This is a genomic window from Pseudobutyrivibrio sp. OR37 (assembly GCF_900113655.1).
Classification (GTDB): Bacteria; Bacillota; Clostridia; order Lachnospirales; family Lachnospiraceae; genus Pseudobutyrivibrio.
Genome location: NZ_FOQF01000008.1, coordinates 57,672 through 115,342, shown reverse-complemented (window position 1 = coordinate 115,342; position 57,671 = coordinate 57,672). Strand labels below are relative to the sequence as shown.

Annotated in this window: 49 protein-coding genes and 2 riboswitches (2 of these 51 cut by a window edge); of the genes, 44 read left to right on the top strand and 5 right to left on the bottom strand. The window is 39.8% G+C overall.

Translation table 11 applies throughout. The annotated features are described in order from the left end of the window. The 11 genes from BM097_RS05915 to BM097_RS05870 form a co-directional block, all read left to right on the top strand. Positions 1-1,321: the 3' portion of an ABC transporter ATP-binding protein gene (locus BM097_RS05915; RefSeq protein ID WP_090546900.1), read on the top strand. The gene continues 218 nt to the left of window position 1, outside the view; 1,321 of the gene's 1,539 nt are visible here — the last part of the coding sequence; the start codon falls outside the window, past its left edge; it ends in the stop codon at positions 1,319-1,321. Beyond that, positions 1,321-1,509: a hypothetical protein gene (locus BM097_RS16650; RefSeq protein ID WP_242944666.1), complete on the top strand. Its 189-nt coding sequence runs from the start codon at positions 1,321-1,323 to the stop codon at positions 1,507-1,509. The genes BM097_RS05915 and BM097_RS16650 overlap by 1 nt, the downstream gene beginning before the upstream one ends. Beyond that, positions 1,509-2,453, top strand: a complete 945-nt coding sequence (locus BM097_RS05910; protein WP_242944665.1) for an ABC transporter permease — start codon at positions 1,509-1,511, stop codon at positions 2,451-2,453. Before BM097_RS16650 ends, BM097_RS05910 begins: the two co-directional genes overlap by 1 nt. Positions 2,454-2,456: 3 nt before the next feature. Further along, positions 2,457-3,410: an ABC transporter permease gene (locus BM097_RS05905; protein WP_090546898.1), complete on the top strand. Its 954-nt coding sequence runs from the start codon at positions 2,457-2,459 to the stop codon at positions 3,408-3,410. 137 nt (positions 3,411-3,547) lie between these two features. Next, entirely contained in the window at positions 3,548-4,645 is a 1,098-nt protein-coding gene (locus BM097_RS05900) for an HD-GYP domain-containing protein (RefSeq protein ID WP_090546896.1), read from the top strand. 210 nt (positions 4,646-4,855) lie between these two features. After that, positions 4,856-6,805 carry an NADH-quinone oxidoreductase subunit 5 family protein gene (locus BM097_RS05895; protein ID WP_090546894.1) on the top strand — a complete coding sequence of 650 codons (1,950 nt, stop codon included), beginning with the start codon at positions 4,856-4,858 and terminating at the stop codon, positions 6,803-6,805. After that, positions 6,805-7,677: a complex I subunit 1 family protein gene (locus tag BM097_RS05890; protein ID WP_090546892.1), complete on the top strand. Its 873-nt coding sequence runs from the start codon at positions 6,805-6,807 to the stop codon at positions 7,675-7,677. Before BM097_RS05895 ends, BM097_RS05890 begins: the two co-directional genes overlap by 1 nt. 30 nt (positions 7,678-7,707) lie before the next feature. Further along, positions 7,708-8,151, top strand: a complete 444-nt coding sequence (locus BM097_RS05885) for an NADH-quinone oxidoreductase subunit B family protein (protein ID WP_090546890.1) — start codon at positions 7,708-7,710, stop codon at positions 8,149-8,151. A gap of 12 nt (positions 8,152-8,163) precedes the next feature. Beyond that, positions 8,164-8,526 (top strand): NADH-quinone oxidoreductase subunit C, encoded by a 363-nt coding sequence (locus BM097_RS05880; RefSeq protein WP_036947649.1) that lies wholly within the window; start codon positions 8,164-8,166, stop codon positions 8,524-8,526. A gap of 1 nt (position 8,527) precedes the next feature. Continuing rightward, positions 8,528-9,607: a hydrogenase large subunit gene (locus BM097_RS05875; protein WP_090546887.1), complete on the top strand. Its 1,080-nt coding sequence runs from the start codon at positions 8,528-8,530 to the stop codon at positions 9,605-9,607. Between the two features lie 9 nt (positions 9,608-9,616). Further along, positions 9,617-10,036: a 4Fe-4S dicluster domain-containing protein gene (locus tag BM097_RS05870; RefSeq protein WP_090546885.1), complete on the top strand. Its 420-nt coding sequence runs from the start codon at positions 9,617-9,619 to the stop codon at positions 10,034-10,036. Between the two features lie 124 nt (positions 10,037-10,160). On the opposite strand, the gene BM097_RS05865 is transcribed toward BM097_RS05870, so the two are convergent. Next, positions 10,161-10,685 carry a flavin reductase gene (locus tag BM097_RS05865; RefSeq protein WP_090546883.1) on the bottom strand — a complete coding sequence of 175 codons (525 nt, stop codon included), beginning with the start codon at positions 10,683-10,685 and terminating at the stop codon, positions 10,161-10,163. A gap of 19 nt (positions 10,686-10,704) precedes the next feature. Then, positions 10,705-12,612, bottom strand: coding sequence for an EAL domain-containing protein (locus tag BM097_RS05860; protein ID WP_090546880.1), 1,908 nt, complete (start codon positions 12,610-12,612; stop codon positions 10,705-10,707). A gap of 209 nt (positions 12,613-12,821) precedes the next feature. On the opposite strand from BM097_RS05860, the gene BM097_RS05855 reads away from it, so the two are divergent. The 5 genes from BM097_RS05855 to BM097_RS05835 all read left to right on the top strand — a co-directional run bounded on the left by BM097_RS05855 (position 12,822) and on the right by BM097_RS05835 (position 21,418). After that, on the top strand, positions 12,822-13,886 hold the full coding sequence (locus BM097_RS05855) for a branched-chain amino acid aminotransferase (protein ID WP_090546877.1): 1,065 nt from the start codon (positions 12,822-12,824) through the stop codon (positions 13,884-13,886). Further along, positions 13,865-16,501, top strand: coding sequence for a bifunctional diguanylate cyclase/phosphodiesterase (locus tag BM097_RS05850; protein WP_090546875.1), 2,637 nt, complete (start codon positions 13,865-13,867; stop codon positions 16,499-16,501). The genes BM097_RS05855 and BM097_RS05850 overlap by 22 nt, the downstream gene beginning before the upstream one ends. Before the next feature lie 19 nt (positions 16,502-16,520). Then, positions 16,521-17,774 (top strand): serine hydroxymethyltransferase, encoded by a 1,254-nt coding sequence (glyA, locus tag BM097_RS05845; protein WP_090546873.1) that lies wholly within the window; start codon positions 16,521-16,523, stop codon positions 17,772-17,774. Between the two features lie 154 nt (positions 17,775-17,928). Beyond that, positions 17,929-20,871, top strand: a complete 2,943-nt coding sequence (locus BM097_RS05840; RefSeq protein WP_090546870.1) for a collagen binding domain-containing protein — start codon at positions 17,929-17,931, stop codon at positions 20,869-20,871. Beyond that, positions 20,861-21,418 (top strand): class D sortase, encoded by a 558-nt coding sequence (locus BM097_RS05835; protein WP_090546867.1) that lies wholly within the window; start codon positions 20,861-20,863, stop codon positions 21,416-21,418. The genes BM097_RS05840 and BM097_RS05835 overlap by 11 nt, the downstream gene beginning before the upstream one ends. A 16-nt stretch (positions 21,419-21,434) precedes the next feature. Here BM097_RS05835 and BM097_RS05830 read toward each other — a convergent pair whose 3' ends face one another. Then, a complete protein-coding gene (locus BM097_RS05830) occupies positions 21,435-22,262 on the bottom strand; it encodes a transglutaminase domain-containing protein (RefSeq protein ID WP_090546864.1) in 828 nt (275 codons plus the stop codon). Between the two features lie 283 nt (positions 22,263-22,545). On the opposite strand from BM097_RS05830, the gene hypB reads away from it, so the two are divergent. The 4 genes from hypB (at position 22,546) to BM097_RS05810 (ending at position 27,792) form a co-directional block, all read left to right on the top strand. Further along, entirely contained in the window at positions 22,546-23,217 is a 672-nt protein-coding gene (hypB, locus tag BM097_RS05825; protein WP_090546861.1) for a hydrogenase nickel incorporation protein HypB, read from the top strand. 54 nt (positions 23,218-23,271) lie between these two features. Then, the gene (locus BM097_RS05820; RefSeq protein ID WP_177197385.1) at positions 23,272-26,055 is read left to right on the top strand and encodes an FAD-dependent oxidoreductase; all 2,784 of its coding nucleotides are present in this window, start codon (positions 23,272-23,274) and stop codon (positions 26,053-26,055) included. A 140-nt stretch (positions 26,056-26,195) separates the two neighbouring features. Then, positions 26,196-27,194 carry an alpha/beta hydrolase gene (locus BM097_RS05815; RefSeq protein ID WP_090546858.1) on the top strand — a complete coding sequence of 333 codons (999 nt, stop codon included), beginning with the start codon at positions 26,196-26,198 and terminating at the stop codon, positions 27,192-27,194. A 241-nt stretch (positions 27,195-27,435) separates the two neighbouring features. After that, positions 27,436-27,792 (top strand): helix-turn-helix domain-containing protein, encoded by a 357-nt coding sequence (locus BM097_RS05810; protein ID WP_090546856.1) that lies wholly within the window; start codon positions 27,436-27,438, stop codon positions 27,790-27,792. 212 nt (positions 27,793-28,004) lie between these two features. Here the strand turns inward: BM097_RS05810 and BM097_RS05805 are convergent, their stop codons facing one another. Then, a complete protein-coding gene (locus BM097_RS05805; protein WP_177197384.1) occupies positions 28,005-28,751 on the bottom strand; it encodes a hypothetical protein in 747 nt (248 codons plus the stop codon). Between the two features lie 209 nt (positions 28,752-28,960). On the opposite strand from BM097_RS05805, the gene ispE reads away from it, so the two are divergent. From ispE to BM097_RS05790, 3 genes are read left to right on the top strand one after another with little or no spacing between them, the layout of a single operon-like run. After that, positions 28,961-29,836, top strand: a complete 876-nt coding sequence (gene ispE / locus BM097_RS05800; protein WP_090546853.1) for a 4-(cytidine 5'-diphospho)-2-C-methyl-D-erythritol kinase — start codon at positions 28,961-28,963, stop codon at positions 29,834-29,836. A gap of 24 nt (positions 29,837-29,860) precedes the next feature. Continuing rightward, positions 29,861-30,535 (top strand): GntR family transcriptional regulator, encoded by a 675-nt coding sequence (locus tag BM097_RS05795; RefSeq protein WP_090546850.1) that lies wholly within the window; start codon positions 29,861-29,863, stop codon positions 30,533-30,535. A 4-nt stretch (positions 30,536-30,539) separates the two neighbouring features. Then, positions 30,540-30,947, top strand: a complete 408-nt coding sequence (locus BM097_RS05790; RefSeq protein WP_177197383.1) for a YwiB family protein — start codon at positions 30,540-30,542, stop codon at positions 30,945-30,947. Between the two features lie 69 nt (positions 30,948-31,016). On the opposite strand, the gene thiT is transcribed toward BM097_RS05790, so the two are convergent. After that, positions 31,017-31,583 carry an energy-coupled thiamine transporter ThiT gene (thiT, locus tag BM097_RS05785; protein ID WP_090546844.1) on the bottom strand — a complete coding sequence of 189 codons (567 nt, stop codon included), beginning with the start codon at positions 31,581-31,583 and terminating at the stop codon, positions 31,017-31,019. 32 nt (positions 31,584-31,615) lie between these two features. Continuing rightward, positions 31,616-31,712: riboswitch (TPP riboswitch) on the bottom strand. Positions 31,713-31,817: 105 nt separating this feature from the next. On the opposite strand from thiT, the gene hflX reads away from it, so the two are divergent. The 21 genes from hflX to BM097_RS05680 form a co-directional block, all read left to right on the top strand. Next, complete coding sequence (gene hflX / locus BM097_RS05780) at positions 31,818-33,050, top strand: GTPase HflX (protein WP_090546841.1); 1,233 nt, start codon at positions 31,818-31,820, stop codon at positions 33,048-33,050. 140 nt (positions 33,051-33,190) lie between these two features. Further along, complete coding sequence (locus BM097_RS05775; protein WP_090546839.1) at positions 33,191-34,810, top strand: Na/Pi cotransporter family protein; 1,620 nt, start codon at positions 33,191-33,193, stop codon at positions 34,808-34,810. A 420-nt stretch (positions 34,811-35,230) separates the two neighbouring features. Next, a riboswitch (FMN riboswitch) is annotated at positions 35,231-35,360 on the top strand. A gap of 113 nt (positions 35,361-35,473) precedes the next feature. Next, positions 35,474-36,103 carry an ECF transporter S component gene (locus BM097_RS05770; RefSeq protein WP_242944664.1) on the top strand — a complete coding sequence of 210 codons (630 nt, stop codon included), beginning with the start codon at positions 35,474-35,476 and terminating at the stop codon, positions 36,101-36,103. A 146-nt stretch (positions 36,104-36,249) separates the two neighbouring features. Continuing rightward, positions 36,250-36,930 carry a GntR family transcriptional regulator gene (locus tag BM097_RS05765; protein ID WP_090546836.1) on the top strand — a complete coding sequence of 227 codons (681 nt, stop codon included), beginning with the start codon at positions 36,250-36,252 and terminating at the stop codon, positions 36,928-36,930. Positions 36,931-37,068: 138 nt separating this feature from the next. After that, positions 37,069-38,025 (top strand): ABC transporter permease, encoded by a 957-nt coding sequence (locus BM097_RS05760; protein WP_090546833.1) that lies wholly within the window; start codon positions 37,069-37,071, stop codon positions 38,023-38,025. 11 nt (positions 38,026-38,036) lie between these two features. Further along, positions 38,037-39,005 carry a carbohydrate ABC transporter permease gene (locus tag BM097_RS05755; protein WP_090546830.1) on the top strand — a complete coding sequence of 323 codons (969 nt, stop codon included), beginning with the start codon at positions 38,037-38,039 and terminating at the stop codon, positions 39,003-39,005. An 84-nt stretch (positions 39,006-39,089) separates the two neighbouring features. Beyond that, on the top strand, positions 39,090-40,760 hold the full coding sequence (locus tag BM097_RS05750; protein ID WP_090546827.1) for a type 2 periplasmic-binding domain-containing protein: 1,671 nt from the start codon (positions 39,090-39,092) through the stop codon (positions 40,758-40,760). Positions 40,761-40,969: 209 nt separating this feature from the next. Continuing rightward, complete coding sequence (locus BM097_RS05745) at positions 40,970-41,386, top strand: hypothetical protein (protein WP_090546825.1); 417 nt, start codon at positions 40,970-40,972, stop codon at positions 41,384-41,386. After that, positions 41,367-41,651, top strand: a complete 285-nt coding sequence (locus BM097_RS05740) for a hypothetical protein (protein ID WP_090546823.1) — start codon at positions 41,367-41,369, stop codon at positions 41,649-41,651. Before BM097_RS05745 ends, BM097_RS05740 begins: the two co-directional genes overlap by 20 nt. Positions 41,652-41,662: 11 nt before the next feature. Next, positions 41,663-41,950 carry a hypothetical protein gene (locus tag BM097_RS05735; protein ID WP_090546821.1) on the top strand — a complete coding sequence of 96 codons (288 nt, stop codon included), beginning with the start codon at positions 41,663-41,665 and terminating at the stop codon, positions 41,948-41,950. Between the two features lie 11 nt (positions 41,951-41,961). Continuing rightward, positions 41,962-42,702 (top strand): hypothetical protein, encoded by a 741-nt coding sequence (locus tag BM097_RS05730; protein ID WP_090546819.1) that lies wholly within the window; start codon positions 41,962-41,964, stop codon positions 42,700-42,702. 3 nt (positions 42,703-42,705) lie between these two features. Then, positions 42,706-44,481: a Tle-like phospholipase domain-containing protein gene (locus tag BM097_RS05725; protein ID WP_090546815.1), complete on the top strand. Its 1,776-nt coding sequence runs from the start codon at positions 42,706-42,708 to the stop codon at positions 44,479-44,481. Positions 44,482-44,600: 119 nt separating this feature from the next. Then, complete coding sequence (locus tag BM097_RS05720) at positions 44,601-45,251, top strand: YesL family protein (protein WP_177197382.1); 651 nt, start codon at positions 44,601-44,603, stop codon at positions 45,249-45,251. Next, the gene (locus tag BM097_RS05715; RefSeq protein WP_090546810.1) at positions 45,223-47,364 is read left to right on the top strand and encodes a glycoside hydrolase family 3 C-terminal domain-containing protein; all 2,142 of its coding nucleotides are present in this window, start codon (positions 45,223-45,225) and stop codon (positions 47,362-47,364) included. The genes BM097_RS05720 and BM097_RS05715 overlap by 29 nt, the downstream gene beginning before the upstream one ends. A 130-nt stretch (positions 47,365-47,494) precedes the next feature. Continuing rightward, on the top strand, positions 47,495-49,192 hold the full coding sequence (locus BM097_RS05710) for an SGNH/GDSL hydrolase family protein (protein WP_090546808.1): 1,698 nt from the start codon (positions 47,495-47,497) through the stop codon (positions 49,190-49,192). A gap of 14 nt (positions 49,193-49,206) precedes the next feature. Then, positions 49,207-50,760 (top strand): glycoside hydrolase family 43 protein, encoded by a 1,554-nt coding sequence (locus BM097_RS05705; RefSeq protein ID WP_090546806.1) that lies wholly within the window; start codon positions 49,207-49,209, stop codon positions 50,758-50,760. A 13-nt stretch (positions 50,761-50,773) separates the two neighbouring features. Next, the gene (locus BM097_RS05700; RefSeq protein ID WP_090546804.1) at positions 50,774-52,381 is read left to right on the top strand and encodes a sensor histidine kinase; all 1,608 of its coding nucleotides are present in this window, start codon (positions 50,774-50,776) and stop codon (positions 52,379-52,381) included. Continuing rightward, entirely contained in the window at positions 52,378-53,967 is a 1,590-nt protein-coding gene (locus tag BM097_RS05695) for a response regulator transcription factor (protein WP_242944663.1), read from the top strand. The genes BM097_RS05700 and BM097_RS05695 overlap by 4 nt, the downstream gene beginning before the upstream one ends. A 158-nt stretch (positions 53,968-54,125) precedes the next feature. Further along, positions 54,126-55,799 carry an extracellular solute-binding protein gene (locus BM097_RS05690; protein WP_090546801.1) on the top strand — a complete coding sequence of 558 codons (1,674 nt, stop codon included), beginning with the start codon at positions 54,126-54,128 and terminating at the stop codon, positions 55,797-55,799. A 108-nt stretch (positions 55,800-55,907) separates the two neighbouring features. Next, complete coding sequence (locus BM097_RS05685) at positions 55,908-56,825, top strand: ABC transporter permease (RefSeq protein ID WP_090546799.1); 918 nt, start codon at positions 55,908-55,910, stop codon at positions 56,823-56,825. 66 nt (positions 56,826-56,891) lie between these two features. Beyond that, positions 56,892-57,671, top strand: partial view of a carbohydrate ABC transporter permease gene (locus tag BM097_RS05680; RefSeq protein ID WP_090546915.1) — the 5' portion only. 123 nt of this gene lie beyond the right edge of the window; only the first 780 of its 903 coding nucleotides appear in the window; its start codon is at positions 56,892-56,894; its stop codon lies off the right edge, out of view.

Below are 57,671 nucleotides of genomic sequence, written 5' to 3'. Positions count from 1 at the left end.
TCCAAATGATGCTACCGATTTAGGTATTGGAATGGTTCACCAGCATTTCATGTTGGTTGATATTTTCTCAGTACTTGATAACATCATCCTTGGTTCAGAGCCTAGCAAGTTTGGCTTTTTAACAAAAGCAGAGGCTAGAAAAAAGGTTATGGATTTATCAAATAAGTACAATCTTAAGGTTGATCCTGATGCGCTCATCGAGGATATTACTGTTGGTATGCAGCAGCGTGTAGAAATTCTTAAGATGCTTTACAGAGATAATGATATTCTTATCTTTGATGAGCCTACTGCGGTTCTTACACCACAGGAAATTGATGAGCTCATGAAAATCATGAAGGATTTAGCAGCAGAGGGTAAGTCAATCTTGTTTATCACTCATAAGCTAAACGAAATCATGGAAGTAGCAGATAGATGTTCAATCCTTAGAAAAGGTAAGTACATCGGCACAGTTGATGTAGCAAACACTACAAAGGAAGAGCTTTCTTCAATGATGGTTGGACGTAATGTTAAGTTCGCTGTTGATAAGGAAGAAGCTAAGCCTACAAAAGAAGTTCTCAAGGTTGAGAATGTTTGCGTAAAGAGCAAGATTCACTCTAACGATTCAGTTCACAACGTTTCATTTAACGTTCGTGCAGGTGAAATCGTATGTATCGCAGGTATTGATGGAAATGGTCAAACAGAGTTTGTTGGGGCGCTTACAGGACTTGATGATATTTCTAGCGGAAAGATTACATTGTGCGGCGAGGATATTACTAAAAAATCTATCCGTTATAAGAATACTCACGGAATGAGCCATATTCCAGAAGACAGACATAAGCACGGTCTTGTATTAGACTACTCTCTTGAGGAAAACATGATTCTTCAAAGATACTTTGAGCCAGCCTTCCAGAAGGGTGGAATCATTAAGAAAAAGGATATGCGTACATATTCAGAGCGTTTAACAAAAGCATTTGATGTTCGTTCCGGTCAGGGTGCAATCACAAAGGTTCGTTCAATGTCTGGTGGTAACCAGCAGAAGGCAATCGTTGCACGTGAGATGGACAGAGACCATGAGCTTCTTATTGCTGTTCAGCCTACAAGAGGTTTGGACGTTGGTGCTATCGAGTATATCCACAAAGAAATTGTTAAAGAAAGAGATGCTGGTAAGGCAATTCTCTTAGTTTCCCTTGAACTTGATGAGGTAATGAATCTTTCAGATAGAATTTTAGTTATGTACGAGGGTGAAATCGTTGGTGAGGTTGACCCTAAGAAGACTACTCTTCAAGAATTAGGATTATACATGTCAGGCGCTAAGCGTGACGATAGAAGGGAGGCTAAGTAATGGGACAGAAAGAAAGCTTTTTTAAGAGACCAGCAGTACAGACATTACTTGCTTCAGTTTTATGTGCCGTACTTGGTATTTTAATTGGATTTATTATTCTTTGGTTTATGAATGCAGAACATGCCTCAGAAGGTATGGGAGCAATTCTTACAAACTTCTTCAAATATAGAATAGCACAAAGACATTGATGAAATACATGGGTTCATTCCTTGTAAACTCAGTGCCAGTTATTCTTTGTGCAGAGGCAATTCTATTTGCTTACAAGGCTGGACTATTTAACATTGGTGCAGCTGGACAGTACACAGTTGGTATTATTGCCAGCCTTTATACATCACTTGCACTTGGCTGGAATTGGTTCTTCTGCTTACTTGCAGCTATCGTTGCTGGTGGTATCTGGGGACTTATCGCAGGTATCTTCAAGGCTTACTTCAATGTAAACGAAGTTATTGCAGGTATCATGCTTAACTGGATTGGTCTTTATATTTGTAACATCATCCTTGGTGGTGAGGCATGTATGAACCAGTCTAAGTCAGAGACATACGAAATCGCAGAGGTTAATCCTTCAGGTATTTTACCTGGATTTATGCAGGAATTCTTTGGTGGCAACCAGTATGTGACAATCGCTATTCCACTTACAATTGTTGTTGCTATCGTTATTCTTATTGTTCTTAACAAGACAACATTTGGTTATGAGCTTAAGGCTACAGGTCATAACAAGGAAGCTGCAAAATATGCAGGTATGAATGCTAAGAGAAACATCATGTTTACACTCCTTATTTCAGGAGCTATCGCAGGTATGGCTGCAGGTCTTCTCTACTTAACAGGCATTCAGCACTTCAAGATTGCATCTTCAGTTCCAGGCATGGGATTCACAGGTATCGCTGTTGCATTCCTTGGTGGACTTAATCCTATCGGAACTATTTTTGCTGGTTTATTTGTTGAGTACATCACACTTGGTGGTCAGTACCTTAACACAAACTACTATAATCCACAGGTTGCTGATCTTATGATTGCAATCATCATTTACTTATGCGGATTCGTATTGTTCTTCAAGACAATACTTAACAGACCAGGTAAGGTAAAGGTTAATGCTAATGCTGAGCCTGCTAAAACTGAAGAGAAGGAGGTGTAAGAGATGTCTGGATTATTATTACTTATTCAATATACACTTATTTTCTCGGCAGTACTTATTCTTGTAGCTTTGGGAGGTATGTTCTCAGAGCGAAGCGGTATCATCAACCTTGGTCTTGAAGGTATCATGGTATTTGGTGCTATGGCTGGTGCCATGGTAATGGTTCTTCTTCCAAGTGATGCATCACGTTTTACAATTATCTTACTTACATTGTTAGCATCTGCATTAGCAGGTATGCTTTCATCACTTTTGATTGCGGTTGCATGTATCAACTTCAAGGCTGATCAGACTTTGATTGGTACGGCGGTAAATATGCTTGCTACAGCAGCTGCAACAGTTATTATCAAGGCTTTCAACACAGTTCGTTCAAACGGCGCAGATTTCTCAGCAAAGCTTGATTACGTAAGGGGCCATGATGCTTTCGTATTCTACATCGGTAAGCTTCAGCTTAGCTGGTTCATCGTTGTTGCAGCACTTCTTCTTGTAGTTGCAATCGTATTCTTCTACAAGACAAAGCTTGCACTTCGTATTCGTGCTTGCGGTGAGCATCCACAGGCTGCAGATTCTGTAGGTATCAATGTTTACGCTATGCGTTACATTGGTGTACTTATGTCAGGTTTCCTTGGTGGACTTGGTGGTATCATCTACATCTGCGCTGCCAACTCAACATGGCACTTTGATTATGGTGTAGCTGGTGCAGGTTTCCTTGCTCTTGCTGTTATGATTTTTGGACAGTGGAAGCCAGAGCGTATCGCTTGGTCAGCAGTGCTTTTCGCATTGTTCCGCTCGCTTTCAAACGTATATATGGGTATTGGATTCCTTCATGCACTTCCAATCTCAGGAACTGTTTACAACATGTTCCCATACATTGTTTCACTTATCGTACTTGCATTCACATCACAGAATTCTCGTGCACCAAAGGCCGAGGGTATTCCTTACGATAAGGGACAGAGATAATTTAATACAAAGATACACAAATGGCTGGCATTATTTGCCAGTCATTTTTATTTGCATATTTCACAAAATCTTAACTGTTACGCTGTACAATAAAGGAGTCGCATAATACGCTTGTGTAGAAAGGTAAGTGGATTACAATGAGACAGATAGAAGTTGCAGAAATTAAACCTGGTATGATACTTGCAGAAAAGATAGTGAGTCCCAGGGGGCAGCTGTTGGCTGATGCAGGAACACCACTGACTGCACAGCAGCTTTTGCATGTAAGCTATTATGGGGTTAAGTCGCTCTGGGTGCAGGATGAGGAGGATGCTGTAGAAAAGTATCAACTGGAAGCACCTGACGAGTTTATTGGGGAAACACAATCTTGGCGTATTCAAAACAGTGAGGAATTCGCCGAGTTTAAGCGCGCATACGTAAAATGCGCCGATCAATTGGAAAATATCATTAATGATTTTGTGACAAAGCAAGGAAATCTTGATGATGATGCTTTGATGGAGGATATCAAAACTGTTTTTGAGGAACATTCCACTGGTCTTGGAATAATGGCCATGATGCTGAATGTTCAGGAAATTGATGCTAGCACCTACAAGCACTCTGTAAATGTTGCCATAATATCTCGAGTATGTGGCGGTTGGCTTGGAATCACTGATAAAAAAGAATTAGATGTGCTTACGATGTGCGGTCTATATCATGATATAGGAAAGTCATTGATACCAAATGAAATCCTTACTAAAGAAGGTCCACTTACACCAGAAGAATTTGGAAGAATGGCTGAACACCCACTGCTTGGCTATCATCTTTTGACAGGTGAACCGATTGATAGAAGAATAAAGCTAGCCGCTCTTCAACATCACGAAAGAAATGATGGTAGCGGTTATCCATACGGCCTTACAAAGGATTTCATAAATCCATTTTCAAAGATTATATCTATTACTGATGTATATGATGCAATGACAGCTGATAGATGTTATCGAGCAGGAGTATGTCCTTTCGAGGTAATTGCCCAATTCCAACGAGCCGAACCCTCAAAATATGATCAAAAGGTTCTACAGATATTCTTAGAAAATATCGCAGATTCATATATCGGCACTGGGGTGTTGCTTTCTGATAATAGTAGAGGAATAATCACCATGATTAACAGCAAGGCTTTATCAAGTCCTCTTGTTAAATTAGATGATGGAACCTTCGTAGATTTGCGTGAAAGAACGGACCTATTTATTAAGGCATGTATATAAGAATTTATAGCCAGCATGTTAGAAATAACGTGCTGGTTTTTTTATGTAAAAAACGAAAATAAAAAACTGAGAAAAATCGTACAAAAGCTAATCATAGAGGATAAATTTGTGGTATAGTATAGTTTGTGAAATAATGAACAATTGGCTCTAATTTCCCAGCGGGAATTTAATATATATTTAAAAGAGCTAAAGTAAAAGGAGGAAATGACAATGGAAATGTTAGTAACAGCTTTAATCTGTTTACCATTTCTCTGGGCGATTTTGCCTGCAGTTATTCACAATTCTAAGTGCAGAGCATTTTTCGTCTATCTAGGTTGTGGAATCGTTATTGCACTTTCGGTTTTTACAGCTGTTAAGTGGTACTTGGCAGGAGGCCAGGCCATGGATTTCGATTTGCCATACAAAGAGGCATTTGATCATGTTATCTTAGTTGGCGATATCTTCTTAATGTGTTTAATCACATATCTTTCATTCAAGTACAAGAAGGGGGTTATTTCACTGCTCGCTATCGTACAGACAGTACTTGTAGCAGCACTCGAGCTTTTTGGACCAAAGGTAAAAGAGCTTCCAGCCCTTCACTTTGACTGGCTCACATTCGTAATGATTCTTATCATCGGTGTGGTTGGTTCTTTGATTGGTATTTATGCAGTAGGTTACATGCATGGTTATCACATTCATCACCACAAGGAGCTTACAGACAGACGTAGCTTCTTCCTTGCAATGATTTTCGTATTCTTCGGAGCAATGTTCGGCCTTGTATTTTCACAGAGCCTTATCTGGTTGTATTTCTTCTGGGAAATCACATCAGTTACATCATTCTTGCTTATTGGATACACTCGCACAGACGAAGCAATCAACAATTCGTTCAAAGCTTTATGGATGAACCTTCTTGGTGGTTGCGGAATCGCAGCAGCAATTGCAATTGGTGTGTTATTATACCAGAACGTAAATCTTTACGACATGATTAAGATTGCAATCCTTAGCAAGTACATGGGCATTTCAACTACATTATGCTTAGTTCCAATCGCTTGCCTTGCTTTTGCAGCACTTACAAAGTCAGCTCAGTTCCCATTCTCAGGATGGTTACTTGGAGCCATGGTTGCACCTACACCTTCATCTGCACTTCTTCACAGTGCAACAATGGTTAAGGCTGGTGTATATCTTCTTATTCGTATTTCAGTAGCAATGGCTGACAATTACGTAGGAAACATGGTTGCCCTTGTTGGTGGCTTCACATTCCTTGCAGCATCTTGCCTTGCTATTTCAGTATCAGATGGAAAGAAGGTACTTGCTTACTCTACAATCTCTAACCTTGGTCTTATCGTTGCATGTACAGGCTGTGGTTACGAAGAGACAATCTGGGCAGCAGTATTCCTTGTAATTTTCCATGCTGTTTCAAAGTCAATGCTCTTCCAGTGCGTTGGTGCTATCGAAAACACAACAGGTAGCCGTGACGTAGAAGACATGCAGGGATTGATTTCACTCTTCCCTAAGCTTGCAGTTGTACTTATGATTGGTATCGCAGGAATGTTCCTTGCACCATTTGGTATGCTTATTTCTAAGTGGGCAGCTCTTAAGGCATTCATCGATACAACATCAGTATATGTATCAACACTTATGGTACTTTTCATCTGCTTCGGTTCAGCTACAACAATGTTCTACTGGACAAAGTGGTTATCAAAGATTCTTGGCGCTTCTGGAAAGGAAAAGTCAAGAGACCTTACAAAGAAGAACGAGTACATCTCAATGTTCTTCCACGCAATTATGATGGTTGCCCTTATCCTTGGATTCCCATGGCTTTCATCACATGTGCTTAAGCCAATGTCTAACGAGATGTTCGGTACAGATGTACAGGTTATTTCATACCAGAATATTATTATCATGATTGTATTACTTGTTGGTGTTTTTGTTATTCCAGCAATCAACTATGTATTAACAAAGAACACAAAGGCAAAGCAGGTTATCACATACATGGGTGGTGCTAACTGCGGAGACAACTTCAACTTTGTTTCTTCAACAGGTGACCCTAAGGAGATGCACATCTCTAACTTCTACATGGAAGACATCATGGGTGAGAAGAAGTTATTCACACCAGCAATCATGGTATCAACAGTTATTATTATTGTTTACATGATTATCGTAATAGGAGGTGCATTCTAATGGTTACAGAACGTATTATAAGCGCAGTACTTTATGTGCTCCTCGCACCTTTCGTTATCGGATTATTAGATGGCTTTGATAGAAAGATTTCTGCACGTATGCAGGGCAGACGTGGACCATCAGTACTTCAGCCATTCTTCGATTTAAAGAAGTTATTCGAAAAGGAATTTTTAACAGCTAACAAGGCTCAGCTATTTATGATTCGTTCATACTTAGTATTCATCGTTTTGTCAGGTGTCCTTTTCTTCGGCGGATTTGACATTTTGCTTGTAGTATTTTCACTTTCTACAGCAGCTATGTTCTTAATCCTTGCTTCAACATCAACTCACTCACCATACTCTGCACAGGGTACTCACAGAGAGCTTGTTCAGATTATGTCATGTGAGCCAATGGAGCTTTTAGTTGCAGTTGGTTTTTATCTTGCTATTGGTACATTTAATGTAAATGAAATCGTTAAGACTTCTATTTCGCCAATCGCATTTCTTCCTGGATTCTTTGTAGGCTTTGTATTTATCCTTACAATCAAATTCAGAAAGTCACCATTCGATATTGCTACATCACATCATGCACACCAGGAAGTTATCAAGGGTGTTACATCTGAGATGGTAGGTAAGGAATACGGAATGGTTACACTTGCTGAGTGGTACGAGAATGCAATACTTCTTGGTATAGTTGGATTGTTCTTCCTTAACAGCAACCCAGTATCTATTGTTGGCGCAATTATCGCTATCCTTGTTGTATGGTTCCTTGAAATCCTCATCGACAACACATCAGCAAGAGTTAAATGGCAGCTTATGCTTAAGCTTGCTTGGGGCGTTACAATTGTTGCAGCCGGAATGAACCTCTTATTATTAGAGATTATTCGTGGTTAATGGGTGAGTATATAATTAGGAGGAATTAAAATGAGTACAATACATAAATCACCTTGGCTACTCCACTATGATGGAAGTAGCTGTAATGGATGTGATATTGAAGTTTTAGCATGTACAACACCTGTTTATGATGTAGAGCGTTTCGGCGTTATCAACACAGGTAACCCAATGCATGCTGATATTTTCCTTATTACTGGTGGTATCAACTCTCAGAACGAAGCTGTTGTTAAGCAGATTTACGAGCAGATGCCACAGCCAAAGGTAGTTATCGCCGTAGGTACATGTGCATGTACAGGTGGTATTTTCAAGGAATGCTACAACATCAAGGGCGGAGCAGACACAGTAATCCCTGTTGATATTTATGTTCCAGGATGTGCAGCTCGTCCAGAGTCAATCATCGATGGTGTTGTTAAGGGTGTAGCACTTTTCCAGGAAAAGGCAGCAGCACTTAAGGCTTCTGAGAAAGCTAATTAGTAGGAGGATATTATGCAGGAAATTAAAAAGGATATGTATTTAATTGATAAGGCAGAGCTCCTCCAGGTCATCATGGAGAAGAAGAATGCTCTTTGGAGACTTTGCCAGATTTGCTGCTCTTTCCCAAAGGCAGAAAATCACTATGAAGTAACATATTCATTTGCTAATGGATATGATTTTGCTAACTATCGTCTTATCGTTGAGAAGGACGAGGATGTTCCATCAATCTCTCGTGTATACAAGTCAGCTATCTACTATGAGAACGAGATGCACGAGCTTTGGGGACTTAATGTAGAAAATATTAAGGTTGATCTTCACGATAAGCTTTATCGTATCGATGTAGAGACACCATTCATTGAAAAGGAGGACAAGTAGCATGGGAAAGAGAAGTATCGTACCTTACGGCCCACAGCATCCTGTTCTTCCAGAGCCTATTCATCTTGATTTAGTTTTGGAGGACGAGAAGGTTTTAGCTGCTATTCCTTCTATTGGATTTATTCATAGAGGTCTTGAGAGCCTTACAAGCAAAAAGGATTTCAACGAGATGGTATACGTTGCAGAGCGTATCTGCGGTATCTGCTCATACATGCATGGTATGGGATACTGTATGGCACTTGAGGATATCATGAACGTAGAGGTTCCTCGTCGTGCAGATTATCTTCGTACAATCTGGTGCGAGATGAGCCGTCTCCATAGCCACTTATTATGGCTTGGTCTTCTTGCTGATGGATTTGGATTCGAGTCACTCTTCATGCATTCGTGGAGACTTCGTGAGAACATCCTTGATATGTTCGAAGCATCAACAGGTGGACGTGTTATTTTCTCTGTAAACACAATCGGTGGTGTTCTTAAGGATATGCCTAACGATATGCTTAAGGAATTCGTTAAGAAGCTTGATGATATGGAAAAGGAAATCCGTGAGACAACAAGCATCTTCCTTAACGATTACACAGTTAAGAGCCGTCTTGTAGGCGTTGGTATCCTTACAGGTGAGGATGCAATCCGTCGTGGAGCAGTAGGTCCAATGATGAGAGCATCTGGTATCAGCGTAGATATGAGAAAGAATGGATATGCAGCATACAACGATATCGACTTTGATGTAATTACATCTAACAACTGCGATTCATACGCTCGTTGTGAGGTTCGTATTGGAGAAATCTTCCAGTCAATCGATATCATCAGACAGGCTGTAGCAAAGATTCCTGATACAGAAATCAATACAAAGGTTACTGGTATGCCAAACGGTGAGTCAATCATCCGCGTTGAGCAGCCAAGAGGTGAGGCTTTCTATCACGTACGTGCTAACGGCACTAAGTTCTTAGACCGCTTCAGAGTCCGCACACCTACATTCGCAAACATCCCTGCACTTACACAGACACTTCAGGGATGCCAGTACGGTGACGTGCCACTTCTCGTACTTACTATTGACCCTTGTATTAGTTGTACAGAAAGATAGGAGGATAATATGGGACAATTTTTACCATTTACTAAACAAGTTTTAAAGAACCTCTTTTCTGAGCCAGCTACAACTCAGTATCCTTTCGTACCAAAGGAGTACCCAGAGCGTACAAGAGGTCATGTAGATATTAATAAAGACCAGTGCATCCTTTGCGGAATGTGCATGCGTAGCTGCCCTCCAGGGGCAATCAAAGTTGATAGAGCAGGTAAGACATGGACTATCAACCGCTTCGACTGCATTCAGTGTGGTTACTGTGTAGAGAAGTGCCCAAAGAAGTGCTTATCTATCACACCAGGTTATCAGGAGCCAGGCCCTGAGAAGTTTACTTACTCAGTAGAAGTTCCTTACGAACCACCAAAGCCAGCTGCTAAGCCAGCTGCAGCACCTGCAGCAAATGCTGCTGCACCTGCACAGCCACAGGCATAAAAAAATAGCCTTCCCCCTTTGGGGGAAGGTGTCTGCGCAGCAGACGGATGAGGGTCGCATTTAATATATAGCCCTCATCAGTCACCTGCGGTGACAGCTTCCCCCAGAGGGGGAAGCCTTTTTATTATCTTGCCCTAATATCTAAAATCTCTCCAATATACATCGTATGGAAATCATCCAAATGCTTTGCTGTATAATTTTCAGTTAGAATCTTTTCATCCAGTATAGTATTTTCAGTCATAGGAACAGCAGCAATCTTTCTGCAAAGGATAATGAAATTAGCCTCATCGATATAAGGTGCATTAAGTGCATGCTCAATGTTAACATGACATAGCTTTAGCTTATCTTCGTTACGACCGCTTAGCTGATCAAGTACCTTCATAAGCTGAACATTGTTTTTGTCATTCATATCAAAAAAGCAAGCGGAAAAATATTCGCTTCTATCAAGTAGTTCTTTGGTGTAGCGGGTGTTTCGCAAAAATCCATACACCACATTCTTTCCCCACATATGACCAACGCCACCATTGTGTGAAGACATTGCATTTACTACGCCATCTGCTTCAGCAACAATGGCAATGCCTTCATCTGCCACTTTTTGGATAGGATTCCACTCTAGCATATCAATTGGATAAGGTTGAAAGGTATGCATATTATTCCTCACTTTCTAATTATAAGTTGTTCATTTGTAAGAATTTTAAAAATTCGTGCTCAGGCAATGGGTAAGAAAAATAGTAGCCCTGAAGGTAATCAACACCGAGAGATTTCATTTCCTTCATCTGTTCTTCAGTTTCTATACCCTCTGATATAATTCTAAGTCCCATTGAATGTGACATTTCAACAACAGTTTTAACAATGGCGCGAGCCTTTGGATTGGTGAAATATTCTTCAGTCAAATGCATGTCTAGCTTTACGATTTCAACTGGCATATCAATGATGTAGTTCAGGTTTGAAGATCCAGCACCAAAATCATCTAATGAGAAGGAAATGCCATGAGCCTTTAATTTCTCCATATTAACCAGGAGGTTCTCCTTACTTTGAAGGGAACTGGTTTCAGTTATTTCGAAATTTAAGAGCGATGGATTTAGCTCGTTTTTCTCAAGTAGCTCTAACATTCTAGATACAAATACAGGGCTTTCACCTTGTTTGACAGATAGATTAAGCTCTACCTTTTCTATTCCAAGCTTTTCAACTCTGTAAGACTTCATAAAGGTTAGAACATTTCTATAAATGTTGTCAGATAGAGGCACGATACGGCCAGTCTCTTCAACGATTGGAATGAAATCATTTGGATATACAAGTGTTCCATCCTGAAGTCTGATACGAACAAGAGCTTCCGCACCGGTGTAGGTACAAGTTGAAACATTATATATAGGCTGATAATGGACTTCTATACGATTATCCTCCATAGCCTCGATAACCATTTTCTCCACAAGCTTCTTGTTGCGAAGCTCAGCCATTGTATTCTTATCAATAATAATTTCGTCCTTAACCAGATTTTCGTAATTATTTGGAACGAAATTTGATAATAGCATCATCAGTTCATCTGCATTATAGGCAATACTGCTGTCTGGAACTACTGTGTAAACCGGATGCAATAGGGTGTACGCGTAGGCAATATCCGGATTGTCCTCAACTGATTGGAAATAAGTGGCAATCTTAAATTTAGTGCTCTCCATGAAATCGTTGTTTTCAAATACCAGTAAAAAATAGCCTTCAGCAGTATCAAATACCTTTGCGACTTCAATATTGAATAAGAATTCAGAAAGTGTAGTTATTGTTTTTCTGAGTATTTTATTTTCAGTAGATGCATCTCCCATAGTTCTAAAGGAAATCATCATTACAGAAAAATTCTTTTTAGATTGATATAAAAAATCCAGGTAATCATGAATAACGGCTGAACTAAAATGTCCGGTTTTTCTTGAAATGGCACTTTGAGGATTTTCCATTTCAAGATACATGATTAAGGCGCCAATACATGCTGCAAAGCTGACAATTAAAAGCTGTGGCTTGAAAAATTGAATCACTGCAGAACAAACCCAAATGGTCATCCATATAAGCAGTGCGTTTATTTTTTGCTGCTTTATATGCTTCTTTAAGACGATTGTAGAAGCCACCACAGAAACAATATAGATTGCAACAAGTATATATGTAGCAAATGCCGCAGGGCCATAAGAATAGAGGTATATGCCGTCATAGTGATACTCTACTGGTAAATATAGGGTTACGAATAATCCTAATATAAAGCCATATCTATAAAGCCTGCCCAGGAATCTTTCAAAGTTACTACCCAAATACTTGAATATATCAGCGATAGTATATGCAAGGGCCGAATAAGATACTGCCTGCAAGCTTAGAAGATAAAGCTTACAGCTAAGCAGAACGATAGAACGGCTGTATTTTGTAGCGTTGATTATTAAATAGCACGAAATGATATCTAAAATAACGCATGCAAATATTACATGTAGAGTTGTTATAAAGCGGCGTTCCGACCCGAGACCCATGGTAGGTTGTTTTTTATAGAAGGTTATGAGCAATGCTATGATGACGAGACCGCATATTTGAGTGTAAATATTCATGATAATTATCCCATTTTTTATTATTTGTATAGATTATAGCATTGATTTAAGAAGGATGGCGCCAAAACTCAGAAAGTTCAAAGAATGTTCAAAAACAGTTGGAAGAACTAAGAAAAATTTAGTAATTTAATGCGTTAAAGTGTTGACTCATATCATTAAAAGTTAGATAATAAATGAAAACTAATCATGATTTAATGCGGAGGCAAATAATGGATATCAGATTTGAAAAAAGGGAGCAATTAAAGGAAAAACCAGATTGGAAAAATCTTGGCTTTGGAAAGTATATGACAGACTATATGTTTGTTTGCGACTGGGATAGAGAAGTGGGTTGGCATGATGCCAGAATCGTACCAGAGGGACCAATCGAGCTTGATCCAGCATGTATGACACTTCATTATGCTCAGGAGACATTTGAAGGTATGAAGGCTTATCGCAGAGAGGACGGAAAGATTCAGCTATTCAGACCTGAAATGAACGCAAAGCGTATGATTAATTCCAACGAAAGACTTTGCATGCCAGCGTTTCCAGTGGAAGATTTCGTTCAGGCAGTAAAGGCTCTTGTTAAAACAGAAGAAGCATGGGTTCCTTCAGAAAAGGACACATCGCTTTATATCAGACCATTTATGTTTGCTACTGAGGCAGCTCTTGGGGTGCACATGGCAAAATCTTATAAATTTATGATTTTATGTTGCCCAGTTGGTGCTTATTACGCAACAGGTCTTGACCCAGTTAAGATTTTAGTAGAAAATGAATTAGTACGAGCAGTTGCAGGTGGTACAGGCTTTACAAAATGCGGTGGTAACTATGCAGGTTCTATCGCAGGTCAGGTAAAGGCTGAAAAGCTTGGATACTCACAGGTTCTTTGGTTAGATGGTAATGAAAGAAAGTACGTGGAAGAAGTAGGTACAATGAACATCATGTTCAAGATTGATGGAGAAATCTGGACAGCACCTACAGTAGGTACAGTTCTTCCAGGCGTAACTAGAGATTCTATGATCCATCTTCTCAGAGATTGGGGATATAATGTTAGGGAAGAACGCCTCGCAATTGATGACCTTATGAAGGCAGGCCACGATGGCAAGCTTGAAGAGGTCTTCGGTACAGGAACAGCAGCAGTTATTTCACCAGTTGGTGAGCTCCGTTTCAAGGATGATGTTGTTGTAATAAATGGAGGTAAAACTGGCGAGCTTACTCAGAAGCTTTACGATACTTTAACAGGTATCCAGTGGGGTAGACTCGAGGATAAATATGGATGGACACAGGTTATAGACTAAATTTTGATTTAGAAATAAATAGTGAGGATATGCAGTCATTACAGGATGCATTTTGCAAGTCAAACGACATGTATATTATGTGCATCAGTAAGGCTCATGGACAAATAACATCCTTCTCAGGCTCTAAGTCTGAGGAGGATTTTGTTGACCGCGTTTTTCCTTCAGCTCTCAGAAGCGAGATAATGGATTCCTTTGTGGATGGCACAGCGGAAAATATTGTGGAGAGATTTGGGACTGAAGAATATCTTATATATCGCGGTGTTGCAATTAGGAGCACATCAGGGGATGTTTTAGGCGTATGGCTTTGCCTTGGAATCAATAAGGATTTACTACCAGAAGGAAAAACCTTTGATGCTGAAATAAAGCTTACAAGCCTGGAAGCCTTCGATAAATCAATTCAGCTTATCGAAACTCTTACCAAATATTATTACGCAGAGAAAATTAAAACTCAGGCTCTTAGAAATCAGCTTATGCAGGAGCGTACTGCAGAGGATGATATCAAGTACAAGCTTAGAAAAAACCAGATAATGACAGACATTATGCGTTTTATGGAGTCGGAGAATTCCTTCTCCAAAATATCAGAGGATATTTTGCAGGATGCTGGAAAGTATTTGGAGTGTACTAATGCTGCCCTTTTGCAGATTTCTGAAAATGACACAACAGTAGATATGATTCTGGAGTGGTGTGAAAAGGAAGAGGATGCCATTATCGGCAAGTTCAAGCAGATTCCACGTATGGAGCTTCCGTTTATGAATGGCAAGCCATATACTATATCTTCTGATGCCACTCTGCCAGAAGCCTTTGAAGTATTTTTTATTAAATATGGTATAAAGGCAGCCATCTTTTTACCTATTAATGTTAATGATTCTACAGCCATGTATTTGTGCTTCCTTGCAATAGGAAGGGAAAGAAATTGGAGCGTAGATGATTTGCGTTTTGCCAACGATATTAAGCGCATCCTTAATACTGTTTTGGTTAAGAAAATCACCACCAATTCCTTGGCAAGCTCTTACAATGCTTTAGAGGTGATTCTTAAAAGTGCAGGCTACGGTATCGTGGTTGCTGATTTAGAGGAAAATCAAGTTTTATATAAAAACGAAACCTTCGATGAAATGTTTGACAACAAGATAGATAAGGCGGCCGTTAAGGAGATTATTTTCGACGAGAAATATGTTCTGCCAGAGCTCAATGGCTTTTGTGCCGGCAACTGTGGCAAATGGTTCGACATATCTATTAACAATATAAAGTGGGTAGATGGAAGAGATGCCAGAATGGTTACCTTCTACGAAACCACTGATTTACGCTTATATCAGAAAAAGATTGAAAGTCGTGCTCAGCAGGATGCCCTCACAGGTCTCTACAACAGACAGGCCTGCGAACGTGACATTGTTTTGGAGCAGCATGTGGCAGGCAAGCTTAACAAGCAGTTTGCAGTGCTCATGATTGACCTTGATGATTTCGCCAGTGTCAACGAAGGCATGGGCTTCAAGGTAGGTGACGAGCTTTTAGAATATGTGGCCCACAGCATCAACGATATTTCTCAGGTGAAGGGCAAGTGCTATCGCATTGGTGGCGATGAATTTGCAGTGCTTGTGGACTGCGCCCATTTTGACAGCCTTGATTACATCATCAAGCGTATCACCAAGCTATTTGAAAACCCATGGGTATTAGAAGGTGTTGATTACTATTGCACCATGAGCATGGGGTGTGTAAAGGTTAAGGGTGAATTAGATTCAGTAACAGATATTTTTACATACATGAATATTGCTGTTCACACAGCCAAAAATAAGGGTAAGAACCGCTATGAATTTTATGATAACAGGTCTAAGGCCATCATCGAGGAAAGAACCAAGCTGGAAAATGCCCTTAGGCATGCAACTAAGGAAAACAGCGATGAATTCCAGGTTTATTATCAGCCTATCATGGAATTTGTAGATGCAATTCCTATCTGCCATGGTGCAGAAGCACTGGTTAGATGGAATTCAAAGGAATATGGTCTTGTTTCTCCTGAAAGATTTCTCTCAGAGGCTGAAAAGCTTAGAGTGATGGACATCATCGGAAATCGTGTCATTACGGAGGCTATCAAAGCCTGCAAGCACTGGAACGATTTTGGCTGCCCAGAGTATTGCGTAAACATCAATCTTTCAGCTTATCAGTTATCTCAAAAGGATATACTCAATCTAATTGAGAAAACTATTAAGAAGACCCACATAAATCCTTCAAATATCACCTTTGAGGTAACAGAAGTTTCCACAACAGATGATATGGAATGGATGAAGAAAATCCTTTCGGCTATTAGAGCACTTGGATGTAAGGTGGCATTGGACGATTTTGGAAAAGAAAATTCTTCCCTAATGAATATTCGTCAAATGCCAATAGACATTATAAAAATAGATAAGAGTATTGCCGCTGATATGGACACAGACAAGTTCGCAGCAGCATTCATAAAGACAATTTCTGAGCTGGCTTCAGCCATTGATGCTGAGGTTTGCGCCACAGGAATTGAGGAAGACAGACAGATGGATGAAATCATCAAGTTTTCCGTAAACATGGCTCAGGGTTACTACTTCGATAAGCCACTTGAAAAGGCTGAATTCGAAGATAAGTATTTATAACAGAAAGGTAAGGGAAATAATGTACACACTTGAGGACATCAGAAACACAGATTCAGAAGTAGCAGAGGCTATCGCAAAAGAGTTCAATCGTCAGTCACAGCACATTGAGCTTATCGCATCAGAAAACTGGGTATCACCAGCCGTTATGTCAGCCATGGGCTCAGTGCTTACTAATAAGTATGCAGAGGGTTATCCAGGCAAAAGATACTACGGCGGATGCGCAGAGGTAGATGTTATTGAAGAGTTAGCCATCAATCGTGCAAAGGAATTGTTCGGTGCGGACTATGTAAATGTTCAGCCACATTCAGGAGCTCAGGCTAATATGGCAGTTCAGTTTGCTGTTTTAAAGCCAGGCGATACAGTAATGGGCATGAACCTTGATCACGGCGGACATCTTACACACGGTTCAAAAGCTAATTTCTCTGGAACTTATTTCAACATTGTTCCTTATGGTGTAAATGATAATGGCTTCATTGATTATGATGAGGTTGAAAGAATCGCACTTGAGTGCAAGCCAAAGATGATTATTGCAGGCGCATCAGCATACTGTCGCAAAATTGATTTCAAGAGATTTAGAGAGATTTGCGATAAGGTTGATGCAGTGCTTTTCGTGGATATGGCTCACATTGCAGGACTTGTTGCAGCAGGGGTTCACGAAAGCCCCGTTCCATACGCTGATATTGTTACCACTACTACCCACAAGACCTTACGCGGCCCAAGAGGTGGTATGATTATGGCAACAGCCGAGGCCAACGAAAAATATAACTTCAACAAGGCTGTTTTCCCAGGTATTCAGGGTGGCCCACTTATGCACGTAATCGCAGGCAAGGCTGTATGCTTTAAGGAAGCTTTAGACCCAAGCTTCAAGGAATATGGCAAACAGATTGTTAAGAACGCTCAGGCTCTTTGTAAGGGCTTACAGGATAGAGGAATTAAAATCGTTTCAGATGGTACAGATAATCATCTCATGCTTATCGATTTAACTCCATTCGAGCTTACCGGAAAGGTGGTTGAAAAGCTTTTAGACGAGGCTCACATCACTGCCAACAAAAATACAATTCCAAATGATCCAAAGTCTCCATTTGTTACCTCTGGTATCCGCCTTGGAACACCAGCAGCCACTACTAGAGGCTTAAAGGAAGATGATTTTGACAAGGTTGCCGAGGCTATTTCAATCGTCATCAAAGAGCAGGAAGCTGGCATTGAAAAAGCTCGTGCTATCATCAAAACTTTGACAGATAAATATCCTCTTTCAGGCGGACAAGAATTCTAACAATACCTATAAAGTATAAGGATTAAGCAGACTTCTATATGGAGTCTGCTTTTTTTGCCTAAAATTATTGACACAAGAAAATAAACAAGTTATTTTTAATAACGTCTAGGAATATAGACCGGGGATTAATCTTAAATGCTGAAAGGGAGAAAAAATGAAAACAAGAATTACAGCAATGATTATGGGGCTATTTCTACTAATCAATGTATTGGCTCCTAGTTTTGTTTCCTCGGCTGAAGAATCTACCAATTCTCAGGAAACATCTAATGCTAATCCAAAGGTTGCAGTATCTGTAACATATCAGGATGGCACATCTATCCAATCAGGAGATATTTCTAAGGACACTGTGTTTAAAGCGGTTTACGCTTTTGATGAAATGGAAATTAATACTGATGGTACGGCTCTTCGTCAGGGACATGTATATGACCTACCAGCTATTTTAGGAATAGGTCAGTTCAATCTTACAGAGGAAGAGAAGATAAGCTTGAAGCTCAAAAATTCAGATACAGAATTGGGCGTAATCACAGTTAAGCCTAATGGTGATAAGGCTGATTTATCCTTTGAGCTGACCACAGATATGGAAGGAACTATTTCCGATGCATATTTCGAGGTGGAGCTTAGACTTAACCCAGAAGATACATCATCCCAAAGAACTATAAGCTTCCCAGATGGATGCAGCTATGATTTCAACATCAGGGAATACATGGATGTGGCACCATCTATCAAGCTAACTGCAGAGAAGCTAAATGATGACACTGCAGACTGGAAGGCTACCATTAATCGCGGAAGTAAGCAGGAATTTGGGGCCGATACCAAGGTAGTAATCAAGCTTTCTGCTGATGAAGAATACGTAGAGGGTTCTGCAAATATTGGTGGTCAGAAGCTTGATGCAATTTACGATAAGTCAAAGCATCAGCTTATCTGCGACGTTGCCAGCTTTTTAAATTCAGAAGGTGATGTGGTAATCAATTACCAAACAAAGGTTGTTTATAAAGTTACAGCCGCTCAGATAGCAGCAAATTCTACAAAGCTTCAGGTAAAGGTTTGGGATGAGGCTGCATTAGAGGAAGATGATGTTATAGATAAAGCATCAGCTAATGTCAGCTTTACAAAAGACTGCAACAAGTGGTTCTCAAAGGAAGCTGTAGGGGATATTGATGACGAGGGAGTGCAGCAGTGGAAGATTGTTGTAGATTCAAATGATTGCGATTTCAACAATGTGCATCTTTACGATTTACTTCCTACAGAAAGTGAAATGGGGCTGGTACAGGGCTCTGTCTATGTGAATGATAAAAAGGCAAAGGTAGCTATAGCACAAAATGATAGCTATACTTTTTCTGTTGATCTTGGAAAGCTTTCTTCTGAAAAGAAGGTGATTGAATACAAGACAAGGATTAAAAACTACTCGGATTATCTTAAGAGAAATCATTCTACCAAGCCAGCGAATAAGGCCTGGTTCACCTACGAATATGATTTTGGTGATGGCGCTGCCACCTACACTGGTGCAACAGCTACAGCCACAGCTGAAGTAAATCTTAAGTCAGGTGTGGAAAAGAAGGGCATCAGCTATGACACTGCCACCCACAGAATACTTTGGCAAATTGCAGTAAATCAAGAATATCAGCAGCTTACAAATGTTTCTGTAAAGGATATCATTCCTTCTAATCAGTCATACGTAGAAGGCTCTATTAGCAGCATCACCTATACTGATTCAAAGGGGGAGACCTCTACCAAAGAGGCTTCGGTAGAATATGATGGTAATAATGCTCTTGTAGTCGATTTGGGCAATTTGTCAGGCCAGAAGGCTGTATTTACTTTGATGACAGAGCTTAAGGCGGATGCAGTAGAAATCTGGTCAGATAATGCTGTAAATAATATCGTAAATACGGTAGAAATGAGCGCTAGTGAAATCAATGAGGTGCAAAAGGATTCTGCCAGCGTTTCCTATAAAAGTGAGGTAATAAGCACATCAATCTCAAACTACAATTACAATGAACACACTGCTGATATAGTAATTACAGTGGATAAAAATAAAATGCCGATGAGTAGCATTATTGTAGTGGACCAGCTTAAATATGAAAACTATGAGTTTCAGGTGGTGTCAGACCTTACCGTAAATGGAGTAAAGAAAAATTATGTAATCAACAAGGATGGCAATCTTGTTTTACACCTAGATGATATTACCGAAGCAGGTGAGGGCGCTATCCAGACAATAACCTTTAAGGTGAAGGTTTCAGGAGATGTTTATAAGCTCATTAACAATAAAAATTTCACCATCGCAAACGTGGCAGCTCTTCAAACTAAGGATATTATAAAGAAGGCGTCAGGCTATGTGGATTGCAAGTCTGATGATATGTCTATTTACAATAGCATCCTTGCAAAGACTGGTAAGGGGGATGCCAAAGAAGGAATTGCAAGCTACACAATTATGGTGAACAGAGCCAGAATCCCTGTAGCTAAAGGCTTTACTCTGAAGGATACACTGGGCAGCTCTTTACAGCTGGATGAGGAATCTATCCAGGTTTACGATTGTGCAATTGATGATAAATCAGGAAAGGTTATGGAAGAAACTCCTGTAGCTAAAAATATGTATAAGGTGAAGGTTTCCACTGAAGCTGACAAGGATATCCTTGAGATAAAGCTTCCTGCCGGAGACCATGTTTATAAGGTTACCTACAACGCCTTTATTGTAGATTCAAAGCTTACAGATTGTAATAACACTGTTGAGATAATTGACGCTGGCTTTGATAATATCTCAGGTCAGCAATTTGATGTTAAGAGCTATTTTGAGGCAGGAGCAAGCTTCAGACCAAGAAAGTCCAGAACTAAAGAAGATAAGGCAAAAGCTGATAATGAGGGAGCCGTCAAAGAAAAGTCAGTAAACAGTGATGAAGAATCAATCATAAAGGAAAAATCAATAGTTGCATACGCAGATGCTGATTTATCTACTGATTCTGAAAATGCCCAGAATGCAAGCAGTCGTTTTGCCAAGACTGGCGGCTTTGTTGGTACATTAGCAGCTTATGCCGCAGGCCTTGTATTAATTATTGCAGGACTTTATTTAGTTCTTTCAAAGAAGAAAACTAATGAGAAATAGAAAAATAATTGGAATGATAATCATATTGGCAGGCGTCATACTTATTGGCTCCTCCATTATGGTTAATCTTCAACAGAACAGGCTTAGGGATGCATTAATGGAAGATTATAAGGCTGGTAGTCTGGAGCTTACTCCTTCAGGGGATGCTAAAGACTCTGATGTGCTTTATGTATTAAGAATTCCATCCATCGAATCAGAAAATCCTGTCCGTGAAGGCATAGAAAAGGGAGTCCTTAAAGACTCCCTTGGACATGACTCAAATAGCACTTATGCCGGACAGCCAGGAAATTGTGTAATCGCCGGTCATAGAAACTATACCTTTGGAAAGTTTTTTAACAGACTTGATGAGGTTAAAATTGATGACCTGATTTATTTGGATACTGCAGATGAAACATACACCTATAAGGTAGTTGATATAAAAATCGTGGCTCCAAATGAGGACAGTGTACTTAATCAGTCAAATTCCAAAGAGGTTCTTACACTTTATACCTGCACACCTCTTTATATTGCAACCCATCGTCTGGTAATAATTGCAAAGCGTTTATAAGCTTTTATATATGATGCTAGTTGCAGACTGGCAATAGTACCGCGTAATCAGAGCGTGTATGGTCGGCTGCAAATGTAGCATCAGTTTTGTTAAAATAAACATAGGATGGCTTTGAATAATTTTCTGCAATCACATCATCCCAGGTCAAATCTACGTTGTAGTATTTTCCATCTATGTATACGATATTCCATGCATGGTTAACCCCCTTTGAGGTGCCTGTAACGTAATAGCAAGGAATGCCCACACGCTCGCAGGCAATCTGAAAGGCTCTGGCGTAGCCTGCACAGACAGAGTATGGTGAGGTAAGCGCAGAATAGGCGCTTTGATTTAATTTGGCATCAACACTATAAGAAGTATTAGAGCAGATGTAATCATGAATGCATCGCTCTTTTTCTATATCCGAAGCTTCTGCCATTGCAGCAGCAACTATAGTGTTCAACTCATTTTCAATAATGGTATTTGCCGTAACTAATTCTTCAGAAGATATCCCAAATTGTAACTGAAACTTAATAACCTGTTCAGACTTGTTTAGGGCGTACTTATAGGTGGTGTTGACCCAATAAAGCTCTGGATGGTCAAAGTAAAATGAATTGATAGTTCTTTCCATTTCAGGCTCCGATAAAGGTATGCAAAGAGGAAACATACTATCATTAAATGACATAGCCATATCGTAAATCTGATTGTATACCTTTAGCTCATTTTCATTTAGCAAATTCTGATAATAAGTATAAGAGGAGGTGGCCTCTGAAGCGTTAGCAGTTTCCGTAAAGCATAGTGCAAATGCAACTAAAAGGGTATATAATAATATATGTAATTTTATCCGTTTATATTTCTTAGCACTCATAAAACAATCCCCGTAAATTAACTAACAAAAAGAGTTATTATCTATTATAAGAAATGAATATTGATAAAAGTGTGACCAATTAGTGGTTTCACAAAGAATTCACAGTGTTTATAGACACGTGTGTATTAAAGTTGGGGGAAGGTAGATTTTATGCCGCTTTGAGACGTCTTTGGGCATTGACAAAAATTTATCATATAGAGTATATTATATCTACAGGAAACTCTTTTTCTGAGTTAGAGTTTACTAACAAGTTATTCAAATAATTTTATATTAGGGAGCAAATATGCTAGATTACAAAGTTATTGAAGTTAAGCAAAGCATCTTTGAAGACAATGATGCTGACGCTGAAAAGCTTAGGGCAGAGATAAAGGCTCAGAAGACATTTCTAGTTAATCTTATGTCGGCTCCAGGCTCAGGCAAGACCACCACATTATGCCAGACCATTTCTCGTTTAAAGGAAGAAATGAAAATCGGTGTAATGGAGGCTGATATTGATTCTGATGTGGACGCTGCCACTATCACAGAGGCAGGCGCTCGTGCAATTCAGATACATACAGGAGGCATGTGCCATCTTGATGCAGATATGACTCGTCAAGGCTTACACGAATTTGGCACTGAAGAGTTAGATCTTGTTTTCCTGGAAAATGTTGGTAATTTAGTTTGTCCAGCGGAATTTGATACCGGTTCATCAAAGAACGCTATGATTCTCTCAGTTCCTGAGGGAGACGACAAGCCACTTAAATACCCACTGATGTTTTCAGTGTGTGATGTGGTTCTTATCAACAAATGCGATACACTTCCAGTGTTTAGCGAATTTTCAAAAGAGGCAGTAGAAGAACGTATTCATGGCCTTAATCCAAACGCAAAGGTTATTTTTGTTTCTGCAAAAACTGGTGAAGGCTTTGACGAATGGATTAACTGGTTGAGGGACCAGGTTGCAGCATGGAATAATTAGTCTTTTTTGAGGCAGTATATTAGATTTTTAAGGGTTGTAAAAGGAGGAAACACAATGGGAATTGGACCAGATAATTTGGGCGATTTCTACCCTGATTGGGTAAACGATTTAAAGGATGAGGACTTACGTCCAGAAATCCTTCAGCTTGGTAAGGTTATTACTGATAGAGCTAAGATTAAGCTTGGCCTTCAGAAGATTACAAAGTATGATCCAGAATATTGGGCAGTTGCTAATCTTGCACCTACAAAGGAAATTGCAGAGCTTGCACTTTCTATGGGTGGCATCAGAAAGCCAAAGACTTTCAAGCAGCTTCTTGACATCACAGGTCTTGATGAGAAGACATTAACAGAGCGTCTTGAGAAGGCTAGCTGGACAGGTCTTTTAGAGTGGAACTACGAAAACGAAGCTCACGAGAAGCAGTGGGTACTTCCTATGTTCGTACCAGGTTCTGCAGAGTTCTCTAACATGAATCAGGATTTTCTTAACGAGCATCCTGAAATGGGACGTTTCTTTGAGCGTATGAGCCGTCTTCCACTTGAGGGACTTACACACATGGTACCACCAGGAGGCGCTGGTATCGGTATGCACGTTATTCCTGTAGAGGATGCTATTTCAATGGAGCAGGAAGCAATCGGACTTGAGAAGATTTCTTACTGGCTCGATAAATACGAAGGAAAGTATGCTAAGTCACCTTGTTCATGCCGTCTTTCTAGAAAGACATATGACGAAGGCTGCGCTGATGACCCAGAAGGATGGTGTATCGCAGTTGGTGATATGGCAGACTACGTTGTTGAAACAAACAAGGGTGGTGTTTACATCACTCGCGAAGAGGCTCTTGAGATTTTCAAGCAGGCTGAGGACAACGGCTTTGTTCACCAGATCACAAATATCGATGGCGAGAACAAAATCTTCGCTATCTGTAACTGTAATGTAAATGTATGTTATGCGCTCAGAACATCACAGCTTTTCAACACTCCTAACATGTCACGTTCAGCTTATGTAGCACATGTTACAGCTGAGGACTGTGTTGCTTGTGGTAAGTGTGTTGAGAACTGTCCAGCAGGTGCTGTTAAGCTTGGTCAGAAGCTTTGCACAGCTGATGGTAAGCAGGTTGAGTATCCAAAGCAGGTACTTCCTACAGAGCGTAAGTGGTCTACAGACGAGTGGAACGATAACTATCGTGACACAAACAGAATCAACTGCTACGACACAGGTACAGCTCCATGTAAGACAGCTTGTCCTGCACACATCGCTATCCAGGGTTACCTTCGTATGGCAGCTCAGGGCCGTTACAAGGAAGCTCTTGCTCTTATCAAGCAGGACAATCCACTTCCAGCTATCTGCGGTCGTGTATGTAACAGACGTTGTGAGGCTGCTTGTACAAGAGGTACAGTTGATGAGGCTATCGCAATTGATGAAGTTAAGCGTTTCTTAGCAGAGATGGATCTCAAGGCTGAGACACGTTACATCCCTAAGAAGATTGTTCCTTCACAGAAGGGTGAATTTACAGAAAAGGTTGCTATCGTTGGTGCAGGTCCTGCAGGTCTTTCATGTGCTTACTACTTAGCACTTAAGGGTTACAAGCCTACTATCTTCGAAAAGAGCAATCATCCAGGTGGAATGCTTCGTTATGGTATTCCTTCATTCGTACTTGAGAACAACGTTATCGACGCTGAAATCGAAATTATCAAGGAGCTTGGTGTTGAGATTAAGTGTGGCGTTGAGGTTGGTAAGGACATCACTCTTGATGAATTACGTAGCCAGGGCTACAAGGCATTCTACGTAGCTATTGGTTGTCAGGGTGGTAACCTTCCAAACGTACCAGGTGACAAGGCTATCGGTACAGCAACAGCTGTTGATTTCCTTCACCAGTGCTCAGAGAACGAAGCTTACGATATCAAGGGTGACCTTGTTGTTATCGGTGGTGGTAACGTTGCTATCGACGTTGCTCGTTCTGCAAGACGTGTTGGTAATGAAAAGGTTTCTATGTTCTGTCTTGAATCTAGAGACATCATGCCAGCTTCTCCAGAGGAAATCGAAATCGTAGAGGCTGAAGGCGTTGAGCTTAACTGCGGTTGGGGTCCTAAGGAAGTTCTTGTTGATGAGGCAGGTGCTGTAAAGGGTATCGTTCTTAAGAAGTGTACACGTGTTAAGGACGAAACAGGCAGATTCAACCCACAGTATGATGAGAACGACACAATCACTGTAGAGTGTAAGCACGTTATCTTCTCAGTAGGACAGCGTAGCGTATACGGAGACCTCTTCAAGGGTTCTAAGGTTGTTATCGACAGAGGCCCTAAGGCTGATGCTCTTACATACCAGACAGACGAGCCAGACATCTTCGTTGGTGGTGATATGTACACAGGTCCACGTTTTGCTATCGATGCTATCGCAGCAGGTCGTGAGGGCGCTATCTCTATCCACCGTTTCGTACAGCCCCACAGCTCACTTACAATCGGACGTAACCGCCGTGACTTCATCGAGCTTGATAAGGAAAACCTTAAGATTGGTGATTACGATCACAGCCCACGTCAGATTCCTGGTGTTTCTAAGACAACAGTTGACGGAGAGCTTACATTCCGCGACAAGACAGTAGAGCTTACAGAGGAGCAGATTAAGGTTGAGACAGCTAGATGTCTTAAGTGTGGTGCTTCAGTTGTTGATGAGAATAAGTGTATCGGTTGTGGTGTATGTACAACCAAGTGCGAATTCGACGCAATCAAGCTTTACCGCGAGCATCCAGAGTGCTCTAAGATGACTCCATCTGAGGACAAGCTTAAGTACGTACTTCCAAACGGATTAAAGCAGCGCATCAAAGTTGCTTTCAAGCATAGATAAAAATGTTATAATAAAGGTGCTACTTCGGTAGCACCTTTTTTAGGCTTCCCCCTTTTTTAGGGGGAAGCTGTCACCGCAGGTGACTGATGAGGGTTATACTAACATATTTAAATATATCAGGCTTTACTTAGGAGAATACCATGAAAAATATATACTTATTTGCAAACGGCTTTGGCGAAACAGTAAGGACGCTACTAATCGCATATCTTATTCTCACTTTTGTATTTACAATATATTCAATAGCCAGAATGTACTATATAGAGCATAAATCTAATGATGTAAAGACAGGAAGAGCTAGAGTAAAGTATCTTCAATATAAAGGACGATTTTTGCAAATGCCTGTCTATTCCATGGGAGAAATGGCAGAGGATAAGCATAAGCGCGATGTTAAGCTTATGTATTTTCCAGCAGATAATCCAAAGCGCAAGCGATTCGTTATGATTCTGCCAGGCGGTGGCTACGCACATCTTTGCACCAAGCAGGAGGGCTACCCTGTTGCAGCAGCTCTTAACAAAATGGGAATCAATGCATTTGTATTAGAGTACAGTGCAGGAAGAGACTGTGAGCCATTCTCACCAATGGAGGATTTAGGTACAGCTCTTAGATTAATAAATGATAATCTTGATAAATTCAATGTGGAGATGGATGGCTATGCCCTTATGGGATTTTCAGCAGGTGGCAATCTTGCAGGCGTTTTTGCCAGCCATAAATACGGCTATTTAGATTACCAGCTTCCAAAGCCAGCAGCTATCATCCTAGGCTATCCTTGGACATGTGTTAACGACTGGCTACATCATCCATATTGGAATATTTGGATTGGTTTACTTGGAATATGGCTTAGCAACAGAGGAAGCTTTTATATGTTCGGCTTACGTCACATTAGAAAAGGCCGTCAGATGTTAGATGTTCAAAAATACATCGGTGATGATTATCCACCTACATTTATGTATTCAGGCTCTTGGGATGTATTAGTCCCAGCCAGCCGCCACGCAGATGTTTTTGACGCAGCCCTTACTGAGCACGGCGTAAAGCACGTTTATGAAAAATATTTCGGCGTCCCACACGGCATCGGCCTCGGCCTCCACACCAAAGCCGAAGGCTGGCTAGGCCGCGCCGTAGAATTCTGGGAAGAAAACTAAAGCCTTCCCCCTCTGGGGTGCTAGGCTCCAGTGGAGTCACAGAGTCCTGGAAGAAACAAAAGCCTTCTCCCTCTGGGAGAAGGTGTCACCGTAGGTGACGGATGAGGGTTTCCTCCAATTCTATTCATCCTAGAACTAAATTCTAGCCTAAATTACCAACAACTCTACTATTCATAGGTTTCTAAATCATCCTGCATCTTGTACCCTAAAGGTGTAACAATTGTAGCGACAGGAGGTCACCATGTTAGACTTAATCAAAATCGGTTCATTCATATCAGATATGCGCAAAGAAAAAGGTCTTACACAAAAACAGCTGGCAGAGCTTGTGGGAGTGAGCGACAAAGCTGTATCCAGATGGGAGACAGGAAAAGGCTTGCCGGACACTAGCATCATGCCAGAACTATGCAAGGCCCTTGATATTAATATAAATGAACTGTTATCTGGTGAGCGCCTGAACGCAGATACCTATAGTGGAAAGGCGGAGAAGCTTATGGTTGATTTAGTACAGGATATTCAGAACAACAAAAAGGATAGGAAAATAGAAATATTAAATTTGCCGAGAAGGCAGCAATCCTTGGTGGAGTCATTTCTAGCATAATAGGCTTTGTCACTGTATTTGCCATAGTATTTCGCGAGGATTATGAAGTCCTTGGCCCTAATCTTGCAGTAGCAGTGCTATCACTTCTCTACGGAGTGCTTTTAGCCTTACTATTGATGCCTATACAAGGCAGACTACATAAAATGCACTAGATAGTAACAAAGCGGCTAGCCAGGAAATTCTGGCTAGCCGCTAATTGATTATCAGGATATTTAGGTCTCAATTCTTGTTGATGAGCTTACAGTGGAAATGTTTTCCATATAGGTTAGATTTGTGCCGGCAGGAATGCTGAAGCCACTGCCTACAGAGCTGTTGTTGTTCTCTGGCTTGTAGGTTCCATTTTTCCACTGCTCAAATTTATCTTCTACTGCGTCATAAGTCTTTTTCGAAATATCAGGTAATTCCTTGCCCCAGGTTCCTGTAGCCTTTTCATAGCCCTTTTTGAATGCATCAAGAAGCATATCAGCTTTTGATGTATCGCCCCCAGAAAGAGCTATAGCAAAATCAACAATTCTATCAGAGGTCTTGTTTACGCCCCAATAACCATCCTCAGAAATGTCTTCCTGTGCCTTTGCAATAGTTTCAGGATCAGCATTAAACTTGCCTTCTGCCAAGAATTTCCACATATCATCCTGAGTTGCAATAGCGAAAGCGCTGCCCTGACCATTAATTGTTTTCATAACAATATCAAGAAGATTATTAATCATCTTCTCCTGATCAGCCTTCAACTGCTGGATTAAAGCAGTGCGGTCGCCCTTTTTGTAATTATCTGTAGTGAGAGCTTTGCCATCTGATGATTTTTCGTAAACAGCAGCCTCATCAGAAAACTTCGAAGCCTTGATTTCTTCTTTAGAAGCGTTAAATTCTAATGACTCTGTAACCGAACCATCGGCATTAGTAGTCTTCGTATAGGTTCCAGCTATATTAGAAGAAACGCTAGAGAGTGTGCTTAATTCCATAGACTAACCTCCTTGTTACATCGGCTTAATACAACAAAACCAGACGGAAATCCTTTTCCTATTCTTTTTATCGGAATCTTATTGATAAAAAATAACTGTTAGATTGTATTTATTTTAATACATAATCCTTGCCAATGTGTGTGTTCTTTGTTAAAATTTATAAAGATTGAATACAAAGTACAAACATGTACAATGCATTGGAGTTAGATATGGATAGTATTTCACTTAAAGCCCTTGCCAAGATTAATATAGGGCTTGATGTTACAGGTATTAGGGACGATGGCTACCATGAGGTCAGAATGATTATGCAGACAGTTAATCTGTTTGATAAGCTTACCATCAAAAAGACCGCTGATGGCAGTATCACAATGTCTACTAACCTTAAGTTTTTGCCGGTCGATAGTGATAATCTTTGTATTAAGGCGGCAGAGCTGTTGATAAAGGAATTTGGAATTAAAGAGGGTGTGCATATCGATTTGGAAAAGCATATCCCAGTAGCAGCCGGCATGGCTGGTGGTTCTACAGATGCAGCAGCAGTTTTATTTGGAGTTAATAAGCTTTTTAATCTTAAGCTTAGCAAAAAGGATATGATGGAGCGAGGCGTTAAAATCGGCGCTGATGTTCCTTATTGCATTATGCGAGGCACAGCCCTTGCAGAAGGTATTGGAGAAATTTTATCACCACTACCACCTATGATTAAATGCCCAGTGCTAATTGCCAAGCCGGGTATTTCAGTTTCTACAAAGCAGGTTTACCAGTCACTTGATGCTTGCTTTGACACAGTAAAACATCCTGACATAGATGGATTGATTTCAGATATAAAAGCAGGTGATCTTAAATCACTTTGCAACAACATGGGAAATGTTTTGGAGGAGGTTACAATTCCGTTACATCCAATCATAGCTGATATAAAAGCTAATATGATGGAAAATGGAGCAGTAGGAGCCATGATGAGTGGTAGCGGTCCTACAGTATTTGGCTTTTTTGATGATAATAAGAAAGCTAAATCTGCAAAGGAGGCTTTAACTAAGACGGGGATGGTTAAGCAGCTATATCTTACTACTATTTTTAATAATAAGAATTAACTACGAGAAGGAGACATATAATCAATGACTGAAAACCTTACACTACAAATGGATGATTATCTACCACTTCGCGACGTGGTGTTTAACACCCTTCGTGAGGCTATCTTAAAGGGGGAATTGAAGCCAGGTGAAAGACTAATGGAAATGCATCTTGCTACTAAATTGGGGGTTAGTCGCACACCTATCAGAGAGGCTATCAGAATGCTTGAGCATGAGGGATTGGCAGTTACTATTCCTCGTAAGGGCGCACAGGTGGCCAAAATGACAGAAAAGGATTTGCAGGACGTATTAGAGGTAAGAGATGCCTTAGATGCCCTTGCTGTGGTTTGCGCTTGCAACCGCATGACAGATGCTCAGTTTGTGGAGCTGAAGGAAGCGATGAAAGCTTTTGAAGATGCCACAAGAACAGAAGATGTGAGAAAGATAGTGGAGACTGATGAGGCCTTCCATGATGTGATTTATGCAGCAGCAGCCAACCCAAAGCTTGAAAACATCATTAATTCAGCAAGAGAGCAGATGTATCGCTACCGTTACGAATATGTTAAAAATCCAACAGTTTATGCGCAGCTTATATCAGAGCACAAGCAGATAATCGAGGGCTTTGATAGAAGAGATGTAGAGTTTCTTAAGGATATTATGCACATACATTTAACCAACCAGATAAATGCAGTGCGAGAGGTTATTAGAGAGCAGAAGTAATATAATGACAGGAATTAAATGTGAAGTAAAAGTTGTCAGCAGACAGAAGATGGGAAACGAAAGGGAAGTTACCGAAGAGGTATACCAGGGAACCTATCTTGATAGAGGGGATAAGAAATATTTATCCTACAAGCGTCACACAGAGGATGGAGATATAGATTGCCTACTCAGCTATGGCGCTGGCAAAATGACCCTCAGTCAGCAGGGAGCCATGAAGTCAAAGCTTGAATTCGTCCCTGGCAAAAAAACAGAAAACATGTACCAGACACCTATAGGAAATATGATGGTGCCAGTTTTCACCAGAGGTCTTTCCGTCCACGATAAAAAGGATACCATCGAAATCATGCTTGATTACGATATTGCCACAGGTGATGCCATTCAGACATTAATGGAAATCACTGTAACAATCTAAAAAAGCCTTCTCCCTTGATAGGGAGAAGGTGTCACCGTAGGTGACGGATGAGGGTAGCCCCAATATTATTTATTCATTAGCCATATCTTTAAGCTTATTCATAACCTGTTTCACAGGTGGAAGAAACAATATCACGATAGTCACTGCAGCTTCTGCAAAGATGTAGATTGCATTGTAAGCAAGTGAGTATGCGAAAGGATTCCAACCTTCCCAAGCCCATTCGCCAAAGAAAATCCAACCAGAAATTACCGCAAATACGTAGCGGCCTAAAACAGCTGCAATATATCCTTTGATTAGACCGTGCTTTGCATTCTTGAAAAATCCAGATAAACCAAGAGCACCAAAAGCGAGGATGTAATCAACAATAACCTGTGCTGGGAAAAGAATATATGGATCAACGATAAGGTTTAACAATCCATAAGCAACACCTGTGATGATTCCTATAACTGGGCCAAACCAAAATCCTGGGAGGCAAGCAACTAGCATTGAAAGCAAGGTAATTGAACCACCTGTTGGGAATTTGAACACCTTGATGTTTGAAAGAACAAAAGCAAGTGCAATAGACATAGCGCAAAAGGCCAGCTTCTTAGCGTTAAAGTTTACCTTTGCGTTAGAGTTTGAAATGTGATTAATCATAATAAAAAATCTCCCTTCATACATAAAAAGCTAGGAGATTGTAAAAGCTTCCTTACGCTGGTATTATCCAGTTCAAGTAATAAGGGTCGGTGAAATCACCTCTCAGCATACGCGCCCCTAGCATCGTTATTTATTTCTAGTTAAAAATACCACGTTCGTACCATTCCGTCAATGTTTAATCAAAAAGTTGGGTTATCCATAGCAAGAAGGCCAATAATTTGGTACACTACAAGTATGATAAACACAGATAAAATAATAGAAAAAGTAATACTTGTATCAGTGAACGAAGGAGACGAGGCAGAAGCCAAGGATTCCCTTAAGGAGCTTGCGGAATTATGCAAGACTGCCGGGGCAGAGGTTGTAGGCGAGGTTATGCAGAATCTTGAGCGCCGCAACCCAGGCACCTATGTAGGCACTGGTAAGGTAGAAGAAATTGCAGATTTAATATGGGAAAAGGAAGCCACAGGCATAGTATGTGACGACGAGCTTACACCAGCACAGATGCGTAATCTTGCCGATGCCCTTGATACAAAGGTCATGGATAGAACGCTTATCATCCTTGATATCTTTGCTGCAAGAGCAGGTACAGCAGAAGGTAAGATTCAGGTAGAGCTTGCACAGCTTAGATACGAAATGACCCGCCTTACTGGCTTCGGAAAGAACATGTCCCGTGTAGGTGGTACTGCAGCAGGGGGCGGCGGAGCCATCGGAACACGTGGCCCTGGTGAGAAGAAGCTGGAGATGGACAAGCGTCTTATCGCTGGCCGTATTTCCCAGCTTAAAAAGGAATTAAATGATGTAGTAAATCATCGTGAGCTTACACGTTCCAGAAGACAGAAGAATGGAGTGCCAGTTGCAGCCATAGTAGGCTACACAAACGCAGGCAAATCATCACTTCTTAATAAGCTTACAGATGCGGATATATTAGAGTGGGATGCATTGTTTGCAACACTTGATCCTACCACTAGAGAATTATTACTAGATAACGACCAAAAGATTCTTCTTACAGACACAGTAGGCTTTATTAGAAAGCTTCCACATCACCTTGTGGATGCATTTAAAAGTACCCTTGAAGAGGCGAAGTACGCTGATTTTATCATCCATGTTGTGGATGTGAGCAATCCTCAGATGGATAGACAAATGGAAATTGTGTATGAAACCTTGGATAAGCTTGGAGTTAGTGGAAAACCTATCCTTACTATCTTTAACAAGGTGGATAAAGTGGAAGATGAGCTTGATTACCACGATTTACGTGCTGATTACACCGTCCATACATCTATAAAGACAGGCAAGGGCTTGGATAAGGTTAGGGAGATACTTGCTACAATGATGCGTGGTGACAAGGAATATATCGAAAAATTAATTCCATATACGGAAGCTGGAAGTATTGCGAAGATTCGCGAAAATGGTGAGCTTATTTCAGAAGAATACCGTGAGGATGGCATCTTTATTAAGGCATATATTTAATTTTACAAAATCTTTACCATTATTATATAAAATACTTAGACAATGACCGTCTGACGTGTTATGATATTGAAGGACAAAAAGAGAAGGTTTAAGAATTTGCTTTTCGTGAAGGAAAAGTACGGTATTTAAAGGAGAAAATAATGACAATTGCAGAAGTATTATCGCTACTAGGTGGAGTAGGCTTATTTTTATTTGGAATGTCTATTATGTCCACAGGACTTAAAAATAGTTGCGGTGACAATCTACAGGTTATCTTAGAGAAAGCTACTACTAATAAAGCAGTGGCAGTCTTTGTTGGACTTCTTATGACAGTCCTTGTGCAGAGCTCATCAGCTACAGATGTTATGGTTATCGGTTTTGTTAACTCAGGTATGATGACTTTGGCGCAGGCCATAGGAGTTATCTTAGGTGCCAATATCGGTACTACTATCACAGCTCAGATTACAGCTTTTAATATTGCTACATTCACACCAGCTATTTTGTTTACTGGTGCGGTTATGTATCTTTTCATGAAAAAGGATTTAGTGAAGCATTTAGGCTCATTCTTTATGGGATTTGGTATGCTCTTCCAGGGTATCACCATCATGAAGGCAGCCATTGCACCACTTGCACAGTCAGTAATGTTTAAGAACTTCCTTGCAGGACTTACAAATCCATTTGTAGCTCTTGTATTCGGTATCGCTTTTACAGCATTACTACAGAGTTCATCATCATCTACAGTTATCTTCCAGACATTCGTAGCTCAGGGAATCTTGGATTACAATGTTGCAGTTTATTTGGTAATTGGTGCTGCTATCGGTTCTGTTGCACCTAACCTTTTAGCATCACTTACAGCCAACAGAAATGGTAAGCGTTCAGCTATTCTTAACCTATTGTTCAATGTTATCAGAGCAATGGTTATTATAGTCATTATCAATGTGACACCACTTCTGACATGGATTCAGTCTACATCATCTGATCCAGCCAGACAGATAGCTAACACACATACAATATTTGCTTTTATTGCAGTGCTTATTATCTTCCCATTTACAGATTACATCATTAAGCTTACATACATGTTTATTCCAGAGCTTCCAGAAGAAACACGTGCTGCTGAGGACAGACAGCTTGTATTTATGACACAGGTTAACAATGTGCCACCTAACATGGCTATTCACCAGGCACAGCTTGAGGCAGCCAGAATGGGTGCTATCGCAGCTGAAAACTTCGAAAAGGCCATTGATTGCTTCTTCGACTATTCACCAGAAAAGGTGGAGGACGTTGAGCAACGTGAGGAAACAGTCAACATCCTCAACCATTCTATTCAGGATGCTATGGTTAAGCTTCAGACTCTTAACCTTACACCTGCAATGCTTAGACGAATATCTGCAATCACTATTGCAGTTACTGATATGGAGCGTATTTCTGATCACGCAGAAAACATCATCGAATACGCTACCCGCATGAAGAACAAAAAGACAAAGCTTTCTAAGAAGGCAGCCAAGGAACTTAAGGAAATGGCTGATAATTCCATGGAAGAGGTAGAGCTTGCTATCGACATATTCACCTCTGAAAATTACGAAAACTTAGATGCTATTGAAAAGCTTGAAAAGAAGGTTGATAAGCAGGAAAAGCAACTCATCAATCATCATGTTGAGCGTCTTATGGAAAATAAATGCGAGCCAATCGCAGGTGTTATCTTCTCTGACATGGTAACAGACTTAGAACGATGCGCCGACCACGCAATTAACATCGCGTATGCATTAAAAGAGCATCCATAAATAATTAGGTATTTAAAAGAGCCACAATTCACTCTGTATTCTCTATGAAGCAGAGCTTGAATGTGGCTTTTTTTTGCGTGTTTTTAGAATGAGTATAAGTAATGTGAAAAATAATGATTATATACCAAAAATAAGATAAAATATGGGGATTTCCACAAAATTAGTATAAGCAGTGTGAACATCTGTAAATATATACTAAATCAGGAAGGAATATATAATATTTCCGCTGATTTTAGTATATAAACAGCAATATTCACCTACCATATACCAATAACACCGTTGGAACAGTTTAAATGTAGCTAATCAGGTATAGATTCTTAAAACTTCACACTATATATACCAAGTCGCCCTAGGGCAGAATATTTCATCAAAGGGGTTGCATAAAAAATGTAAGTGTAGTATATTGTACTCAATTAAATAGGAAATCTTCAGGGCAAGGTGCGAAAGCGTAGGCTTTCAATTCCTGACCGGCGGTATAGTCCGCGAGCCTTCGGGCCGAACCAGTGAGATTCTGGTACCGACAGTATAGTCTGGATGGAAGAAGATAAGCGCAATATGTTTATTGAATTTACAGCCCTGAGTTTATCTCAGGGCTTTTTAATTGCGTACAATCAAATGAAGATTCCTAACAAATAATAATTTTATTTTTAGGAGGATGAATTAATGGATTCAACACAAATGACAAACGGGAGAGCAGTAATGAAATCAAGGGTAAATGTAAGAAAGATGACAGTGACAGCAATGCTATCAGCCATCGCTTTTGTGCTTATGTTTTTAGACACAGCAGTTCCAATCATGCCATCATTTATCAAGCTTGATTTATCAGAGCTTCCAGCACTTATGGCAGCTTTTGCACTTGGACCAGTATGGGGCGTAATTGTTTGCCTGATTAAGAATCTGTTGCATCTTTTGATGACACAAACAGGCGGTGTAGGTGAGCTTTCAAACTTTATTTTAGGCGCAGCCTTCGTGCTTCCAGCAGGCCTTATTTATCATCATAAGAAAACAAAGAAAAATGCTATTATTGGCGCATTAGTAGGCGCTGTTATTATGGGCACTATAAGCTTCCCATCAAACTATTTTATCGTATATCCGGTATATTATAATTTTATGCCAAAGGAAGTAATTGTTGCTGCATACCAAGCACTTGTACCATTTGCAAATATTGATTCAATTGCAAAATGCTTATTGTTTTTTAATGTGCCATTTACCATCGTAAAAGGACTTCTATCAGCAATTATTACAATCCTTATTTACCAACCACTTAGACCACTTCTTAAGGGCAATAATTAATAATTAGATTAAAAATCAGCAGATAAAATCAGGTCAGGGGTGGCCTGATTTTTTCATGAAGAAAATTAAATCCCTTGACTTGTATACAAGATTGTATTAAATGTATTAGATAGGCAATATGCTAAATATAAGTCGGGAGATGATACATGAAAGCGGTAGAAAGATATAATTCTGAAACAGCAAGAGAATATGCAATGCGTGCAATCACGGAGAATATTATATCCATAGACCTGGAGCCGGGGCAGTTGATTAGCGAAAATGAGATAGCCAGCTTCCTTGGGGTTAGCCGTACTCCAGTTAGAGAGTCTATTCAGGAATTGAATAAGGCCGCATTGATAGAGATATACCCTCAGAGGGGAAGCTACGTGTCATTGATTGATTCAAAATACGTGGAAGAGGCAGTATTCCTTCGTAAGGTTTTAGATATTGCTGTTATAGAGGAAGCCTGTAATCTTGCTACAGAAGATGACATTGCATTACTAGAAGAGAATGTGGCGTTGCAGGAATTTTATTTAAAGAGCAATAATACTAAAAAGATTTTCGAGCTTGATAATGAGTTTCACAGAATGATTTATGTGGCAGCTAAAAAAGAAATGATCCATAACATGCGAAAAAATGTAATGATTCATTTTGATAGAGTGCGAACCCTATCAATGCTTGCGGTAAAAGATACAAAGATTGTAGCTGACCATGGAATCATGCTTAGTGCAATAAAAAACAAGGACAAAAATAAGGCTAAGGAGATAGTTGAGAAGCACTTAGACCGCTATAGAGTGGACCAGGAAGAGCTTTTAAGAACATATCCGCAATTTTTTGCAAAAGAATAGCAATAATTAATAGGCAATATAGCTATTATGTGTAAAACAACCAAAATGCTTTTGGCATTTTGGTTGTTTTTTTAGAATAGACAAAACTCTTACGAAAAACTAATATACTTGTATACTAGTTCGAAGGAGAGGAAATTTATGAAAGTATTAGCAACAAAAAATGCTGCAGTATCAACAGCCAGTTTTAACTGGAAAGCTTACATAAAGAGATATTGGCAGCTGTACGCGCTACTTCTTTTACCAATGCTGTATTTACTTATTTTCAAGTACATTCCAATGAAGTATGTACTGATTGCATTTAAGAAATACAGTATTGTGCAAAAGGTTGGTGAGATGCCATGGGCTGATAATCATGGCTTCCAGTATTTCATTCAGGCATTCCACAATAAGGATTTCTTGAATGCATTACGCAACACTGTATGTTTGAATCTGTTGGATTTATGTATCGGATTTCCGATACCAATCATATTTGCATTGATTCTGAACGAGCTGAACATCAAGTGGTTTAAGAAGACAGTTCAGACAATTGCTTACATGCCACACTTCCTTTCATGGGTTATCATTTATGGTTTGGCAATTCAGCTTTTTGCACCAGGTAACGGTCTTGTAAACATGGTAATTACAAACCTTGGTGGAGATGCAGTTCCATTTTTGAACGACCCACATAAATGGGTAGGAACATATATATTCCTTGGAATATGGCAGAGCTTCGGTTGGAACTCAATCATCTACTTAGCTGCAATCGCAGGTATTTCACCTGAATTATACGAGGCAGCATCGGTTGATGGAGCTGGACGATTCAGAAAGATGTGGCACATCACATTGCCAGGAATTAAGAGCACAATCGTAGTACTTCTTATCATGGCACTTGGTAATATCTTAGGTTCAGCATTTGATAGACCATTCGCTTTACAGAACAACTTAGTAATGCAGAATGCAGAAGTTATTTCAACATTCGTTTACAAAAATGGTATTAAGGGATTGCAGTTCTCACTGACAACAGCAGTTGGTTTGTTCCAATCAGTGGTAGGTGTATTCTTCTTACTCTTCGCAAACTGGCTTTCTAGAAAGCTTGGCGAAAGAGGAATTTGGTAAGGAGGTGCGACATGGCAAACGATATGGCTTTAAAGAGAGGAAAAATTGGTTTGAAAAGTTTTGCACTTTCTAGAAAAAAAGAAAAAGACGATGAGATGGAATCAAGCCGAATGGTTAGATCTGATGGAACAAAGGTGGGCGATATAGTATTCGTAGCAATCTGTGTGATAATCAGTTTGGTTTGCTTGGTTCCAATGATTAACCTTTTAGCACGTTCATTATCAGGAACAGATTTCTTGGTAAGAAGAGAGGTTTACTTACTTCCCAAGGGACTTAACATTGACGCTTATTCAACAGTTTTAGGAGATCCAAAATATATTAAGTCATTCTTCTGGACAGTATTTTTAACAGTGGTTTGTACATTCATTTCATTAACAATGACAGTACTTTGTGCATACCCACTTATATTTAATAAGCTTAAGGGACGTTCATTCTTCAATATCGTAATTACGATAACAATGTTCTTTAACGCAGGAACAATTCCTAACTACTTATTGATGAAGGAGTTAAACCTTCTTGATAATCCGTTAGTACTTATCATCCCAGGATGTATGAGTGTTTACAACATGATTATCATGAGAAGCTTCTTCTACGGAATACCAGATTCTCTTAGAGAATCAGCAGAGATTGATGGTGCATCATTCTTCCGTATCCTTTGGTCTATCTACTTACCACTGTCTAAGCCAGTAATAGCAACACTTGCCCTCTTTTATGCGGTAGGTAGATGGAACGGATACTCAGATGCGTTGATGTATATGAAGAACAAGGATTTCTATCCTCTTCAGCTTTTACTTTATAACATATTGAACAATATGAATTCAGTAGAGGTTGCCACACAGGAAGGATTCTCAACACCTGGTTTATCAGAGTCCTTAAAGGCTGCAATCGTAATGTTCTCTACGATTCCAATCCTCTGCATCTATCCATTCTTACAGAAGTACTTCATCCATGGAGTTACTTTAGGAGCGGTTAAGGAGTAGAAATGAGTTTTTATCAAAAAAACTTATTTTAAACCCTAATTAAAGGGGCCTATAAATTTAACATAATACTTGGGAGGTATATGAATGAAAAAAAGATTAGTAGCATTAGTGCTTGCTTCTGCAATGGCACTAGGAATGGTGGGCTGCGGTGGCTCTAGCGAAAAGTCAGCTAGCACATCAGCAGACAGCAGTGAATCAGCAGGCGCTTCAGAGCTTGTTGATGGAAAGTTTGCAGAGACAAAGCACATCACAGTTGAGGTTTATGACAGAGGAAATGATGGCGGTACAGATCCTACAGACAACATGTACACAGAGTACATCAAAAAGGGTATGCTTGAGGATCACAACGTAGAGGTTGAGTTTGTTTCAGTTCCACGTTGGACAGAGACAGAAGAAATCAACAACCTTCTTGCTTCAGGCGGAGCACCAGACATCTGTCTTACATATTCATACCCAACAATCCAGACATACGCTAACATGGGCGGTGTTACAGATTTAAAGCCACTTCTTGATCAGTATGGTTCAGAGCTTACAAACCTTAATGATTGGCTTGGCGATACAAACATCTACTGGGATTTAGATGATGAGAAGGGTACACTTTGGGCAATCGAAGGAAAGCGTGCTAACAACAGACGTATCAACACATTCATGAGAAAGGACTGGCTTGATAAGCTTGGTCTTGAAGAGCCAAAGACAAAGGAAGAGTTCTACGAGGATATCTGTGCATTCCGTGACAACGCTAAGGAGCTCCTTGGCAAGGATGCAGACAAGATGGTTCCATTCTCAGTTTCATTTGATGTAGGCTGGAGAGCAGCACTTCTTATTGAGTCAGAAATGGATCCAGCTATCACAGATAAGGAATTCTACATCAACGGATTTGATGATAGAAAGCTTACACAGAACGGAACAAAGGAAGCTATGAAGACACTTAACAAGTGGTACAACGAAGGCCTACTTTGGAATGATTTCGCACTTTACACAGCTGGTGATTCAACAGAGGATGATATGATGAAGGCTGGTTATGTTGGTGCATTCCAGCACAACTGGGATTATCCTTTCCGTGGTGGAGATGATTCAATCCAGGCTAACCTTAAGAGAATCGTTGGCGATGATGCTAAGTATGTAGCAGTTGACTGCTTCGAAAACTCAAAGGGTGATACACTTAAGTATGTAGATTCAACAGCAGGCGATAGAAAAATCTTCTTCCCTACAACAAATGATGAGCCACTTGCATCACTTCTTTACCTTGACTGGATTTCAGCTCCAGAGCACATCAAGTACTTACAGATTGGTGATGAGGGCGTAACACACAACGTACTTGACGATGGCGCTATCGAGTGCATCGCTGCAACAGGCGACCCAATCATGAACTCAGGTAACAACATCGATTACACAATTACATGTAACGGTCTTTCACTTGGTGATGATGATCTTACACTTCTTTCAATGGCACACAGCTACCCATCATGTGACCCAGCTGATGTACAGCAGGCACTTGATTATGCAGCAACAAACAACAAGATTGCAAAGAACGTAAAGGTTCCAGAAGTTGTTGCAGAAAATGGTATGGGTGAGGCACTTTCATCTAAGAGAGATGTAGTATTTGATACAGCTCTTGCAGCAAAGCCAGCTGATTTCGACAAGGTTTGGGATCAGGGTATTGCAGATTACCTTTCAGCAGGTGGACAGGCAATCATGGATGAGAGAACACAGAAGTTTGAAGCTAAGTATGGTTCTTCTACATCAGTAGAATAAAATGATTTTTTACAGGGCGGGCAGAAATGCTCGTCCTTTTTTGCTACAAATATGTTTTAAATGTGAAAAAAATGTGTCTAAAATTGAAAGAATATTATATAATTGTTTAGTAATGTGAATTATTTTTCTATGAATTTATTTTTAAGAAAAACAGTTGAAAGACAGGATAGAGATATAATAAAAAAATAAATAGAAAGTGTGGTTAGAGAATGAGTGAAATATCGTATCTTCAGAATAGAATTTCACAACTGGAAGATGAAATTCGAAAGCTGGAAAAAGAAAGAAGTAATGGTGAAGACTTAATAACTGACGTTACAATCAAGAAAAATCGAAATCTTGAGGAGATGCAAAGAAGGAGAAACACCGTCAGAAGAATTGATGACTTGCGCAGCAGTGCGCCTTATGCTGACACAGTAATATCACGTCTATTGGATGTATATAATGATAACCGAGGTGGTGAACTGGATTCAAACGCTCAGGATATTATAAATAAGGCTCACGATAGGATAAATGCAATAAATTATGAAATACAGTGCAAACGAGATGAAATTGCAAGCTGCTATGCAAGAATAGAAGCCATTAGAGCAGAGGAGGAAAGAGAAAGAAATGAGCAATCTAAAGCTTAAGCTATGTGATGAGGAATTTGCAGATCAGGTAACTAATATATTAGAGATTGTAACTAAACTCACTGAGGCGTCGGATACAGTTTCTGGTATAGCTGATAGTCTAAAGGAAAATAGTCTTTCCGATATTTTGATAGATAGGGAAATTACAAACAAAATAAATATGTTAAAGAATTTTTCTGGAGCACTTCATGAGGCTGTTGAAAATGATAAAAAAAATTTGGAAGGATTCATAGAGGAAGTAGAGTCATATGAATCTGTCCTATAGGAGGAAAGTAAATGAGTGCAGAATTAGATGAATTGATGGTAAATCTCACTTCATTAAAAAGTGATATTAATAAATTAAAAAAAGTGTCACGAGACCTTAGCCATATTAGTAGTATAAATAGCAGTTTATCTTCTTCACAGGGCTCGGCAAAGGAGGCTCTTGATAAGGAACTTACAAGCATTAAAAATGCAGGTTTGGCATATAAGGCTGCTATAGATGATTTGGTTGCTGATTTAGAAATGGCTGAACAGCGATTTAAGTCTACAGACGAAAGATTAGCTGGAATATATCGAAAATAGGGAGAAACATAATGAAAAAAAGATTAGTATCTATGGTTTTGATTTTAGGAATGCTAATACAATTTGGAGGATGTTCAGGAATGGATTTAATAGGAAAAGAAAAATTAAACGAGAGACAGAAAAAAATCCTTGTAGAAAATGGTCTTTCAGCAGATTGGAAGGATTTAAAATACGACCAGAAGGAATCAATCACAGCAATTGAAGAGATGCTTGAATACCTTGAGGAAAAGTATGGAAAAGAATTTGAGTATCTTGGATATGATAATGGATTATCATTTGGTGATGATGAAGACCTGATTGCGGTAGCAGTCGATGATGATCCTGTGTATGATGGAGTTTCTGTATGGCGTGATGAGGAAGATAAGACTAAATTCCATGATGATTATGATATGGTTAAGTTAACTAAAAAACTTAGAGAAGATTCAAAACCATTTTTGGAAGAAGTCTTTAACGGTGCGGATTATATGATTTATATAGATGCTCTTGAAGCAAATGATAGCGGTGACAAATTAGAATGGGGCGATGTTGAGATTCACGTTCGAGCAAGTCAGATGGAAAATGTTGATTCCAAAGAAGCATACGATAAATTATGGGATTATTATGAAACTCAAATGGATGATTTGAGGGGTGTATTTTTGTATGTAGTAAAAGATGAAAAATTTGATGAAGAGTATCAAATCGGATATCCACAGTTTTTTGGGGAGGGTGATACTGTTGAAGATTTTGTAAGTAAATCAGATGCGGAGGAGTAGGTTATGAATGATGCAGAATTAGGATTAGTTGAACAAGTTACTTATATAGATGCGGATGTAGTTTATGCAGCTTTGGGAAAAGAAAAACCAGAAAATGCATCAAAACAGATTCCATTCAAATTAAAAAAAGGTGAGACATTAGGACATGCTTTGAATAGGATTTTGGGGCCTGATGCCGTTAAAAATTTAAGGGCACAAGGTGATAAATCAATTGGAGGTTCTCTTAACAGTGGTAAAGAATGGGCTAATATCATCGAAAACATACAGAAGGATGATAATATAAAGAATCTTAAAGTTGTTGATACCGATACGCAAGGTAAAGGTGGAAAGCATACTAACCTAGCAATAGCCTATGAAGACCCAAAACATCCGGGAAAAGCTATAATCTCCTACAAAGGAACCAGTGGGCATGATGAGTGGCATGATAATGTAAAAGGATTTAATTCCGCAGATACACCAAGGCAGAAACGTGCTGCTGAATTTGCAAAGAAAATTACAGGTAATCCTAAATACACAGATGTAACAGTTACAGGTCACTCTAAAGGTGCTAATAAAGCCATGTATGTCACAATCGTAGATGAGAGCGGAAAGATTCATCGCTGTGTAGCATTTGATGGACAGGGATTTTCTAATGAATTCCTTGAAAAATATGCTAAACAGATAGAAGCAAAGGCGGGCAACATCACTAACTATTCAATAGATAGAGATTTCGTTCATGTGCTGATGAAGCAGATTCCGGGAAGTCATCAGCCAATTTGTGCAGGATATGGAATGCAAAATGGAGCTGAGTATCATAGCCCGGTTTCTTTCTTTATTACAGATGAAAATGGTAACTTCTTATTAGATGAAAATGGCTTGCCATATTTTAATGTTACAAATAAGGAAAATCCATTAATAGGTGGAATCAGAAAATTCACACAATACGTTATGGATAATTCTACACCTTGGGAATTGGAAACAATTGTAGATACATTGGGACCTTTTGCAGGATATTTATTGGGCGACCAGGATTTAGGAGCCGCTTTAAAGAGCATGGCATCCAATCCAATAGGCTGGATGACAATCCTTGTAAAGCTATATGAATTTAGAATAGAAAACGGTATTTCCACAATTGATATGGTCAAGTTTATTATTCAGTTTATCCCGGATTTCTCAACAAAAACAGTTTTATTAATTGGAGCAGTTGCTTTAGGCTTTGTGGCCTTATTACATGTTTTACATATTTTTGCGCCAGTGCTGTTCTATATTTTAGAGGGGGTTGCTGCACTTTTGGCATTAATACTTCTTGTCGCATTTGTTATTGCTTTAGTTAAGGAATTGGTGAAGCTATTGGTAGCATTTGTAAAGGAATTAATTAAAGTTGTAAAGGCAATAATTCATAAGATTGTTGAAGCCATAAAATATGCTTGGAATAAATTTGTATCCTTTGTAAAGTATGCAGCTGGCAAAATCAGGGACTTTACAGAGGCATTCCTTTCAAAAATGTTAGAGATTTTCTGTGAATTAGCCAGTGCGGCAGTTGAAACCTTCAAAGAGATAGGCGAGACATTAATAAACCATCCAGAGTGGTTTATGATTACTATTTGGGGAAATGTAGATGCTGCAGTAGCAATCAGTGATTCTATGGCTAACGATAAGGATGAGTACGAATCATCCATAAGGAGTCTTTTCCAAAAGGCCAATGAGGCAGATGACAGATATGCCCAGGTTGTAAATTCGACAGCAACAAAGATTGATGATTTAACAAGTAGCTTCAGAACTGAATTTGGAATAGCTTAATTGAAAATTATGTAGACTAAAATTTTACCCCACTAACATCTAAAATTTGTCAGTAGATGTTAGTGGGATTTTTTTTTACAATTTTATCATCCAAGATAGTATCCGGAGGTATTAATGTTATGCAGATTTTTAACCCAGACAGTGAAGTAATGGAGTTTCTTAGCAAGGTGGCAGATTTTATAATCATAAATCTACTTTGCTTTCTATGTTCAATTCCAATTTTTACCATAGGTGCAGCTTTTACAGCTAAATATTATGTATCAATGAAAATAGTAAGAGGTGAGGAGCCAAGTGCGACCAAATCTTATTTTAAATCCTTCAAGGAAAATTTTAAGCAGGTTACAGCAGTATGGCTAATCTTTCTTATCGTATATGCGATACTTGCCTTTGATTGGTACAATGTGCTGTTTGGTATGGCTACAGGAATGCCATTTATTTTGAAGGCGGCCTTAGGTGTACTTACTTTTCTTGTATGGTCAGTAACTTATTGCATGTTCCCTTTCGTGGCGCGATATGAAGTGGAATCAAAGGAACTTGTAAAGGCATCCATGGTAATGGCAATGCTAAACTTTCCGCGAATGGTACTTATTTTTATAGTGACATTCCTTCCATATATTATTTGTGCTTGGTACATTGAGTGGGGGCTTTTGATATGGATTCTTGCAACGACAGTATCACTTTACTACATAAGTAAAGAATTTAATAAACAACTGGAAATGATTACAAAAGGAGAAGAAGTTAATGAATCAGGAGACGTTAAAGCAAGCTAAAGAGCTTGTTTCAAAGATGACAATTGAGGAAAAATGCTCTCAAATGTTACATCACGCCGAGGCAATTGACAGACTGGGCATTCCAAAATATTGCTGGTGGAACGAGGCTCTTCACGGCGTTGCCAGAGCTGGAGATTCCACAATGTTTCCACAGGCAATCGGCCTTGGTGCTACATTTGATGAGGATTTAGTTAGACGTGCGGCAGATGTTACATCTACAGAAGGCCGTGCAAAATATAATGAATTTACAAAGCATGGTGACAGAGATATCTACAAGGGACTTACATATTGGGCACCTAACGTAAATATCTTCCGTGATCCTAGATGGGGACGTGGCCATGAGACATACGGTGAGGACCCATATCTTACAGGTCAGCTTGGTATGGCTTTTGTAGAGGGCTTGCAGGGGGAGGATCTAGACCATCCAAAGGCAGCGGCCTGTGCAAAGCATTTTGCAGTTCACTCTGGTCCAGAGGCAGACAGACATCATTTTGATGCAAGAGTTTCTGACCAGGATTTATATGACACATATCTGTATGCTTTCAAGCGTCTTGTAAAGGATGCAAAGGTAGAGGCTGTCATGGGCGCTTACAACAGAGTAAACGGCGAGCCAGCCTGCGGAAGCAAGAGATTATTAAAGGATATTTTACGTGGCGACTGGGGCTTTGAAGGCCATGTAGTTTCAGATTGCTGGGCAATCAGAGATTTCCACGAAAATCACAAGGTAACAGGCTGTGAAGTGGAATCTGCAGCACTTGCTGTGAATAACGGCTGCGATTTGAACTGCGGATGTGTATACGAGAAGCTTCTTTACGCATACAAGGCAGGGCTTGTTACAGAAGAAACTATTGATGAATCAGTAGCAAGACTTATGGAAATCAGACTTCGTCTTGGCACACTTGAGGGTCAGACAACAAAGTATGATGAAATCCCATACGAGGTAGTAGAGTGCAAGGAACACGTTGATTTAGCACTTGCAGCAGCAAGAAAGAGCCTTGTGCTTCTTAAGAATGATGGAATCCTTCCACTTAAGAAGGGCGAGCATAAGACTATTGGTGTTATCGGACCAAACGCTAACTCACGCGCAGCATTAGTTGGAAATTACGAGGGAATGTCTTCAGAATACATCACTGTTCTTGAAGGAATTCAAAGATATGTTGGGGATGATGTTAGAATCTTCCATTCTGACGGAACTCCACTTTGGAAGGACAGAACCCACGTACTTTCAGAGGCAAGAGATACATTTGCTGAGGCCATGGCAGTTGCAGAGCATTCTGATTTAGTAGTTATGTGTCTAGGTCTTGATGCAACAATCGAAGGCGAGGAAGGCGATGCCGGAAACGAATTCGGTAGTGGTGATAAGAAGGGGCTTAAGCTTCCGGGCTTGCAGCAGGAGCTTTTAGAGAAGATTACAGCAATCGGAAAGCCAGTTGTACTTTTAATTCTTGCAGGTTCAGCACTTGATTTGTCTTGGGCACAGGATAACGTAAATGCGATAATGCATTGCTGGTATCCAGGAGCCAGAGGCGGAAAGGCTATCGCACAGGTATTATTTGGCGAAGAAAGCCCAAGCGGTAAATTACCACTTACTTTCTATGCTTCAGATAAAGATTTACCAGCCTTTGAAGATTATTCAATGGATAACAGAACCTACAGATATTTCAAGGGCACACCACTTTATCCATTTGGATACGGCTTAAGCTACTCAAAGGTAAAATACGAAAATGCAGCAGTAGACAAGGCTAAGGGCAACATCGGCGATACATTTATGCTTACTTGTGATATCGCAAACACTGGTGATATGAGTCAGATTGAAACTGTGCAGGTATATGTAAAGGATGTTGAGGCCAGCACAAGAGTACCAATCCGTTCTCTTAGAAAGATTAAGAAGGTAGAGCTTGCCGCAGGCGAGACAAAGAAGGTTGAATTAGAGCTTTCAGCCCGTGATTTTGCAATCATCGATGAAAAGGGAAGATGCATTGTAGAACCAGGACTCTTTACTGTATCAATCGGCGGTGCACAGCCAGACGCTCGCACTGAAGAGCTCACAGGCACTAAGGTTGCCCAGTTTGATATAGAGCTAGAAGGCACTGTAACTGAAGTAGAGTATTAATAGCCTTCCCCCTCTGGGGGAAGGTGGCTGCGCAGCAGACGGATGAGGGTCAAATATAGTTACAACCCTCATCAGTCACCTGCGGTGACAGCTTCTCCCATAGGGAGAAGCCATATAGGAGGATAATGTAATGGAAATAGTAAAAGCACCAACAGATCCAGAAAAGAACAGACCATATTTTTATGTAATAAAGGACAAAGAAATCTTCACAGCAGAGGATGAAAATGGCAAAGGTGTTTCATATCTTTACCAGAGCGACGGCCGCTTAATCAGCAGCGCATCCTTCACGGGAAATGTTACAGATGAAGCAACACTTAAGCTTATGGAAACAGTAGATGGCTTCAAAAAGCTTGTTCATTCAGTAGGTGTTTCCATCGAAATGGAAGACAAGGATGATACAGCAGAATTCGTTTTCCAGATGTATGGAAAGAAGGATTTGTATGGCGGCGGAGCAAACCTGATTGCAGATGTTAATACAAATGCTAAAGAAGAAAGAATCTACCTTAAGGACATAAACTGGACAGACGATGATGATGTGCCAGGACAGATTAGAGTCCACACAGCATCCCCTGAGCAGAAGGCTTATCTTTCAGTAAGATTCTTCTTAAATGATGGATATACAGCTCCACCTCAGCTTGAGGAAAAGCCAGTAGATACAAATTCTAAAGAATACAAGGAGATGATTGACCGATCTTTAGTAAATCTTGGAAACACAAAGCGTATTCTTGATGTAGTGGAAAAGGCAAAAAGAGGAGAGGATGTAAACATCTGCTATATCGGTGGCTCTATTACACAGGGCGCAGGTGCTACACCAATCAACACAGAATGCTACGCTTACAAGTCATTCTTAGGCTTCAAGAAGCTTATGGGTGACGGCGACAACATCCACTATCTTAAGGCTGGCGTAGGCGGAACACCTTCAGAGCTTGGTATGTGCCGCTTCGAAAGAGATGTACTTTGCTATGGCAAGGTTATGCCAGATATTCTTGTTGTTGAATTTGCAGTAAATGACGAGGGTGATGAGACAAAGGGTGATTGCTACGAAAGCTTAGTAAGACGTGCTCTTAGCCTTCCAAGCAACCCAGCAGTACTTCTTATGTTCTCTGTATTTGCAGATGATTACAACCTACAGGATAGATTATCACCTGTTGGCTTTAGATATGACCTTGGAATGGCCAGCGTAAAGGATGCCGTAACACCTCAGTTCTACGACAGAGATAACCGCATCCTTACAAAGCATCAGTATTTCTATGATATGTTCCATCCTACAAACTTGGGACACACAATCATGGCAGACTGCTTAATCAACATTATGAAAAATGCCATCGAAAAGGGAACAGATGCTTCATATGATCCAAAGCTTGCTGATGCACCAGCCATTGGAAACACATTCGATAATGTATTCTTACTTGATAAGAAGGACAATTTAGATGCAGCTACAATCGATGCTGGCGGCTTCACAGAAACAGACACAGTCCTTCAGTCAGTAGAAATGAACATGGACCTTCATCTTACACCAGAGTTCCCATACAACTGGATGTACGATGGAAGCAAATCCGACAATAACGTATTTACGATAGATATCGACTGCAAGGCACTTGTAGTTATCATGAAGGATTCAGGAGAAGTAGACGCAGCCACAGCAAAGGCATACGTAGACGGCAAGTTCATCCGCGACCTTGACCCATACGTAAACCGCTGGTGCCACTGCAACCCACTAATCCTCATCGACGAGCCAACCACCGCCACCCACCACGTAGAAATCCGCGTGGACAAAGACGACGTTCGCAACAAATTCACTATCCTAGGATTTGGGGTAGTTAAATAAAGGGAGAGAATATTATGACAACAGCACACAACCCTATTTTAAAGGGATTTTATCCAGACCCTAGTGTATGCAGAGTGGGAGACGATTTTTATATTGTTTGCTCAAGCTTTGTGTATGCACCGGGAGTTCCAATTTTTCATAGTAAGGATTTAGCACATTGGGAGCAGATAGGTCATGTACTTCATAATGAGAGCCAGCTTCCAGTAAGTGGCGAGATTTCAAGAGGAATTTTCGCTCCTACAATTAGAGAGCACAATGGCACATTCTATATGATTACAACAAATGTGAGCCATGGCGGTAACTTCATTGTTACTGCAAACGACCCAGCAGGCCCATGGTCTAAGCCTTTTTATCTTGGGGAAGATGCACCTGGTATCGACCCATCACTTTTCTTTGATGATAATGGAAAATGCTATTATGTAGGAACTAGACCAAATCCAGAGGGCGTAAGATATAACGGCGACTGGGAAATTTGGGTACAGGAATTAGATTTAAATACAATGAAGCTTACAGGTGAGTCTATGGCTATCTGGAAGGGCGCAGTGAAGGATGTAATCTGGCCAGAAGGTCCACATCTTTATAAGAAGGATGGCTATTATTATCTTCTTCATGCAGAAGGCGGTACAGGCCCAGAGCATGCCATTTCTGTAGCTCGTTCAAAGGAATTGTTTAAGTGGTTCGAGGGCTGCCCTAGAAATCCAATTTTCTCACATAGAAATCTTGGTAAGGATTATCCTATTATCTATGCTGGACATGGTGATTTGGTAGATGATAAGAACGGTAATTACTATATCGTTATGCTTGCATCACGTCCTTGTAAGAAGCATTGTAGCATCGGCCGTGAGACCTTCCTTGCAAAGGTTGAATGGGAAGATGGATGGCCAGTAATTAATCCTGGTATTGGTAAGCTTACAGATGAGGTGGAGATTCCTCTTGAGGAGCATCCATTCCCACAGGAGAATGATTGGAGTGATACATTGCACTTCTACTCAGATAAGCTTGATGATAGATTGGTGGGAATCGAGAAGAGAAATGAGGAGATTTATTCCCTTACAGACCGTCCAGGATTTATGCGACTTCACACAAGAAAGGAACGCATCGAGGATACATGCTATCCTTCATATTTAGGATTACGCCAGAAGGATTATGCATTTAAGGTTAACACAAGAGTGGAATTCAATCCTACTAATGAAAATGAGTGCGGTGGTTTGGTATTGTTCCAGAATCATGCAAATCATTTGTCAGTAGAGATTGTTATGCGTGAGGGAGCACTTAAGCTTCAGGTTAGAACAGTGATTAAGGGCGAGGAAAATGTTATCGCATCTACATTGTTGCATAATCCATCAGCTGAAATTGAGATTAAAGCAAAAAATCAATCGGCTAGTGTATGGCTAATTCGTGGCAATAATTATATACTAGTAAAGGATGATGTGGACTTACTCCCATATACAACTGAAGAAGCAGGTGGCTTTGTAGGATGTACAGTGGGTATGTACACTTCATCTAATGGCGAAGAGAGTAAGAATAATTGCGATTTCTCTTGGCTTAGTGTTACAGAATTAAAGTAAAGGTATTAATGAAATGAATAAGCTTTTTTCTAAAATTAAAAGTGGATTAACTTCAAATGTAACAAGAAAAAGTATGGTAGTCCTCTACATAATATTTGTAGTTTTTCCAATTTTGGTTTCTGATGGATTGATACTTACTTCTATTTATAATACAGAAAAAACAATTCGCAGACATCATTTAGAAAACGAAGCTAATGCAATTCATTATACATTTTTCAATCAGGTGGATCAGGCTGCTAAACTGGGAAGTGCCCTCTATAGCAGTCTGTATGTACACCGATTTTTACATGCAGAATATGCATCACCTTTAGATTATTACAATTCATATCAATCATTCTTTGATGATACCTTGTTACATCTGGTTACAAGCCAGTCCGGGATGAGCTTTAAGATTTATATAGATAATCCTACTGTTATCAATGGAGCCGAGTTTCAAACAATTGAAAAGGCCCAAGGGACAGACTGGTACGAGTACATTCAAAAATCTAATTTGAATAAGGGCTTGTATTTTGGTACAAAAATGGCGCCCAACCATTCTATTCAAAGAACCGTATATTTTTTTCAAAAACTGAATTATTACGATTACAATTCTAAAAATATTATGCTGATAGAGATTGATTATGCTCAGTTTGTAGAGCAGCTGGAAAATCTCAATTATGAGTTTAGGGCATATATTTGTGATGATGAGTACATTCGTATGTCCAATGGAAAATATAGTAATGTTGCAAAAAACTATTCTTCGGTGGATAATCTAAGGGATATATCTTATATACAGAATATTGAGGTATATGGTCAAACGCTACAGATTAAAATCGTAGGAGCCCCTACAAATTTTTGGTATATTTTCAAAAATAAGTGGTATCAATTGCTATTTATGCTTATTATTAATATTGCATTGCCATTATTTGTCAGTGATCTAATGCACACAGCTTACAAGAATAAACTAAAGGAGCAGGAGACTGTGGTGGCTAGAAAAAATGCCGAGCTTTTGGCATTGCATAGCCAGATTAATCCTCACTTTTTGTTTAATTCCCTTGAAAGCATTAGAATGCATTCGCTGCTCAAGCAGGAGAATGAAACGGCTTCCATGGTGGAGCATCTTGCAAAGCTTCAGCGTCAATACACAGAATGGCAGCAGGATAATATATGCATTGAAAACGAAATGGAATTTGTGGATGCATATTTAAAACTGCAAAAATATCGATTTGGTGATAGACTATCATTTGAAATCGATATTGAGGATGACTGCAAAAAATTGTGTATACCAAAGCTTACTTTGGTAACCTTTGTGGAAAACGCAGTTGTTCATGGAATAGAAAGCAAGACCACACCTGGCTGGATTTTTGTTAGAGTATCTGGAGATGATTCTATTACTACTATAGAAATAGAAGATACAGGTAATGGAATTCCAGAGGAGGATGCGAAGGAGCTTTTATATCGAATGCGTAATGCAAGCATCGATATGTTGAAGGAGAAGGGTAGAGTTGGTGTTGTTAATGCCTGCTTAAGATTAAAAATGATTTCCGATAACAGGGTAACATTTGATTTAGATTCCGAGGCGGGTACAGGGACATTAGTTCAAATCACTATTCCAACAGAATTTTTAAAGGGGTTGATATGATGTTAAAGGTATTACTAGTTGATGATGAACCATTTATTTTACAGGGGTTAAAGCTTATTCTTGACTGGGAGGCAGAAGGCTACGAGGTTCACACTGCCACTAATGGTAAGGAAGCACTTGATTTTATAAGCTACAATCCTGTGGATTTAGTTATTGCTGATATTAAAATGCCAGTGATGACTGGCTTAGAATTGCTAAAAGAGCTTAGAGAGACAAAACACAGTGATGTTTATTTTGTAATTCTAAGTGGTTTTGCAGAATTTAATTATGCTCAGGAAGCATTAAGATATAATTGTACAGATTACATAGTAAAGCCTGTAGAAAAGGAACAGCTTATTACAATCCTTCGTAAGGTGTCTGCACTTAATACAGAAAAGGAAAGTCTTAATTTAGACAGAGCAAAAAAGGAAAGAGCATTTCTTGACAGAAATCTTATGTCTCTTCTTAGTGGAAAGTACGATAAGGGTAATCTTGAATTTCTTTCCAATAAAATCAATATAGATGATGAAATGTGTTATCTTGAGGTTCAGCTGGATGATGTGGCTTTATCAGAGGATTATTCCGATGATGAGAAAAAGGAACAGCTGAAAAAGCTATATTCAGCAGCAACAGAATTTCTAAAGACTGATGCGGATTTGTGTGTAATGGATGTTTCTGATAGCGAAAAGATTTATGATTTGGGATTCATCTACACAGAATCAATGGGGCAGCGCCTGCAGCTTACCATGAAGGAATTCATATCAGAATTTTTAGAGTTTATTATCGTAAATACGAATTTACCTGCCACTATTTTAGTAGGAAAAACCGTATCTGGCATAAAAAATATTTCAAAGTCCTACGGCACAGCTAATATGCTTCGTTCTCTTCAGGGCTTTAGAGAAAAGAAAAGACTATATTACTACGAGGATGAATACAAGGTTACAGATTCTGGAATCATTATCTGTAAGAAGCAGCTGGATGATTTAATCGAAGCTATCGAAAAGGGTGAGCATGTGAATATCCGCGAGAAGGTTGATGCCTTCTACGGAGAAATGAAGAACACCGGTGTTACAGAATCTACCATGAATCTTAACATCAATTACCTGTTATTCCAGTTGATACATCTTGCCAGCGAGCTTGATAGCGAGGTAAACCAGGAGGAAATTCTTCGTATGATTTCTGAGAGCACTTCAGAAGAGGGAATCAGACGAGGCGGCAAAACTCATCTTTGCAGAATGGCTTATGCCTATGGCGAATACTTAGCCCAGCTTCGTAAAAATGTATCAAAGGGCGTTCTTGGAGAAATTGAAGAGGAGATAAAGAAAAACTATTCCAGCAACCTTACACTTAAGGATCTTAGTGAAAAGTACTTTATCAATTCAGCATACTTAGGACAGCTGTTCAGGAAAAAGTATGGATGTTCCTTCAAGGATTATCTAAACGAAAAGCGTATCGAGGAAGCCTCACGCTTACTTCGTAAAAGTGATATGAAAATATATGAGGTGGCCGAGGCCGTAGGTTACAAGGATGTAGATTATTTCGTAAATAAATTCATCGAAGCAAACGGCTGCACCCCAACTAAATACAAGAAAAACATAGGAGCTTAGCTTTTAGCTAGGCTCTATTTTTTTTCCGGTAAAAAGTTTAAATTTTCTCCCCCCTTTATCTATACTTTTTTGGGTGTTTCGTTCACAGAATTGTCATAAAATACCATTATGAAAGAGGGACAGATAAGTCCCACAAATTAAAGGAGGGTTTATAATTTATGAAGAAGAAAATCGTAAGTGCATTACTTATCACTACGATGCTCTCAAGCATGTTAGCAGGTTGCGGAAAACAAGCAGCAGGCGGCGGAGCAGTTAATGAGGATGGTATCAAAGAGTTTACAGCATTCTTTGCAGTACCTGGCTCAGAAATCAATGATGACAACGAGATCCAGCAGATTATTGCTGAGAAGACTGGTTGCAAGGTAAAGGAGACATGGCTTACAGGTCAGACAGCTGAAGAGGCAATTGGTACTCTTATAGCTGGTGGCGAGTATCCAGATTTTGTAGAAGCTGGAAATGGTTCAGTACAGATGTATGAAGCAGGCGCTCTTGTAGCACTTGATGATTATATCGACAAATATCCAAACATCAAAGAATACTTCACAGATCAGGAATGGGATCAGCTTCGTCAGAGCGACGGACACATCTACTGGATTCCACAGTTCTCTAACATCTACGGAGAAGAGCGTGTATGTACACACAACGATGAAGCATTCTGGATTCAGGCAAGAGTTCTTGAGTGGGCTGGATATCCAAAGATTGAGACAATGGATGAGTACTTCGACTTAATCGAAGCATACAACGAAGCTAACCCAACAATGGCTGATGGTACAACAAAGAATATCCCTTACACAATCCTTTGCGATGACTGGAGATACTTCTGCTTAGAGAACGCACCAGAGTTCCTTGATGGTTATCCAAACGATGGATCAGTTATCGTAGATCCAGAAAACCTTAAGGTTATCGATTACAACACAACAGATACAGCTGTTAAGTACTTCAAGAAGCTTAACGAGGAGTATCACAAGGGTATCGTAGATCCTGAGTCATTCACACAGACATATGATGAGTACATCGCTAAGATTTCTTCAGGTCGTGTACTTGGTATGATTGACCAGTGGTGGGATTTCGCTTACACAGGCGAAGATGCAATCAAGTCAGCAGGTCTTGATGAGCAGGGTTGCCAGTACGTTCCACTTCCAATCACAATTGAAAAGGGAATGCACAACCAGTGGCACAACTCAGGCGGAGTTCTTAACGTAGCTTCAGGTCTTGCAATCACAACATCATGCAAGGATGTTGAGGGTGCACTTCAGTTTGTAAACGATCTTCTTGATCAGGACATCCACGATTTAAGATTCTGGGGTGTTGAAGGCGAAGATTACTTAGTTGACGATGACGGTATGTACTACAGAACACCTGAGATGAGAAAGCAGGCATCTGATACAGCTTACAAGGCTTCACACACATGCTCTTACTCATACTTCCCACAGTATAATGGAACAAGCCGTGATGGCAAGAATGCTATGAAGTCTGATGGACAGGAGCAGGAATTCTTCGATGGACTTTCAGAGCCAATCAAGAAGTGCTTCGAAGCATATGGTGCTAAGACATACGTAGAGATGATTGGTACATCAGAGAAGCCAGGTCCTTGGTATCCAATGTACACATTCTCTAGCTCAATGACAACAGCTACACCAGGTGGTACAGCTTGGACAAAGATGGGTGAAATTAAGCACCAGTATCTTCCAAAGGTTGTTATGGCTGACGACTTTGAAAAGGGTTGGGCTGAGTACATGAAGGTTTATGAAGAGTGCAAGCCAGAAGACTTCATTTCAGAGATGCAGGCTGAACTTGAGAGAAGAATGGAAGAAGCAGCTAAATACGAATAAAAATAAGTAAGAAAAACGGGTAGAGGTATAAACCCCTTGGCGAGCACTGATCAAAGGGTACACTATGAGAGGTGCTCGCTATATTTCTATCAAAATTGGGAGGAAAGTATGACTAAAAAATCATTAACCATGGCCGACTTTAAACGCCAAAGAGTGCTGATTGTCTGGGCTGTTGCAATTGTTATTTATGGCGTTATATTCCATTATCTACCACTTTGCGGATGGCTTATGGCATTCCAAAACTACAAACCTGTTACAGGTCTTTTACATTCAGAGTTTGTTGGATTAGACAAATTTAAATTATTATTTTCAGACGTAACATTCATAAGAGTAATTCGAAATACTCTTGCAATGGGAGTTATCAATCTTGTTTCTACATTTGTAATGGCAATTGTATTCGCCATCCTGTTAAATGAAATGGCATTCAAGGGTGGAAAGAAAGTAGTTCAGACTATTTCTTATCTTCCACACTTCCTTTCTTGGATTATCGTTACTGGTATTCTTCACGATGCCCTTTCAGGAACAGGTATTATTAACACACTTTTACTTCACTTTGGAGTGATTGATCAAGCAATCAACTTCTTTGCTCACGAAAAATACTTCTGGCCAATCGTTGCTTTCGCAAATGTTTGGAAGGAAACAGGCTGGAATGCAATTATATATTTAGCAGCTATTACATCTATTGACCCATCACTTTATGAAGCAGCAGCTATTGATGGTGCAGGTAGATGGGCAAAAATTAAGAACGTAACACTTCCTGGTATTAAGCCAACTATTATGATTCTTTTACTTATGAACGTTGGTAACGTACTTAACGCCGGATTTGAAATTCAGTACTTACTTGGAAATGGTCTTGTACAGAATGTATCACAGACAATCGATATCTACGTATTAAAATGGGGTATCAGCCAGGGCGATTACTCAATCGGTACTGCAGCAGGTATCTTCAAGAGTTTGGTTTCAATTATTCTTATTGTGTTCTTTAACCATATTGCTAAGAAACACGGCGAAGAAAGACTATTCTAGGAGGTGCACATTATGGATCAGACATTAAATATTACACGCGCCACTGGGAAAACCAAGGAGGTCGCTATGACAAAAGCTAAAAAGCGTAAGAAAATTTCTAGTGCCGATTTAGCATTTAGAATTTGTAACGGCTTATTTATGATTATATTTGTTGTTGTTACACTTTATCCTGTACTCAACACTTTAGCAGTTTCATTAAATGATGGTACTGATGCTCTTAGAGGTGGTATTTACCTTTGGCCTAGAGTGTTTACATGGAAAAACTATGAGACAGTTTTGTCTAAAGACAACCTTATTACAGGTGCTGTAGTTACTGTAGCAAGAACTTTAATAGGAACTGCTCTTGCTCTTGTAACAAATGCAATACTTGCATTTATCGTTAGCCGTAAGAACTTTATCTTTGCTAAGCAGGTATCACTGTTTTGGGTAATTACAATGTATGTTAATGGTGGATTGATTCCAACCTTTCTTCTATTTAAATCCCTCGGTCTTACAAACAGCTTTGCTGTATACGTAATTCCTGGAATGCTTTCTGCCTTTAACATGTTAGTTATTAGAACCTATATGAGAGGTATTCCTGACAGTTTGGAAGAGTCTGCACAGCTTGATGGAGCTGGTTATACTACAATCTTCCTAAAAATCATTTCTCCATTATGTAAGCCAGTTTATGCAACTGTAGCACTCTTCGTAGCTGTAGGACAGTGGAACTCATGGTTCGATGCAATGCTTTATAACAGAATGGCATCACAGTATACAACTTTACAGTACGAGTTAATGAAGCTCCTTTCTTCAGTTTCTAACCAGAGCTCATCAGCCGAGGCTATGAAGAACGCAGGTGAAGGTTCT

Bases quoted from the DNA above. Each gene is read 5' to 3' on its own strand.
- BM097_RS16650 (WP_242944666.1), top strand. From the start codon at position 1,321: ATGGGACAGAAAGAAAGCTTTTTTAAGAGACCAGCAGTACAGACATTA.
- BM097_RS05910 (WP_242944665.1), top strand. From the start codon at position 1,509: ATGAAATACATGGGTTCATTCCTTGTAAACTCAGTGCCAGTTATTCTT.
- BM097_RS05905 (WP_090546898.1), top strand. From the start codon at position 2,457: ATGTCTGGATTATTATTACTTATTCAATATACACTTATTTTCTCGGCA.
- BM097_RS05900 (WP_090546896.1), top strand. From the start codon at position 3,548: ATGAGACAGATAGAAGTTGCAGAAATTAAACCTGGTATGATACTTGCA.
- BM097_RS05895 (WP_090546894.1), top strand. From the start codon at position 4,856: ATGGAAATGTTAGTAACAGCTTTAATCTGTTTACCATTTCTCTGGGCG.
- BM097_RS05890 (WP_090546892.1), top strand. From the start codon at position 6,805: ATGGTTACAGAACGTATTATAAGCGCAGTACTTTATGTGCTCCTCGCA.
- BM097_RS05885 (WP_090546890.1), top strand. From the start codon at position 7,708: ATGAGTACAATACATAAATCACCTTGGCTACTCCACTATGATGGAAGT.
- BM097_RS05880 (WP_036947649.1), top strand. From the start codon at position 8,164: ATGCAGGAAATTAAAAAGGATATGTATTTAATTGATAAGGCAGAGCTC.
- BM097_RS05875 (WP_090546887.1), top strand. From the start codon at position 8,528: ATGGGAAAGAGAAGTATCGTACCTTACGGCCCACAGCATCCTGTTCTT.
- BM097_RS05870 (WP_090546885.1), top strand. From the start codon at position 9,617: ATGGGACAATTTTTACCATTTACTAAACAAGTTTTAAAGAACCTCTTT.
- BM097_RS05865 (WP_090546883.1), bottom strand. From the start codon at position 10,685: ATGCATACCTTTCAACCTTATCCAATTGATATGCTAGAGTGGAATCCT.
- BM097_RS05860 (WP_090546880.1), bottom strand. From the start codon at position 12,612: ATGAATATTTACACTCAAATATGCGGTCTCGTCATCATAGCATTGCTC.
- BM097_RS05855 (WP_090546877.1), top strand. From the start codon at position 12,822: ATGGATATCAGATTTGAAAAAAGGGAGCAATTAAAGGAAAAACCAGAT.
- BM097_RS05850 (WP_090546875.1), top strand. From the start codon at position 13,865: ATGGACACAGGTTATAGACTAAATTTTGATTTAGAAATAAATAGTGAG.
- glyA (WP_090546873.1), top strand. From the start codon at position 16,521: ATGTACACACTTGAGGACATCAGAAACACAGATTCAGAAGTAGCAGAG.
- BM097_RS05840 (WP_090546870.1), top strand. From the start codon at position 17,929: ATGAAAACAAGAATTACAGCAATGATTATGGGGCTATTTCTACTAATC.
- BM097_RS05835 (WP_090546867.1), top strand. From the start codon at position 20,861: ATGAGAAATAGAAAAATAATTGGAATGATAATCATATTGGCAGGCGTC.
- BM097_RS05830 (WP_090546864.1), bottom strand. From the start codon at position 22,262: ATGAGTGCTAAGAAATATAAACGGATAAAATTACATATATTATTATAT.
- hypB (WP_090546861.1), top strand. From the start codon at position 22,546: ATGCTAGATTACAAAGTTATTGAAGTTAAGCAAAGCATCTTTGAAGAC.
- BM097_RS05820 (WP_177197385.1), top strand. From the start codon at position 23,272: ATGGGAATTGGACCAGATAATTTGGGCGATTTCTACCCTGATTGGGTA.
- BM097_RS05815 (WP_090546858.1), top strand. From the start codon at position 26,196: ATGAAAAATATATACTTATTTGCAAACGGCTTTGGCGAAACAGTAAGG.
- BM097_RS05810 (WP_090546856.1), top strand. From the start codon at position 27,436: ATGTTAGACTTAATCAAAATCGGTTCATTCATATCAGATATGCGCAAA.
- BM097_RS05805 (WP_177197384.1), bottom strand. From the start codon at position 28,751: ATGGAATTAAGCACACTCTCTAGCGTTTCTTCTAATATAGCTGGAACC.
- ispE (WP_090546853.1), top strand. From the start codon at position 28,961: ATGGATAGTATTTCACTTAAAGCCCTTGCCAAGATTAATATAGGGCTT.
- BM097_RS05795 (WP_090546850.1), top strand. From the start codon at position 29,861: ATGACTGAAAACCTTACACTACAAATGGATGATTATCTACCACTTCGC.
- BM097_RS05790 (WP_177197383.1), top strand. From the start codon at position 30,540: ATGACAGGAATTAAATGTGAAGTAAAAGTTGTCAGCAGACAGAAGATG.
- thiT (WP_090546844.1), bottom strand. From the start codon at position 31,583: ATGATTAATCACATTTCAAACTCTAACGCAAAGGTAAACTTTAACGCT.
- hflX (WP_090546841.1), top strand. From the start codon at position 31,818: ATGATAAACACAGATAAAATAATAGAAAAAGTAATACTTGTATCAGTG.
- BM097_RS05775 (WP_090546839.1), top strand. From the start codon at position 33,191: ATGACAATTGCAGAAGTATTATCGCTACTAGGTGGAGTAGGCTTATTT.
- BM097_RS05770 (WP_242944664.1), top strand. From the start codon at position 35,474: ATGGATTCAACACAAATGACAAACGGGAGAGCAGTAATGAAATCAAGG.
- BM097_RS05765 (WP_090546836.1), top strand. From the start codon at position 36,250: ATGAAAGCGGTAGAAAGATATAATTCTGAAACAGCAAGAGAATATGCA.
- BM097_RS05760 (WP_090546833.1), top strand. From the start codon at position 37,069: ATGAAAGTATTAGCAACAAAAAATGCTGCAGTATCAACAGCCAGTTTT.
- BM097_RS05755 (WP_090546830.1), top strand. From the start codon at position 38,037: ATGGCAAACGATATGGCTTTAAAGAGAGGAAAAATTGGTTTGAAAAGT.
- BM097_RS05750 (WP_090546827.1), top strand. From the start codon at position 39,090: ATGAAAAAAAGATTAGTAGCATTAGTGCTTGCTTCTGCAATGGCACTA.
- BM097_RS05745 (WP_090546825.1), top strand. From the start codon at position 40,970: ATGAGTGAAATATCGTATCTTCAGAATAGAATTTCACAACTGGAAGAT.
- BM097_RS05740 (WP_090546823.1), top strand. From the start codon at position 41,367: ATGAGCAATCTAAAGCTTAAGCTATGTGATGAGGAATTTGCAGATCAG.
- BM097_RS05735 (WP_090546821.1), top strand. From the start codon at position 41,663: ATGAGTGCAGAATTAGATGAATTGATGGTAAATCTCACTTCATTAAAA.
- BM097_RS05730 (WP_090546819.1), top strand. From the start codon at position 41,962: ATGAAAAAAAGATTAGTATCTATGGTTTTGATTTTAGGAATGCTAATA.
- BM097_RS05725 (WP_090546815.1), top strand. From the start codon at position 42,706: ATGAATGATGCAGAATTAGGATTAGTTGAACAAGTTACTTATATAGAT.
- BM097_RS05720 (WP_177197382.1), top strand. From the start codon at position 44,601: ATGCAGATTTTTAACCCAGACAGTGAAGTAATGGAGTTTCTTAGCAAG.
- BM097_RS05715 (WP_090546810.1), top strand. From the start codon at position 45,223: ATGAATCAGGAGACGTTAAAGCAAGCTAAAGAGCTTGTTTCAAAGATG.
- BM097_RS05710 (WP_090546808.1), top strand. From the start codon at position 47,495: ATGGAAATAGTAAAAGCACCAACAGATCCAGAAAAGAACAGACCATAT.
- BM097_RS05705 (WP_090546806.1), top strand. From the start codon at position 49,207: ATGACAACAGCACACAACCCTATTTTAAAGGGATTTTATCCAGACCCT.
- BM097_RS05700 (WP_090546804.1), top strand. From the start codon at position 50,774: ATGAATAAGCTTTTTTCTAAAATTAAAAGTGGATTAACTTCAAATGTA.
- BM097_RS05695 (WP_242944663.1), top strand. From the start codon at position 52,378: ATGATGTTAAAGGTATTACTAGTTGATGATGAACCATTTATTTTACAG.
- BM097_RS05690 (WP_090546801.1), top strand. From the start codon at position 54,126: ATGAAGAAGAAAATCGTAAGTGCATTACTTATCACTACGATGCTCTCA.
- BM097_RS05685 (WP_090546799.1), top strand. From the start codon at position 55,908: ATGACTAAAAAATCATTAACCATGGCCGACTTTAAACGCCAAAGAGTG.